Annotated in this window: 54 protein-coding genes, 2 tRNA genes and 1 pseudogene (2 of these 57 cut by a window edge); 24 read left to right on the top strand and 33 right to left on the bottom strand. The window is 64.1% G+C overall.

Annotation, left to right across the window (positions count from 1 at the left end):
- The 6 genes from tsaE to trxA form a co-directional block, all read left to right on the top strand.
- A protein-coding gene (gene tsaE, locus V1280_RS30825; protein WP_334533221.1) for a tRNA (adenosine(37)-N6)-threonylcarbamoyltransferase complex ATPase subunit type 1 TsaE crosses the window boundary here: on the top strand, positions 1-98 show its end. 1,423 nt of this gene lie to the left of the window's left edge; the window shows 98 of its 1,521 coding nt (coding positions 1,424-1,521); the start codon falls outside the window, past its left edge; it ends in the stop codon at positions 96-98.
- 88 nt (positions 99-186) lie between these two features.
- Positions 187-504: a PilZ domain-containing protein gene (locus tag V1280_RS30820; RefSeq protein WP_334533218.1), complete on the top strand. Its 318-nt coding sequence runs from the start codon at positions 187-189 to the stop codon at positions 502-504.
- A gap of 124 nt (positions 505-628) precedes the next feature.
- Positions 629-1,351, top strand: coding sequence for a nucleotidyltransferase family protein (locus V1280_RS30815; protein ID WP_334533215.1), 723 nt, complete (start codon positions 629-631; stop codon positions 1,349-1,351).
- Positions 1,352-1,566: 215 nt separating this feature from the next.
- Complete coding sequence (addB, locus tag V1280_RS30810) at positions 1,567-4,716, top strand: double-strand break repair protein AddB (protein WP_334533212.1); 3,150 nt, start codon at positions 1,567-1,569, stop codon at positions 4,714-4,716.
- Complete coding sequence (addA, locus tag V1280_RS30805) at positions 4,710-8,219, top strand: double-strand break repair helicase AddA (RefSeq protein ID WP_334533209.1); 3,510 nt, start codon at positions 4,710-4,712, stop codon at positions 8,217-8,219. Before addB ends, addA begins: the two co-directional genes overlap by 7 nt.
- A gap of 69 nt (positions 8,220-8,288) precedes the next feature.
- On the top strand, positions 8,289-8,609 hold the full coding sequence (gene trxA, locus V1280_RS30800) for a thioredoxin (RefSeq protein WP_007598398.1): 321 nt from the start codon (positions 8,289-8,291) through the stop codon (positions 8,607-8,609).
- Positions 8,610-8,683: 74 nt separating this feature from the next.
- Here the strand turns inward: trxA and V1280_RS30795 are convergent, their stop codons facing one another.
- The 5 genes from V1280_RS30795 to trpA form a co-directional block, all read right to left on the bottom strand.
- A complete protein-coding gene (locus V1280_RS30795) occupies positions 8,684-9,118 on the bottom strand; it encodes an SRPBCC family protein (protein WP_334533206.1) in 435 nt (144 codons plus the stop codon).
- A gap of 36 nt (positions 9,119-9,154) precedes the next feature.
- On the bottom strand, positions 9,155-9,895 hold the full coding sequence (locus V1280_RS30790; RefSeq protein WP_334533203.1) for a metallophosphoesterase family protein: 741 nt from the start codon (positions 9,893-9,895) through the stop codon (positions 9,155-9,157).
- Positions 9,896-10,040: 145 nt separating this feature from the next.
- Positions 10,041-11,384: a bifunctional folylpolyglutamate synthase/dihydrofolate synthase gene (locus V1280_RS30785; RefSeq protein WP_334533200.1), complete on the bottom strand. Its 1,344-nt coding sequence runs from the start codon at positions 11,382-11,384 to the stop codon at positions 10,041-10,043.
- Positions 11,381-12,322: an acetyl-CoA carboxylase, carboxyltransferase subunit beta gene (gene accD, locus V1280_RS30780; RefSeq protein WP_334533197.1), complete on the bottom strand. Its 942-nt coding sequence runs from the start codon at positions 12,320-12,322 to the stop codon at positions 11,381-11,383. Before accD ends, V1280_RS30785 begins: the two co-directional genes overlap by 4 nt.
- 110 nt (positions 12,323-12,432) lie before the next feature.
- Positions 12,433-13,269: a tryptophan synthase subunit alpha gene (gene trpA, locus V1280_RS30775; protein WP_334533194.1), complete on the bottom strand. Its 837-nt coding sequence runs from the start codon at positions 13,267-13,269 to the stop codon at positions 12,433-12,435.
- Between the two features lie 72 nt (positions 13,270-13,341).
- On the opposite strand from trpA, the gene V1280_RS30770 reads away from it, so the two are divergent.
- Positions 13,342-13,686, top strand: coding sequence for an endonuclease domain-containing protein (locus V1280_RS30770; RefSeq protein ID WP_334533191.1), 345 nt, complete (start codon positions 13,342-13,344; stop codon positions 13,684-13,686).
- 79 nt (positions 13,687-13,765) lie between these two features.
- Here the strand turns inward: V1280_RS30770 and trpB are convergent, their stop codons facing one another.
- The 10 genes from trpB to aroA form a co-directional block, all read right to left on the bottom strand.
- Positions 13,766-14,983 (bottom strand): tryptophan synthase subunit beta, encoded by a 1,218-nt coding sequence (gene trpB / locus V1280_RS30765; RefSeq protein WP_334533188.1) that lies wholly within the window; start codon positions 14,981-14,983, stop codon positions 13,766-13,768.
- Positions 14,980-15,639, bottom strand: a complete 660-nt coding sequence (locus tag V1280_RS30760; protein ID WP_334533185.1) for a phosphoribosylanthranilate isomerase — start codon at positions 15,637-15,639, stop codon at positions 14,980-14,982. Before V1280_RS30760 ends, trpB begins: the two co-directional genes overlap by 4 nt.
- A gap of 65 nt (positions 15,640-15,704) precedes the next feature.
- Entirely contained in the window at positions 15,705-16,097 is a 393-nt protein-coding gene (locus V1280_RS30755) for a lipopolysaccharide assembly protein LapA domain-containing protein (RefSeq protein WP_334533182.1), read from the bottom strand.
- A gap of 72 nt (positions 16,098-16,169) precedes the next feature.
- Complete coding sequence (locus V1280_RS30750) at positions 16,170-16,475, bottom strand: integration host factor subunit beta (protein ID WP_007598410.1); 306 nt, start codon at positions 16,473-16,475, stop codon at positions 16,170-16,172.
- 183 nt (positions 16,476-16,658) lie between these two features.
- Complete coding sequence (sppA, locus tag V1280_RS30745; protein ID WP_334533178.1) at positions 16,659-17,639, bottom strand: signal peptide peptidase SppA; 981 nt, start codon at positions 17,637-17,639, stop codon at positions 16,659-16,661.
- A gap of 262 nt (positions 17,640-17,901) precedes the next feature.
- A complete protein-coding gene (gene rpsA / locus V1280_RS30740) occupies positions 17,902-19,608 on the bottom strand; it encodes a 30S ribosomal protein S1 (protein ID WP_148773440.1) in 1,707 nt (568 codons plus the stop codon).
- 266 nt (positions 19,609-19,874) lie between these two features.
- Positions 19,875-20,513, bottom strand: coding sequence for a (d)CMP kinase (cmk, locus tag V1280_RS30735; protein WP_334533170.1), 639 nt, complete (start codon positions 20,511-20,513; stop codon positions 19,875-19,877).
- Positions 20,514-20,518: 5 nt separating this feature from the next.
- Positions 20,519-20,926, bottom strand: a complete 408-nt coding sequence (locus V1280_RS30730) for a hypothetical protein (RefSeq protein WP_334533168.1) — start codon at positions 20,924-20,926, stop codon at positions 20,519-20,521.
- Complete coding sequence (locus tag V1280_RS30725; protein WP_334533166.1) at positions 20,904-21,509, bottom strand: hypothetical protein; 606 nt, start codon at positions 21,507-21,509, stop codon at positions 20,904-20,906. The genes V1280_RS30730 and V1280_RS30725 overlap by 23 nt, the downstream gene beginning before the upstream one ends.
- A gap of 10 nt (positions 21,510-21,519) precedes the next feature.
- Positions 21,520-22,857: a 3-phosphoshikimate 1-carboxyvinyltransferase gene (aroA, locus tag V1280_RS30720; RefSeq protein ID WP_334533163.1), complete on the bottom strand. Its 1,338-nt coding sequence runs from the start codon at positions 22,855-22,857 to the stop codon at positions 21,520-21,522.
- A 159-nt stretch (positions 22,858-23,016) separates the two neighbouring features.
- Here aroA and V1280_RS30715 point away from each other — a divergent pair, with 159 nt between their 5' ends.
- The 3 genes from V1280_RS30715 (at position 23,017) to V1280_RS30705 (ending at position 23,976) form a co-directional block, all read left to right on the top strand.
- Positions 23,017-23,424, top strand: coding sequence for a TIGR02300 family protein (locus V1280_RS30715; RefSeq protein WP_334533160.1), 408 nt, complete (start codon positions 23,017-23,019; stop codon positions 23,422-23,424).
- A 91-nt stretch (positions 23,425-23,515) separates the two neighbouring features.
- A tRNA-Ala gene (locus V1280_RS30710) sits at positions 23,516-23,591 on the top strand.
- Positions 23,592-23,739: 148 nt separating this feature from the next.
- Entirely contained in the window at positions 23,740-23,976 is a 237-nt protein-coding gene (locus V1280_RS30705; RefSeq protein ID WP_334533158.1) for a GIY-YIG nuclease family protein, read from the top strand.
- Positions 23,977-24,001: 25 nt separating this feature from the next.
- Here V1280_RS30705 and V1280_RS30700 read toward each other — a convergent pair whose 3' ends face one another.
- A complete protein-coding gene (locus tag V1280_RS30700) occupies positions 24,002-24,460 on the bottom strand; it encodes a MarR family winged helix-turn-helix transcriptional regulator (RefSeq protein ID WP_334533155.1) in 459 nt (152 codons plus the stop codon).
- Between the two features lie 157 nt (positions 24,461-24,617).
- On the opposite strand from V1280_RS30700, the gene V1280_RS30695 reads away from it, so the two are divergent.
- The 9 genes from V1280_RS30695 to V1280_RS30655 all read left to right on the top strand — a co-directional run bounded on the left by V1280_RS30695 (position 24,618) and on the right by V1280_RS30655 (position 32,259).
- Positions 24,618-25,043 (top strand): organic hydroperoxide resistance protein, encoded by a 426-nt coding sequence (locus V1280_RS30695; protein ID WP_254127257.1) that lies wholly within the window; start codon positions 24,618-24,620, stop codon positions 25,041-25,043.
- Positions 25,044-25,215: 172 nt separating this feature from the next.
- The gene (locus V1280_RS30690; protein ID WP_334533148.1) at positions 25,216-26,418 is read left to right on the top strand and encodes a CaiB/BaiF CoA transferase family protein; all 1,203 of its coding nucleotides are present in this window, start codon (positions 25,216-25,218) and stop codon (positions 26,416-26,418) included.
- A gap of 231 nt (positions 26,419-26,649) precedes the next feature.
- A complete protein-coding gene (ugpB, locus tag V1280_RS30685; protein WP_334533145.1) occupies positions 26,650-27,966 on the top strand; it encodes a sn-glycerol-3-phosphate ABC transporter substrate-binding protein UgpB in 1,317 nt (438 codons plus the stop codon).
- Between the two features lie 53 nt (positions 27,967-28,019).
- Positions 28,020-28,901 carry a sn-glycerol-3-phosphate ABC transporter permease UgpA gene (ugpA, locus tag V1280_RS30680; RefSeq protein WP_334533142.1) on the top strand — a complete coding sequence of 294 codons (882 nt, stop codon included), beginning with the start codon at positions 28,020-28,022 and terminating at the stop codon, positions 28,899-28,901.
- Positions 28,901-29,749, top strand: a complete 849-nt coding sequence (gene ugpE / locus V1280_RS30675; protein ID WP_334533139.1) for a sn-glycerol-3-phosphate ABC transporter permease UgpE — start codon at positions 28,901-28,903, stop codon at positions 29,747-29,749. Before ugpA ends, ugpE begins: the two co-directional genes overlap by 1 nt.
- Positions 29,750-29,755: 6 nt before the next feature.
- Entirely contained in the window at positions 29,756-30,841 is a 1,086-nt protein-coding gene (locus tag V1280_RS30670; RefSeq protein ID WP_334533136.1) for a sn-glycerol-3-phosphate import ATP-binding protein UgpC, read from the top strand.
- 245 nt (positions 30,842-31,086) lie between these two features.
- On the top strand, positions 31,087-31,512 hold the full coding sequence (locus V1280_RS30665; RefSeq protein WP_014438749.1) for an Hsp20 family protein: 426 nt from the start codon (positions 31,087-31,089) through the stop codon (positions 31,510-31,512).
- 51 nt (positions 31,513-31,563) lie between these two features.
- The gene (locus tag V1280_RS30660; RefSeq protein WP_200470844.1) at positions 31,564-31,836 is read left to right on the top strand and encodes a DUF1150 family protein; all 273 of its coding nucleotides are present in this window, start codon (positions 31,564-31,566) and stop codon (positions 31,834-31,836) included.
- Between the two features lie 162 nt (positions 31,837-31,998).
- Positions 31,999-32,259, top strand: a complete 261-nt coding sequence (locus tag V1280_RS30655) for a heme-binding protein (RefSeq protein ID WP_334533124.1) — start codon at positions 31,999-32,001, stop codon at positions 32,257-32,259.
- An 894-nt stretch (positions 32,260-33,153) separates the two neighbouring features.
- On the opposite strand, the gene V1280_RS30650 is transcribed toward V1280_RS30655, so the two are convergent.
- The 4 genes from V1280_RS30650 to V1280_RS30635 form a co-directional block, all read right to left on the bottom strand.
- On the bottom strand, positions 33,154-34,944 hold the full coding sequence (locus tag V1280_RS30650) for an adenylate/guanylate cyclase domain-containing protein (protein ID WP_334533122.1): 1,791 nt from the start codon (positions 34,942-34,944) through the stop codon (positions 33,154-33,156).
- A gap of 329 nt (positions 34,945-35,273) precedes the next feature.
- The gene (locus V1280_RS30645; protein ID WP_334533119.1) at positions 35,274-36,812 is read right to left on the bottom strand and encodes an AMP-binding protein; all 1,539 of its coding nucleotides are present in this window, start codon (positions 36,810-36,812) and stop codon (positions 35,274-35,276) included.
- 102 nt (positions 36,813-36,914) lie between these two features.
- Positions 36,915-38,045: a DUF5938 domain-containing protein gene (locus tag V1280_RS30640; protein WP_334533116.1), complete on the bottom strand. Its 1,131-nt coding sequence runs from the start codon at positions 38,043-38,045 to the stop codon at positions 36,915-36,917.
- Positions 38,046-38,081: 36 nt separating this feature from the next.
- A complete protein-coding gene (locus tag V1280_RS30635) occupies positions 38,082-38,885 on the bottom strand; it encodes an SDR family NAD(P)-dependent oxidoreductase (RefSeq protein WP_334533113.1) in 804 nt (267 codons plus the stop codon).
- Positions 38,886-39,258: 373 nt separating this feature from the next.
- On the opposite strand from V1280_RS30635, the gene V1280_RS30630 reads away from it, so the two are divergent.
- The gene (locus V1280_RS30630) at positions 39,259-39,855 is read left to right on the top strand and encodes a TetR/AcrR family transcriptional regulator (protein ID WP_334533110.1); all 597 of its coding nucleotides are present in this window, start codon (positions 39,259-39,261) and stop codon (positions 39,853-39,855) included.
- 256 nt (positions 39,856-40,111) lie between these two features.
- On the opposite strand, the gene ptsN is transcribed toward V1280_RS30630, so the two are convergent.
- From ptsN to V1280_RS30585, 9 genes are all read right to left on the bottom strand, one after another.
- Positions 40,112-40,573, bottom strand: coding sequence for a PTS IIA-like nitrogen regulatory protein PtsN (gene ptsN / locus V1280_RS30625; RefSeq protein ID WP_063681444.1), 462 nt, complete (start codon positions 40,571-40,573; stop codon positions 40,112-40,114).
- Between the two features lie 220 nt (positions 40,574-40,793).
- On the bottom strand, positions 40,794-41,393 hold the full coding sequence (hpf, locus tag V1280_RS30620; protein ID WP_334533103.1) for a ribosome hibernation-promoting factor, HPF/YfiA family: 600 nt from the start codon (positions 41,391-41,393) through the stop codon (positions 40,794-40,796).
- Between the two features lie 84 nt (positions 41,394-41,477).
- The gene (gene rpoN / locus V1280_RS30615) at positions 41,478-43,106 is read right to left on the bottom strand and encodes an RNA polymerase factor sigma-54 (RefSeq protein ID WP_334533100.1); all 1,629 of its coding nucleotides are present in this window, start codon (positions 43,104-43,106) and stop codon (positions 41,478-41,480) included.
- Positions 43,107-43,196: 90 nt separating this feature from the next.
- The gene (gene lptB / locus V1280_RS30610; protein ID WP_334533097.1) at positions 43,197-44,207 is read right to left on the bottom strand and encodes an LPS export ABC transporter ATP-binding protein; all 1,011 of its coding nucleotides are present in this window, start codon (positions 44,205-44,207) and stop codon (positions 43,197-43,199) included.
- 219 nt (positions 44,208-44,426) lie between these two features.
- Positions 44,427-45,158 (bottom strand): LptA/OstA family protein, encoded by a 732-nt coding sequence (locus V1280_RS30605; RefSeq protein ID WP_334533094.1) that lies wholly within the window; start codon positions 45,156-45,158, stop codon positions 44,427-44,429.
- A 5-nt stretch (positions 45,159-45,163) separates the two neighbouring features.
- The gene (gene lptC, locus V1280_RS30600) at positions 45,164-45,895 is read right to left on the bottom strand and encodes an LPS export ABC transporter periplasmic protein LptC (RefSeq protein WP_334533091.1); all 732 of its coding nucleotides are present in this window, start codon (positions 45,893-45,895) and stop codon (positions 45,164-45,166) included.
- A 276-nt stretch (positions 45,896-46,171) separates the two neighbouring features.
- On the bottom strand, positions 46,172-46,786 hold the full coding sequence (locus tag V1280_RS30595; RefSeq protein ID WP_334533088.1) for a ribonuclease D: 615 nt from the start codon (positions 46,784-46,786) through the stop codon (positions 46,172-46,174).
- Between the two features lie 153 nt (positions 46,787-46,939).
- Positions 46,940-48,682, bottom strand: coding sequence for a hypothetical protein (locus V1280_RS30590; RefSeq protein WP_334533085.1), 1,743 nt, complete (start codon positions 48,680-48,682; stop codon positions 46,940-46,942).
- Positions 48,682-50,007 (bottom strand): UbiA family prenyltransferase, encoded by a 1,326-nt coding sequence (locus V1280_RS30585; protein WP_334533082.1) that lies wholly within the window; start codon positions 50,005-50,007, stop codon positions 48,682-48,684. Before V1280_RS30585 ends, V1280_RS30590 begins: the two co-directional genes overlap by 1 nt.
- Positions 50,008-50,281: 274 nt before the next feature.
- On the opposite strand from V1280_RS30585, the gene V1280_RS30580 reads away from it, so the two are divergent.
- Positions 50,282-51,553 carry an MFS transporter gene (locus V1280_RS30580; protein ID WP_334533079.1) on the top strand — a complete coding sequence of 424 codons (1,272 nt, stop codon included), beginning with the start codon at positions 50,282-50,284 and terminating at the stop codon, positions 51,551-51,553.
- A 144-nt stretch (positions 51,554-51,697) separates the two neighbouring features.
- On the opposite strand, the gene V1280_RS30575 is transcribed toward V1280_RS30580, so the two are convergent.
- Positions 51,698-52,024, bottom strand: coding sequence for an NIPSNAP family protein (locus tag V1280_RS30575; RefSeq protein ID WP_334533077.1), 327 nt, complete (start codon positions 52,022-52,024; stop codon positions 51,698-51,700).
- Between the two features lie 67 nt (positions 52,025-52,091).
- Between V1280_RS30575 and V1280_RS30570 the strand changes: the two genes are divergently transcribed.
- Both V1280_RS30570 and V1280_RS30565 read left to right on the top strand, forming a co-directional pair.
- Positions 52,092-53,099, top strand: a complete 1,008-nt coding sequence (locus V1280_RS30570; protein ID WP_334533074.1) for a GlxA family transcriptional regulator — start codon at positions 52,092-52,094, stop codon at positions 53,097-53,099.
- Between the two features lie 98 nt (positions 53,100-53,197).
- A pseudogene (locus V1280_RS30565) lies at positions 53,198-53,515 on the top strand (MFS transporter); the annotation flags it as partial.
- A gap of 271 nt (positions 53,516-53,786) precedes the next feature.
- Here V1280_RS30565 and V1280_RS30560 read toward each other — a convergent pair.
- A tRNA-Leu gene (locus V1280_RS30560) sits at positions 53,787-53,873 on the bottom strand.
- A gap of 150 nt (positions 53,874-54,023) precedes the next feature.
- Between V1280_RS30560 and V1280_RS30555 the strand changes: the two genes are divergently transcribed.
- Positions 54,024-54,989, top strand: a complete 966-nt coding sequence (locus tag V1280_RS30555; RefSeq protein ID WP_334533071.1) for a complex I NDUFA9 subunit family protein — start codon at positions 54,024-54,026, stop codon at positions 54,987-54,989.
- Between the two features lie 159 nt (positions 54,990-55,148).
- Here V1280_RS30555 and V1280_RS30550 read toward each other — a convergent pair whose 3' ends face one another.
- Together V1280_RS30550 and V1280_RS30545 are read right to left on the bottom strand one after the other, a co-directional pair.
- Positions 55,149-55,889 (bottom strand): SDR family oxidoreductase, encoded by a 741-nt coding sequence (locus V1280_RS30550; protein ID WP_334533068.1) that lies wholly within the window; start codon positions 55,887-55,889, stop codon positions 55,149-55,151.
- A gap of 3 nt (positions 55,890-55,892) precedes the next feature.
- Positions 55,893-56,559: the 3' portion of an FAD-binding oxidoreductase gene (locus tag V1280_RS30545; protein ID WP_334533066.1), read on the bottom strand. Its footprint extends 665 nt past the window's final position; the window shows 667 of its 1,332 coding nt (coding positions 666-1,332); the start codon falls outside the window, past its right edge — the gene reads right to left on this strand; it ends in the stop codon at positions 55,893-55,895.

Below are 56,559 nucleotides of genomic sequence, written 5' to 3'. Positions count from 1 at the left end.
CGCGGATCTGGACCTATCTCCAGCGCTCGCTGGCGCATCCAGCGCTTGAGCATTTGCGCAACTGGTATCTCGCTAACGTCCCGCCGCCCCGATCCTGAGCCCGGAACCGGTTTACCGGCTGTTAGCCATCGCACCGGTATCATCGCCCGCAGGCAGCCGGACAAAGACGGGCTGGAGCAAGGGCAGATGGCGGTCAAGGCGGACCATCGCGGGAACAGTCGGGTTGTTTTCGAACGTGGGGTGCCGGCCCAGATGATGGGCATCGACGGCACCTGGCGGCGCGAATGCACGATGGAGGACGTCTCCGAAAGCGGCGCCAAGCTGACCATCGACGGCTCTGTCGAAGGTCTGCATCTGAAGGAATTTTTTCTCGTACTGTCGTCCACCGGGTTAGCGTACCGGCGCTGCGAATTGGCCTGGGTCAATGGTGACCAGATCGGGGTCAATTTCCTCAAACAAGGCGACAAGAAGAAAAAGGCGCGCTCCACAGCCGTCGGGGCGTGACGGCAACACTCGTCGCACAACCGTCACGGCGGGTGGTTAAGGCGGTTGAGATGCGGTGCGGTCGAGTCCGGTCCGTGCTAGGATTGCTGCAAACGCGAATTTCAGAGGTTCGAGAAAGCCAAGCATGTCCGTCAAACCGACCAAAGCCATGGTGCTCGCCGCAGGGTTCGGCCTGCGCATGCGTCCGCTGACGGATACGATGCCGAAGCCGATGGTGCCTGTGGCTGGCCAGCCGCTGCTCGACCACGTGCTCGACAAGCTTGCCCGGGCCGGCGTGACCGAGGCGGTGGTCAACGTGCACTATCTGCCCGACCAGATCATCAATCACACAGCATCCCGCCAGCATCCGCGCGTGACCATCTCGGACGAGCGCGACCAGGTGCTCGGCACCGGCGGCGGCGTGGTCAAGGCGCTGCCGCTGCTCGGCGATGCGCCGTTTTACCACGTCAATTCCGATACGCTGTGGATCGACGGCGTGCGCTCCAATTTGACGCGGCTTGCGGAAAACTTCGACCCCGAGCGCATGGACATCCTGCTGCTGATGGCGCCCACCGCAACCAGCATCGGCTATAGCGGCCGCGGCGATTACGGCATGCTACCCGACGGTGCGCTGCGCAAGCGCAAGGAAAAAGAGATCGTGCCGTTCGTCTATGCGGGCGCGGCCATCCTGTCGCCGACGATCTTCGCCGACGCGCCGCAGGGCGAGTTTTCGCTGACAAAGATGTTCGACCGCGCCAACGAGCAGGAGCGCCTGTTCGGCCTCCGCCTCGACGGCGTCTGGATGCATGTCGGCACGCCGGATGCGATCCACGCCGCGGAAGAGGCGTTTCTGGAGAGCGTGGCGTAAGCCGCCCCAAACACGGTGCCGTAGGGTGGGCAAAGGCGCACTTGCGCCGTGCCCACCATCTCTCTCGATCGCAAAAATGCGTGGGCACGCTTCGCTTTGCCCACCCTACGAAATCTGTCCTGGTCGCACAAACAGCGGGGACGATTTCGCCCCAGCCCATATCCATTTGAGTCCGCCTCCCTATATTGGCGCCTGATCTCCGAATCAGGCGGCCCATGCGCGTTTTCAGCGTTCCCCTCTCAGTTCCGTTCCTGCGCACCATCGTCACCGCCCTGCTTGACGGCCGGCTGGTCGACGGATTCGAGGCGCGCAAGGAACCGGCGCGGCTGGCGGACGCCACGCTCTATCTGCCGACGCGGCGCGCCATGCGCGTCGTCCGCGAAATCTTCCTCGACGAGATGAAGGCCGATGCCGTGGTGCTGCCGCGCATCGTCGCGCTCGGCGACATCGACGAGGACGAGCTCGCTTTCGCCGACGAAGGCGAACAGTTTTCGGGCGCAACGCCGCTCGAGATCCCACCGCGGCTCGGCGAGCTCGAACGGCGGCTGACGCTGGCGCAACTCGTCGCCGCCTGGGCCAAGGGTCCGGTGCTGGCGCCGCTCGTGGTCGGCGGCCCGGCCTCGACGCTGGCGCTGGCCGGCGACCTCGCCCGCCTGATCGACGACATGGTGACGCGCGGCGTCGACTGGAGCGCGCTCGACGGCTTGGTGCCGGACATGCTCGACCGTTACTGGCAGCACTCGCTGGAATTCTTGCGCATCGCCCGCATCGCCTGGCCGAGCCATCTCGCCGAGATCAACCGCATCGAGCCCGCGGCGCGGCGTGATCTCCTGATCGCGGCGGAAGCGAAGCGCCTGACCGCGCATCCGCATGGGCCCGTGATCGCGGCGGGCTCGACCGGCTCGATGCCGGCCACCGCAAAATTCCTCCATGCAGTCGCCTCGCTGCCGCATGGCGCGGTGGTGTTGCCGGGCCTCGATACTGATCTCGACGATGACGCCTGGCGCAGCATCGGCGGCGTGCGCGATTCGCTCGGCAAATTCGCGGAGCATCCGGCCTCGAACCATCCGCAATATGCCATGCACGCGCTGCTGGATCGCTTTGGCATCAAGCGCAGCGACGTCGAAATCCTTCAGCCACCGGCGGACGGCGGCCGCGATCTGCTCGCCTCCGAATCGATGCGACCGTCGGCCAAGACGGAAGTCTGGCACGACCGGCTGAAGCAGCCGGATGTCGCCACAAAGATTGCCGGTGGCATGAAAAATCTCGCGGTGGTCGAAGCCCCCAATCCGGAAATGGAGGCGCTCGCCATCGCCATTGCGATGCGCGAGGCACGGCACCTCGACAACTCGGCAGCGCTGGTGACGCCCGACCGCGCGCTGGCGCGGCGGGTGATGGCCGCGCTGACCCGATGGGATCTCGCCTTCGACGATTCCGGCGGCGACGCTCTGATGGAAACCTCCGCCGGCGTCTTTGCGCGCCTCGCAGCGGAAGCCGCGACCAGGGGATTGGAGCCGCCGACGCTGCTGGCGATGCTGAAACATCCGCTGTGCCGGCTCGGCCGCGCACCGGGCGCATGGAAGGCGGCGATCGAGGGGCTGGAGCTCGCAGTGTTGCGCGGCACGCGCCCGCCGGCAGGCACGGGCGGCCTGTTGCGCGAGTTCAACCGTTTCCGCGAGGAACTTGCGAAGCTGGAGCGCAAGGAGGTTTCCGCGCTCCACCATGCCGAGCCGCGCGCGCGGCTCAAGGCAGAAGACCTCGACCGCATCCAGGCGCTGATCGATGCCCTGCAAAAGGCGTTGGCGCCGATCGAGAGCCTGGCGTCATCAAAGCCGCCGTTTGACTTCGCCGAGCTCGCGCATCGCCATCGCGAGATCATGATCGAGCTGTCGCGCGACGAGCAGGGTATTCCGCTCGCCTTCGAGGAGCGTGAAGGCCTCGCGCTCGCCGGCGCCTTCGACGATCTCCTGCGTGGCGGCACCACCAGCGGATTGATGGTGACGCTGCCGGACTACGCCGAATTGTTCCAGACCGCGTTCAGCGATCGTGCGGTGCGGCGGCGCGACAAGCCCGGTGCTCGCTTGCAGATCTACGGTCCTCTGGAATCGCGCCTGATGCAGGCCGACCGCGTCATCATCGGCGGGCTGATCGAAGGCGTCTGGCCGCCGGCGCCGCGCATCGATCCCTGGCTCAGCCGCCCGATGCGGCACGAGCTTGGTCTCGATCTGCCGGAGCGCCGCATCGGCCTCTCGGCGCACGACTTTGCGCAACTGCTCGGCGGCGACGAGGTGATCCTCACCCATTCCGCCAAGGCCGGCGGCGCACCGGCGGTGGCGTCGCGCTTCCTGCACCGGCTAGAGGCGGTCGCGGGCGACGAGCTCTGGAAGGCGGCGGTTCGCGCCGGCGAAAAATACGTGCAATTCGCAGGCGCGCTGGACCAGCCTGCCGAGGTCACGCCGGTCAAGCAGCCGGAGCCACGACCGCCGCGCGCGACGCGGCCGCTGAAAATGTCGGTGACTGCGATCGAAGACTGGCTGCGTGATCCCTACACGATCTACGCAAAACACATCTTGCGGCTGGATGCGCTCGATCCCGTCGACATGCCGCTGTCGGCTGCCGACCGCGGCTCGGCGATCCATGATGCGCTCGGCGAATTCACCGAGAAATTTGCCGCGCGTCTGCCCGACGATCCCGCAAATGTGCTGCGCGCGATCGGCGAAAAGTATTTTGCCCCGCTGATGGAGCGGCCCGAGGCACGGGCGCTGTGGTGGCCGCGCTTCCAGCGCATCGCACGCTGGTTCGGCGAATGGGAGACGGCGCGCCGCGATTCGATCGAAGCCATCACCGCGGAGACCCGCGGCGAGATCTCGATCAAGCTCGACCATGATCGCAGCTTCGTTCTCTCTGCCCGCGCCGACCGCATCGAGCGGCGCCAGGGCGGCGGCTACGCCATCCTCGACTACAAGACCGGCCAGCCACCGACCGGCAAGCAGGTTCGCATGGGCCTGTCGCCGCAGCTGACGCTGGAAGCCGCGATCCTGCGCGAGGGCGGCTTCCGCGACATCGACGCCGGTGCGTCCGTAAGCCAGCTCGTCTATGTCCGCCTGAGTGGCAACAATCCGCCCGGCGAGGAGCGCATCCTCGAGCTCAAATACAAGCAGGGCGACGAGCCGCAGCCGCCGGACACTGCGGCGGCGGAAGCGCGGGCCAAGCTGGAGGCGCTGATCCGCGCCTTCGACGACGAGAACCAGCCCTACACCTCGCTGAACCTGCCGATGTGGACCAACCGCTACGGCGCTTATGACGATCTCGCCCGGATCAAGGAATGGTCCGCGGCGGGCGGCCTGGGGATCGAAGAATGGTGAAGGCGCCCCGCCCCATCCCGGATGAAGTGCGCGCGCGGCAGGCGCGTGCCTCCGATCCGACCGCGTCCGCCTTCGTGTCGGCCAATGCCGGCTCGGGCAAGACGCACGTGCTGGTGCAGCGCGTGATCCGCCTGCTGCTGTCGGGCGTGCCGCCGGAAAAGATTCTCTGCATCACCTTCACCAAGGCCGCCGCCGCCAACATGGCCGAGCGCGTGTTCACGACGCTTGGGCATTGGGTGACGCTTGATGATACCGGGCTCGACGCCGCGATCCGCGCGGTCGGCATTCCTCACCCGGACCGAGAGCTTCGGCGCAAGGCGCGAAAACTGTTCGCCTGCGCGCTGGAGACGCCGGGCGGATTGAAGGTGCAGACCATCCACGCGCTCTGCACCCGCCTCCTTCAGCAATTTCCGTTCGAGGCAAATGTGCCAGCGCGATTCGCCGTGATGGACGACCGCGACCAGACCGACATGATGGAGCGCGCCAATCTGAAAGTACTGCTGGAGGCCGCGCGTGATCCGGAGACCATCACCGGCCGCGCGCTGCTGACCGCGATGACGAGCGCCGCCGACGTCACCTTCAAGGAGGTCGTGCGAGAGGCGTGCTTGAGCCGCGACCATTTCATGGCCTGGACCGATGAGGCCGGCAACGCCGGGGCGGCGGCTGAACAGATGGCGGCCGTGCTGGGCGTTGATGCGAGTAACCGCATCGAAGATGTCGAGACCGAGATTCTCGATGGCCCGTTCCTGCCGCGCTCGCGCTGGGACGACATCGCTTTCGCGCTGGAGCATGGCAACAAGTCGGACAACGACCAAGCGGGTCGCCTTCGCGAGGCAAAGGCGTTTTCCGGCGCGGCGCAGGTGGATGCCTATCTCAGCGTTTTTCTCACCGATGAAAAACTGCCGCGCAAGGCCGTACTGACCAAGAAGTTTGGCGAGCAAAGTCCGTCCGTCGCGCGCCTGTTCGAGAACGAAGCGTCTCGCCTCGGTGGATTGATCGAGCGGCGCCGCGCAGTGACCATGCGCGATCGCACGGCGGCCCTCCTGCACATCGCGACGGCCGCCGCTGCAAACTACCGGCGCGAGAAGCAGGAACGCGGGCTGCTCGACTACGACGACCTCATCGACAAGACGCTGGCGATGCTGAACCGCGTCTCCGCAGGCTGGGTGCATTACAAGCTCGACCGCGGTGTCGATCATGTGCTGATCGACGAGGCCCAGGACACCAGCCCGCGGCAATGGGACATTGTCGCGCATATCATCTCCGAATTCACGGCCGGCGAAGGCGCGCGCGAGGGCCTGAACCGCACGGTCTTTGCCGTCGGCGACGAAAAGCAATCGATCTTTTCGTTCCAGGGCGCCGAGCCCCGGGAATTCGACACGCGCCGGCGCGAGCTGCACCGCAAGTTCACCGCCGCCGGGCTGAAATTCGATCCCGTCGCCTTCACCTATTCGTTCCGCTCGGGCGCGGCGATCCTGCATTCGGTCGACCACGTCTTCCGCGAGCCCGCGATCTACAAGAGCATCCACTCGGTCGAAACCGGCCATCCCCTGCACAATGCGCTCGCCGATGCCGGCCCCAGCGTGATCGAGCTGTGGGATCTTGCCGAGGCCGATAACCGGCAGGAGATCGAAGGCTGGCGCGCGCCGTTCGACGGCGTCGCCGTCACCAGTCCCGAGGTCAAGCTCGCTCGCCGCATCCAGACCGAGATCAAGCGGCTGGTCGAGGGCGGCACGCTGACGGGGCACGAGGGCGAGCGGCGGCCGCTGCGCTACGGCGACATGCTGATCCTGGTGCGCCGGCGCGGCAATGCCTTCGACGCGGTGATCCAGGCGCTGAAGCACGCCAACGTTCCCGTCGCCGGCGCCGACCGGCTGAAGCTGACCGAGCACATCGCGATCATCGACCTGATGAACCTTGCGGACGCGCTGCTGCTGCCACAGGACGATCTCGCGCTCGCAGTGGCGCTGAAGAGCCCGCTGTTCGGTCTCGACGACGACGACCTGTTCCAACTGGCCCATGACCGCAAGGGATCGCTGCGCCGCGCACTCGGCCAGCATGCGGCTGGAAGCGAGAAGTTCGCCACCGTGCTGCGACGCCTTGAGGCGTGCGAGATCCGTGCGCGCGAGGAGACGCCGTTCGCCTTCTATGCCTGGCTGCTCGGCGGTGACGGCGGCCGCGCGCGTATGCTGCGCCGGCTCGGCCATGAGGCCAATGACGCGCTCGACGAATTTTTGGAGCTGGCGCTGAACTGCGAGCGCAAGGCACCGGCCTCGCTGCAGGGCTTCATGGCCTGGCTGCGCTCGGCCGACACCGAGGTGAAGCGCGACATGGAAATCACCCGCGACGAGGTGCGGGTGATGACGGTGCACGGCGCCAAGGGTCTCGAGGCATCGGTCGTGTTCATGGTCGACACAACGTCATCGCCCGCGGATTCGCAGCGGGTGCGGCTGATCCACGTGCCGCGCGGCAACGGCGGCGAGGTCGTGGTCTGGGCCGGGCGCAAGGCCGACGATCCGAAGCCCGTCGCCGACGCACGCAAGGCCATGATCGATGAGACCGAGGACGAATATCGCCGCCTGCTCTATGTCGCGATGACGCGCGCGGCCGATCGGCTGATCGTCGGCGGCTGCCTGCCCGGCAACATGAGGACCGTCCGCAAGCTGAGCTGGTACGACCTCGTCGACACCGGGCTCACCGGCTCCGGCCTCGACAAGCAGACGATCGAAACGCCGCTCGGCAAGGTGACCCGGTTCGCCCGGCCCGAGGACGTCGTCGCGCTGGGCACGCCGGCGGCAAGCATGGACCAGACGATCACTCTGCCGGACTGGCTGCGGACGCTGGCGCCGCGTGAGAGCGTCGACGACGATCTGGTGCGTCCCTCCGGCCAATCGGCCGAAGAGGGCCGCAGCGTACGGACAGGCGAATCAGTCCAGTCGCGCGCACTGGCGCTGCAGCGCGGCACGCTGGTGCACCGGTTGCTGCAGTCTCTGCCCGACATCGCCACCGAGCGCCGGCGCGAGGCCGCGCTCGGCTTCATGATCCGCAATGCCGCGGATTGGGCCGAGGCCGATCGCGTCACAGTGGCCGACAAGGTGCTCGCCCTCATCGCCGAGCCGCGCTTTGCACCGGTGTTTGCCGAGGGCAGCCGGGCGGAGGTCGCCATCGTCGGGAAACTCGACCGGCCGGGCCGCCCGCCGGCGCTGGTGTCGGGGCAGATCGACCGGCTGGTGGTTCGTCCGGACGAGGTTTTGATCGTCGATTTCAAGACCAACCAGATCGCCCCCAAAAGCGCCGCGGAGGCCCCCGCCGCCTATGTCCGGCAGCTTGCGCTGTACCGGGCGGTGCTGGCGCGGCTTTATCCCCAAAAGCCGATCCGCGCCGTTTTGCTCTGGACCGAGGCCCTTGAATATATGGAGATTTCAGCCCCCGCGCTGGACGCGGCGCTGGCATCCCTTCATGTCGGCGTGAGCGTCCTTGACCCGGCAAGGGGGCGTTCATAGGTTGACGCCATGATCCCGGGCGCGATTCCACGTCGCGCCGATTCTCTTTCAACCGAGTGAGGTACTCCAATGGCCGTTGGCAAGGTTTCCGATACCGATTTCGAAGCCGAAGTGCTCAAGGCGAACGGTCCGGTCGTCGTCGATTTCTGGGCCGAATGGTGCGGCCCCTGCCGCATGATCGCGCCCGCCCTCGATGAGATCGCCGGCGCGATGGGCGACAAGGTCAAGATCGTCAAGCTCAACGTCGACGAGAGCCCCAAGACCGCGTCGAAGTACGGCGTGATGTCGATCCCCACCCTGATGATCTTCAAGGGCGGCGAGATGGCCTCCCGTCAGGTCGGCGCTGCGCCGAAGGCGAAGCTCCAGCAGTGGATCACCTCGGCGGTATGATCCACGACGCAAGACAGTCGTTCGAACGGCCGGCCAATAATCGCCGGCCGTTTTATTTTACCCGCAGCCCGGGTCTATTTCCCGTCGGGCCTACCCTCCGCGAGCCTGGCCAGGCTCGCGAGAACCTCGGGAAAATCTGACGCGACGGCCGGACCGATTTCGGCCGCTTGCGGGCCCTTGGCGTCGACGGCGTAAACGATGCGCGTGCGCGTCGATCCGAGCGGTTCGATGCGATGGGCGACCTTGATGGTGAGATCGCCGACCCGCGTTTCGTCGATGAAGCACGAATTTTCGCGCACATCGATCAGTTGCGAGCGTAGCGCCTCCTCGCCGGGCGGCTTCATCGTGAACCAGGTGCCGGTCGCGAACGGCCCGTCAATCTCGATCTGCTCGATGCCTGCGTTCCAGGTTTTCCAGCCGGGCACATCGCGAAAGATGCTCCATATCGTCTCTGCAGTTGCGGACGTCTCGACCGCATATTCGCCCCGCCAGGTATTTTCGTCGCTCACGACACGCCTCCCCGTTCAATGTGCGCTTGGACGCCGCTATTTGATCCAGCCCGTCGCCAATGCATTTGCCAGCTCCGCTTGGCCGTTGCGGCGGGCGAGCGCAGCCATTGCGCCGTGATCATAAGCGATTTGACGGAATGTGACCTGCCAGTTGCCCGCGACAAATTCGAGAACCGCATAGCGCGCGTGCGGCGTGCCGGCTTCGACCAGATGCGGGAACGGATGCACGTCGCGATAGCCGGGGCTGCCGACGCTGCCGGGATTGACGATCAGGCGGCCGTCGCGAAGCCGCACGGCACGGGCAAGATGGGTGTGAGCGCAGAGGATCAGCGACTGCGTGATGCCCTGCGCGAACTGCTCGATCCGATCGAGCGGCGATAGGGCCACCGTGCCGTCGGGATGCACCGTGTCGAGCCAGTAGATTTCGTCATCCTCGGGCGTCGCGTGACAGAGGAAGACCTGCTCCCGAAACACACGAATCATCGGCTGCGCCCGCAGCCAGTGGAGCTGCGCGGCATCGAGCTGCGCGTGGGCGGGGCGGTCCCACGAACCCATCTTCTCCGGAGGGCGATCGAGCAGATAGCGGTCATGATTGCCGAGCACGTGCACGGCATCGAGCGTCATCAGGATCTCGATGGTGCGCCGCGCATCGAGCGGGCCGCTCAGCATGTCGCCGAGATTGACGATGTCGGTGATGCCTTGGGCGCGGATGTCGGCAAGCACCGCCTCCAGCGCGAGATAGTTTCCGTGGACGTCGGCAATCGCGGCAAAACGCATTGGGATTTTCCCACTCTCGTGCCCCGGACGCAGCGCAGCGCTACTTCAGCGGTGCGCTGCAGAGCCGGGGCCCATGTTGCGGCATTCTGGGTCCCGGCTCTGCGGAGCAGCGTTGCACGCTGCACCGCGTCCGGGACATGAGAGCTTATGCAGGAGGCGTGCCGTTGAGACCCAGAACGTGGCCAGCGAGATAGAGCGAGCCGGTGATCAGGATGCGCGGCGGCACTTCGTAGGCGAGTTTCGACAGAGCGCGCAATGCGGCCTCGATGCCGGGAGCGATCTCGACGCGCATGCCGAGGCTGCGGACGGCGTCCGCAAGGCGATCGACCGGCATCGCGTTCTCGGTGTCCGGAATCGGCACCACGATGACGTGTCGGGTGAGGCCGGCGAAATTGGCCAGAAACGCCTTCGCATCCTTGTTGGCCATCATGCCCGCGATCACCACCAGCGATCGTGACACACGCTCCTCGAGGTCGCCGAGCGCGGCGGCCGCGACGCGGCCGCCTTCGGCATTGTGCCCGCCGTCGAGCCAGATCTCGCTGCCTTGCGGACCCCAGGAGAGCAACTCGCCCGAGGTGAGACGCTGCATCCGCGCCGGCCATTCGGCGCCGACGATCCCGGCCTCGAATGCCGCATGGTTGATCTTGAAGTTCGGAATCGCACGCAGCGTCGCGATCGCTAGGCCGGCATTGTCAAACTGATGGCGGCCGAACAGGCGCGGCGCCGCGAGATCCATCAGGCCGCGCTCGTCGGAATAGACCAGACGCCCATGCTCGACATTGACGTGCCAGCTTTCGTTGGCGGCAAACAGCGGCGCGCGCATGCGCTTGGCCTGCGCCTCGATCACCGCCATCGCCTCAGGCGCCTGCTCGGCGCACACCACGGGCACATCACGCTTGATGATCGCGGCCTTCTCGCCAGCGATCGACGCAAGGGTGTCGCCGAGAAATTCCATGTGGTCCATGCTGACAGGCGTGATCACGCAGGCCGCGGGCGTATCGACCACATTGGTCGAATCGAGCCGGCCGCCGAGGCCCACCTCGAGTAGCACCGCATCGGCGGGATTTTGCGCGAACAGATGGAAGGCGGCGGCAGTCTTGAGCTCAAAGACGGTCGCAGGCTCGCCGGCATTGACGCTCTCAACTTCTTCCAGCGCCGCGCGCAATTCGTCGTCGGAGACGAGCACGCCACCGCCGACGCGGCCGAGGCGGAAACATTCGTTGATGCGGACCAGATAGGGCGAGGTGTAGGCGTGAACGCGCAGGCCGGCCGCCTCCAGCGTCGCGCGCAGATAGGCAACCGTCGAGCCCTTGCCGTTGGTGCCGGCGACATGGATCACCGGCGGCAGCTTGCGTTCGGGATGACCGAGCCGCTCGAGCAGGCGGTGCATCCGCTCGAGCCCGAGATCGATACGCTTCTGATGCAGGGCCGACAGCCGCCCGATCAATGCATCGAGCCGCGGCTTTGTGCTGTCCGAGGGCGCGTTCACGCGTGGGGCGCAGCCGGCGCCGTCTCAGGGACCGATACGATCTGCGCCGGGCTGACGACAGGCTGCACCGATTTCGACGCGCGTTCCTGCGCCGGCGCCCTGGTGAGCAGGCGGCAGAGCCGCGCCAAAGTCGGACGCAACTCGTGGCGATGCACGACCATGTCGACCATGCCGTGCTCTTTCAGATATTCGGCGCGCTGGAAACCTTCCGGCAATTTCTCGCGGATGGTCTGCTCGATCACGCGTGCGCCGGCAAAGCCGATCAGCGCGCCGGGCTCGGCGATCTGCACGTCGCCGAGCATCGCATAGGACGCAGTGACGCCGCCGGTGGTCGGGTTGGTCAGCACGACGATATAGGGCTGTTTTGCTTCACGCAGCATCTGCACGCCGACCGTGGTGCGCGGCATCTGCATCAGCGACAGGATGCCTTCCTGCATGCGCGCGCCGCCGGATGCGGCGAACACGATGAAGGGCGACTTCTTTTCGACCGCGAGCTCGAGCCCGCGCACGAGGGCTTCACCCGCGGCCATGCCGAGCGAACCGCCCATAAAATCGAAATCCTGCACGGCGATGACGACACCGGCGCCTTCGAGCTTGCCGTAGCCGACCTTGACCGCGTCGTTCAGATTGGTGCGCGCGCGCGCGTCCTTGATGCGATCGACGTACTTCTTCTCGTCGCGAAACTTCAGCGGATCGGGCGTCACGTCGGGCAAGGCGACGTCGAACCAGGTCTCGTTGTCGAAGATCGACTTCAGCCGCGCCACCGCGCCCATGCGCATGTGGTAGTTCGAGCCGGGGATGACGAACTGGTTGGCCTCGACGTCCTTGTAGAACACGAGCTGTCCGGAATCCGGGCACTTGATCCACAGATTCTCCGGCGTCTCCCGCCGCAGCATGTTGCGGATCTTCGGCCGGACCACATTGGTAAGCCAGTTCATGGTTTGCTCCGATGTGCGAACCCGCAGGGGATCGCCTGAAGGACTATATGGCGGCCGGGCCCTTGCCCGGCAAGCCGCCGTGTCGCCCGCCCCTAAAGCGGAATTATGGCCTATTCGGCCGCTTGTTTCGCAGCCCTAACGCCCTGGGCCAGCGCCGCCGTCAGTTCGGCCACGGCGTCAACGGTTTTGGCGGTTGCGCGCCCTTCGGCATCGAGACTGTTCTTGAGCGCATCGACCAGCGCGGTGCCGACCACCGAACCATCGGCCTTCTCGGCAATTGCGCGCGCCGCCTCCGGCGTGCGGATGCCAAAACCAACGCAGATCGGCAGCTTGGTATGCCGCTTGATGCGCGCGACAGCTTGACCTACGGCATTCGCGTCCGCCGCCGCTGCACCGGTGATGCCGGCGATAGAGACGTAATAGACAAAGCCTGATGTGTTCGCGAGCACCGCGGGCAGGCGCTTGTCGTCGGTGGTCGGGGTCGCGAGGCGAATGAAGTTCAGGCCCGCCTTCAGCGCGGGAATGCAGAGCTCGTCGTCTTCCTCCGGCGGCAAATCGACGATGATGAGGCCGTCAACGCCGGCCGTCTTGGCATCAGCCAAAAACTTGTCGACGCCGTAAATGTAGATCGGATTGTAATAGCCCATCAGCACCAGCGGCGTGAAATTGTCGTCCTTTCGGAAGCCGCGCACCAGCTCCAGCGTCTTCGTCAAGGTCATGCCGTTCTTGAGCGCGCGCAGACCTGCCGCCTGAATCGAGGGGCCATCCGCCATCGGATCGGTGAAGGGAATGCCGAGTTCGATGACGTCGGCGCCTGCCTTGGGCAGCGCCTTGACGATATTGAGCGAAGTCGTGAGATCAGGATCGCCGGCCATCACATAGGTGACGAAGGCCGAGCGGCCGGCTTTTTTCAGCTCGGCAAAACGGGTGTCGATACGCGTGGTCATGATTCGGCGGCCGCTGTGCTATACCTCTCCCCTCCGGGGAGAGGTCGGCTGCGAAGCAGCCGGGTGAGGGGGATGGAAAGATTCAAATCGAGAGCGCGAAGGCTTCGCGAGTCGCAGACGAGCGCGGAAGCAAAGCTTTGGCAGGCGCTGCGCAACAGGCAGCTCGCCCGCTGGAAATTTCGTCGCCAGCATCCGGTCGATCGATACATCGTAGACTTCGTGACCTTGGACGGAAAACTCATCGTTGAAGTCGACGGCGTCACGCATTCCAGCCCGTCCGAGGTCGAGCGCGATGAAGCCAGGACCAAAGTGCTCGAGGCCTGCGGCTTCCTTGTCCTGCGCGTCTCGAACACTGACGTGTACGAAAATCTTGAGGGTGTCCTCGAGCTTATCCAGACATCACTGAGGTTCGAGTGAGCGGATAGACCCCTCACCCGGCTGCTTCGCAGCCGACCTCTCCCCGACGGGGAGAGGTGAAGAGAGTGCGACACGCGCCTCACTTGCTCTTGCCCTTCAGGATGTCGCCGACCTGCGGGACGTCCTTGTCGCCGCGGCCGGAGAGATTGACGACCATCAGGTGGTCTTTCGGCCGCTTCGGCGCGAGCTCCATCACCTTGGCGATGGCGTGCGCGGGCTCGAGGGCGGGAATGATGCCTTCGAGCTTCGAGAGCAGCTGGAACGCGGCGAGCGCCTCGTCATCGGTCGCGGAGAGATAATTGACGCGGCCGATCTCGTGCAGCCAGGAATGCTCGGGGCCAATGCCGGGATAGTCGAGGCCGGCCGAGATCGAATGCGCATCCTGGATCTGGCCGTCGGCATCCATCAGGAGATAGGTTCGGTTGCCGTGCAGCACGCCGGGGCGGCCGCCTGCGATCGAGGCTGCATGCAGCTGCGTCAGCCCGTGGCCCGCGGCTTCGACGCCCAAGATTTCAACCGTTGAGTCATCGAGGAACGGATGGAACAGGCCCATCGCGTTCGAGCCGCCGCCGATGCAGGCGACTAGAGAATCCGGCAGGCGGCCCTCGACCTCCAGCATCTGCGTCCTGGTCTCGTTGCCAATGATCGACTGGAAGTCGCGCACCAGCGTCGGATAGGGATGCGGACCCGCCACCGTGCCGATGCAGTAGAAGGTGTTATGCACATTGGTGACCCAATCGCGCAGAGCCTCGTTCATGGCGTCCTTCAGCGTGCGCGTGCCCGACTGCACCGGGACCACCGTTGCGCCCAGCATCTCCATGCGGATCACATTGGGCTGCTGCCGCTCGACGTCGACGGCGCCCATATAGACCACGCATTCCAGGCCGAAGCGCGCGCACAGCGTCGCGGTGGCGACGCCGTGCTGGCCGGCGCCGGTCTCGGCGATGATGCGCTTCTTGCCCATGCGCCGCGCCAGCATGATCTGGCCGAGCACGTTGTTCACCTTGTGCGAACCGGTGTGGTTGAGCTCTTCGCGCTTCAGATAGATCTTCGCGCCGCCGAGATGCTCGGTGAGACGCTCGGCGAAATAGAGCGGCGAGGGCCGGCCGACATAGTTCTTGAGATAGCCGCTCATCTCGGCCTGGAAAGCCGGATCGGCCTTGGCCGCGGTGTAGGCCTTCTCCAGATCGAGGATCAGCGGCATCAGGGTTTCGGCGACGAAGCGTCCGCCAAAGATGCCGAAATGGCCGCGCTCGTCGGGGCCGCTGCGATAGGAATTTGGTTTGGCGATGTTCATCGAACGCTCAACTCTTGGGTGGCGCGCGCGGCGCGAATGAAGGCCTTGATCAGCTCCGGGTCCTTGACGCCTGGGGCGCTCTCGACACCCGAGGACACGTCGGCGCCACCGGCGCCGGTGACGCTGAGGGCCTCCGCAACATTGTCGGCGTGAAGCCCGCCCGAGACCATGTAGGGCAGTTTCAGATCGAGATTTTCCAGCAGGTGCCAGTCGAACGGCGCGCCCAGGCCGCCGGGACGCGTCGCATCCTTCGGCGCACGCGCGTCGAACAGGATGCGGTCGGCGACCGCGACATAGCCGGGCAGCACGGCGAGATCGGCTGCGGTTGCGACCGGCACCGCTTTCATCACGGGGCGGCCGAACTTCTGCTTGATGTCGCGCAGCCGCGCCACGCTCTCTTGGCCGTGGAGCTGAAAAATGTCCGGCGACAGCGCGTCCATGATGTTGTCGAGCGTGGCATCGTCGGCATCGACCGTGAGCGCGACCTTGAGCGCACGCCGCTTCGCCTGCCGGCCGAGATCGCGTCCCGTCTCCAGCGACACATGCCGCGGCGACGGCCGGAAGAACACGAACCCCACCATGTCGGCGCCCGCGTCGAGCGCCGTTTCGAGCGTCTCGGGCGTGGACAGGCCGCAGATTTTGACGAGCAGGGACATGGTCTCAAAGCGGGTGAAGGCCGCAAGCGGCGGCCTGGAAACGGGTTTTTTCGGTCGGGCCGCTTCTACAACGTCGCGCGCTGCTTGTCTCGCCCGATAGCCCCGTAAAGGCCCACCCCGGAGGGAACGGGGAGGCGCTGGCTCTCGGGCCTGGCAGGGGACGCCTGAGCCCGCAGTCCGGCCAATTCGACTTGGGCAGCCCGCGCATCCGCCTCATGCCGGCGCGCGGCGCGCCGCCAGTGCCGCTGGCCGAACCAGACGGCGCAGCCGCCGGCGATGACGCCCACGGCAGCCACCAGGATCAGCAGCAGGAAGAGCGGCAGCGTGATCGAGAGAGCCGGATCGGCCGCCATGAAGGGATCGAAGGAGACGGTGACGAAATGCCGGTTGGCCACCGCAAAGGTCACCAGGATCAGGGCCAGCGGAATCACGATCAGCGCGGTCAGGAACTTTCGCATCGCGAGCGCTCGTCTTGAATCAAGCTTGCTGCCGCATCATGCGGCTGTTCGGTTAAGCCCGGACGACAGACTTTAATCCGGGGCGCCCGGATCCGGATGATCGCGGTTCAGCCGCTCGCGCATTTCCTTGCCGGTCTTGAAGAACGGAACACTCTTCTGATCGACGGGGACATGGGCGCCGGTGCGCGGATTGCGGCCGGCGCGCGCGGGGCGGTGCTTCACCGAGAAAGCGCCGAAGCCGCGCAGCTCGACGCGGTCACCGCGCGCGAGTGCCGCTACGATCTCCTCGAGAATCGCATTCACAATGTTCTCGACATCCCGCTGGTACAGATGCGGGTTGTGCTCGGCGATACGCTGAACAAGTTCGGATTTGATCATCGAGAGATAGGACCCGGGAGCGTGCGGATGACCATTTCCGTGAAAATACCGTGATCTGTCAAGACGCTAAATGAAGGTTGAGCGTCGTGAAAATGCGTGACAAATGCCGAAAAAGCGGGCTGCACGGCTACCCGCCGGACGGGAAAAAGCTCTGAAGCTCGCGTTATTCCCGCTTATTCCCGGTCAATTCGAGGCAGCCGGCTGCCACAAGGCCAGCATTCCATCCAACCCGACGCGATCAACCGCCTGCACGACGCCGGTTTGCGCGATTTGGTGCGCAATCGAGCCGAATCCAAGCGCTTCCAGCGTCACGGCGGCGGCCGTCTTGAGGAACGGCAGGTCGCCAAAGCGCGGCTCGAGCTTGTAATCGCGCACGTTGAGACCCTTCTTGACGCCCTTCTGCTCCTCGAGCCAGGTCACCGCAGTTTTCTCGTCGCCGAGCTGATCGATCAGCTTGAGATCGATCGCCTGGCGTCCGGTGAAGACGCGGCCATCGACGACTTTTTCGAGCTGCGTGTCATCCATGCCACGGCGCTGCTTCACCAGATCCTTGAACCAGGCGTAGGAATCCTTCACCAGCGCATCCAGCGCGGCCCGTGCCTCGGGGCTGGTCGGCTCAAACCCGTTGGGCGCAGCCTTCAGCGGCGTGGACTTCACTTCCTCGACCCTGACGCCGACGGTCTTCAGCAGCTCGGTGAAGTTCGGAAACTGGAACAGCACGCCGATCGAGCCGACCAGGGAGCTCTGCTGGGCGATGATGTGGTCGCTCGCAATGGCGGTGATATAGCCGCCGGACGCCGCAAGACCCTCGACCACGACGACCAGCGGCTTCTTCGCCTTCAGGCGCGTGAGTGAATCATAAAGCTGCTCGGAGCCGGCGGTGGTGCCACCCGGTGAGTTGACGTGAACGATGACGGCGGCAGCCTGCGAATTCTCCAGCCGCTCCAGCGCCCGCGTTCGCTCGGAATCGCTGCGGATCAGGCCGTCGATCTGCACACGCGCGATCGAGCCTGCGGAGGCGAAGCTGCCCTGCGCGCCGGGTGTCGCGATCAGAGCGAAGCCCGCGATCGCAGCGATCGCGATCAGCGCAGCCATCACGCGCCAGAACGTCAGCTTGCGGCGGATCCTGCGGCGATCGACGATGATGTCCGAATCGAGTGACATCGGAATATCTCCAAATGAAGGGCCGCCGGCGTTGTGCCGTCACAACGTGACCAATGGCTTGTCTGGATACATCAATTGCGGCGCAATTTGAAGAAAACAAGGCCTGCGGCCGTAGCCCGGATGGAGCGCAGCGTAATCCGGGACCACTTTCGATCGTGGCACGGCCCCGGATCTCGCTTCGCTCCATCCGGGCTACAAGCGCCCCAACAAAAAAGCCCCGGCTCGCGCCGGGGCTTTGATGTCAGCAAAACCTGCGTTTCGCTTACTTGCTGTCGCGGTTCTTGAGCGCGGTGCCCAGGATGTCGCCGAGCGTCGCTCCCGAATCCGAGGAGCCGTACTGCGCGATGGCTTCCTTCTCTTCGGCGACTTCGAGCGCCTTGATCGACACCTGGACCTTGCGGGCCTTCTTGTCGAACTGGATCACGCGGGCATCGACCTTCTCCCCGACGGCAAAGCGTTCGGCGCGCTGGTCGTTGCGGTCACGCGCGAGCTCCGAGCGCTTGACGAAGGTGGTGAAGTCGGTCCCGGCGATCTTCACCTCGATGCCGCTTTCCTTCACTTCGAGCACTTCGCAGGTCACGACAGCGCCCTTCTTGACATCGCCCGGCTCGGCGAATGGGTCGCCTTCGAGCTGCTTGATGCCGAGCGAGATACGCTCCTTCTCGACGTCCACATCGAGCACCACGGCTTTCACCACGTCGCCCTTCTTGTAGTTGTCGATCACCTGCTCGCCCGGAAGCTTCCAGTCGAGGTCGGAGAGATGGACCATGCCGTCGACGTCGCCTTCGAGACCCAGGAACAGACCGAACTCGGTCTTGTTCTTGACTTCGCCCTCGACGGTCGAACCGGTCGGGTGACCTTCAACGAAGACCTCCCACGGGTTGCGCATGGTCTGCTTGAGACCGAGCGAGATGCGGCGCTTGACGGAATCGACTTCCAGCACCTGCACGTCGACTTCCTGCGAGGTCGACACGATCTTGCCGGGGTGCATGTTCTTCTTGGTCCACGACATCTCGGAGACGTGGATCAGGCCTTCGATGCCCGGCTCGAGCTCGACGAACGCACCGTAGTCGGTGATGTTGGTGACACGGCCGGTGAAGCGGGCACCCAGCGGGTACTTGGCTTCGATGCCCTGCCACGGATCGTCCAGCAGCTGCTTCATGCCCAGCGAGATGCGGTGCGTCTCGTGGTTGATCTTGATGATCTTGACCTTCACGGTCTGGCCGATCGAGAGCACCTCGGTCGGGTGGTTGACGCGGCGCCACGCGATGTCGGTGACGTGCAGCAGGCCGTCGATGCCGCCGAGATCAACGAACGCACCGTAATCGGTGATGTTCTTGACCACGCCGTCGATGACCTGACCCTCTTCGAGGTTCTGCACCAGCTCCTGACGCTGCTCGGCGCGAGTCTCTTCGAGAACCGTGCGGCGGGAGACGACGATGTTGCCGCGACGGCGGTCCATCTTGAGGATCTGGAACGGCTGCGCGTTGTTCATCAGCGGCGCAACGTCGCGGATCGGACGGATGTCGACCTGCGAACGCGGCAGGAAGGCGACGGCGCCGTCGAGATCGACGGTGAAGCCACCCTTGACCTGGTTGAAGATGACGCCCGTGACCTTCTCGTTGTTCTGGAACGCCTTCTCCAGCTTGCCCCAGCTCTCTTCGCGGCGCGCCTTGTCGCGCGACAGCACGGCTTCGCCGAGTGCGTTCTCGATGCGATCGAGGAACACTTCCACCTCGTCGCCGACCTTGATCTCGCTCTCACGGCCGGGGCCGGAAAATTCGCGCAGGGCGACGCGGCCCTCGGTCTTCAGGCCGACGTCAATGACGGCCATGTCCTTTTCAATTGCAACCACCTTGCCCTTGACGACCGAGCTCTCCTGCAGGTTGCCACCTGCGAAGGACTCGTCGAGCATCGCGGCGAAATCGTCGCGCGACGGGCTATAGGTATCAGCGGAAGTCGAAGCCATTTGTTCTCCAGTTGCGGATGTCTTGCCGGCCGTTGGGTTCTTGGGCGTACCGCGCGTGCAGTGTCGGAAGGTCCACAAAACCTTCGAGCGACCGCTCGTTGCTCCGGCTTGCGACCGGAACAGCGGAAGCGGGCCGGCTGGGCCCGCACGTTCGATACGTGAAAATCTTTTGTCCGGAGCCTGGATCGCGTCGGCCCCAAAGCAGGGACCGAGAGTATCGACCTCAAAGAGCGGGAGCGGGCGCTTCCTCCAATGACGGCTGCGGCTTAACCCCGCGACCGGCCCGCTCGGACGGCCTCGATAATGTCGATGGCGGCCCGGACGCCGCCTTCTATATCCAGTTGGGAGTTATCAAGCAAGTAAGCATCTGCGGCCGGTTTTAGGGGCGCGATCGGCCTGTTCTTGTCCCGTTCGTCGCGCTGGATGATGTCGGCGAGCACCGCCGCCTCATCCGCCTCCTCGCCCCGCGCCCTCGCCTCCATGGTGCGGCGGCGGGCCCGGACCTTTGGGTCAGCCACGACGAAGATCTTCACGTCGGCGTCGGGGCAGATCACGGTTCCAATGTCCCGGCCGTCCAGCACCGCGCCGGGCGGACCGGCGGCGAAATGCCGCTGGAAATCGAGCAGGACCTCGCGAACCCTGGGAATCGCCGAGACGATGGAGGCGCCCTCGCCGGCCGTCTGGGTCTTGAGGGCGGGATTGCCGAACTTTTCGGGATCGAGTTCCAGCGCAGCCTGCACCGCAGCCGTCTCGTCCCGGAGGTCATGGCCGGACTGCATCAGCGCGTAGGCGACCGCACGATAGATCACGCCGGTATCGAGGTGACGATAACCGTAATGATGGGCGAGGCGCTTGCCGAGCGTGCCCTTGCCCGAGGCCGCGGGTCCATCGATGGCGATGATCATGACACTCAAACCTTGACTGGGTGGGGTCCGCGGGCGCGCCGCAACGGCTGCTCTTCAGTAAAAATGTTGCGAGACGCGAATTCGGCGGGACTCGAAAATGTCAAGTACTCGCGCATCGCGTCGGACGGAGAAGACGTGGTGAACCATGGTTCAGCAAGGCGACGCGCCGGATCGCAGACCCACGCCGGCACCCGGCCGAGGCGACGTTGTTTTGCCAGATATTCGGCGATTGCGCCGACCAGAGCGTCGAGCCGGCCATTCTGCGTCAGCGCGGGCTCGTCCTCGATCGTCTCGTATTGAGCCCGGCCCGTCGCCGCGAGATCGAACGTGTCGAGGAATTCAGCCAGCGTCGTATCCTGTGGCGCGCCAGCGCAGATGCGATCGACGGCTTCAGCGAGGGTATTTGGGCGCATCGGCTCCTCCCCCCAGATCCATGTTCTTCAGCAGGAAACGCTGCTTCTCCGAGGAAGCAGCGCTTACCGGAAAATACCGACCGAGCAGCCCGATGGCTTCCCCCACCGTCGAGATTCCAACTACCTTCATCAAGTTCAGGATATCCAGACGTTCGGTCTCTCCACGAATGGGATCCGTGATCCGGAATGCCTTCAGCTTCAGCGCAAGAAGATATGCAGCGGAGGGCACCGAGACCTCAAGCCCTGGCGGCGTGCCATCCCGTGGGAAAGTGCCAAATTCGAGATGATCCGCAGCACGGTCGGCCAGCGGACTGAGATGGAATACGACCTGATCGTTGAACCAGTCGGCGCTCCAGCCGTTCTTTGCGGCTATTTCGGCTGTTGTCTTCTCCAACCAGTCCGGCAGCGGACGCTCGAGCTTCGAGACGTCGACGTCCTCGGTCGCGAAGCGGAAATTGCTGGCGAGCATGAGGGCAGAGCCGCCATAGACCGCGATCTGAAGCTTGGTTCCGGCGTCGGCTGCAGCACGGCCGATCGAATCGAACGCATCCAGCAGGGCGTCGCGATCGAAGGCTGCGCTCATGGCCACGGCCTCATGAAAACTCGGCCCCCAGCGACCGCATCATCGGAATGAAGTCCGGAAAGCTGGTAGCGATGAAGGCGGTGTCGTCGACCGTCACGGGCTGATCGGACGCGCAGCCCATCACCAGCGCGGACATCGCGATGCGGTGGTCCATATGCGTGGCGACAGTGCCGCCGCCGGGAACGTGACCGCGGCCATCGACGATCAGATCGTCGCCGGAAACAGTGACCTTCACGCCGTTGACGCGGAGCATGTCCGCGGTGGCCTCGAGCCGATCGGATTCCTTGACGCGCAACTCCTTCAGGCCGCGCATGATCGTCGTGCCTTCGGCGAACGAAGCCGCGACCGCCAGCACGAGATATTCGTCGATCATCGAGGGCGCGCGCTCCGGCGGCACTTCGACGCCGCGCAGTTTTGACGCGCGCACGCGCAACTGCGCCATCGGCTCGCCGGCATCGCCGCGCACTTCGCTTTCCTCGATGGACGCGCCCATTTCACGCAACGTCGTGAAAAGGCCGGTGCGCAGCGGATTGGTCATCACGTCGGACAGAACGACATCGGAGCCTTCGACGATCAGCGCCGCGACGACCGGAAATGCCGCTGAGGACGGATCGGCGGGCACGATGACGGTGGCGCCATGCAGCTCGGGCTGGCCGACCAGCGTAATGCGGCGGCCGTGAGCACCTTCGCTCACCGAGGTGATATCCGCGCCGAAATGCTTCAGCATCAGCTCGGTGTGGTCGCGGCTGGCCTCGTTCTCGATCACGGTCGTGGTGCCCGGCGCAGACAGGCCCGCCAGCAGCACCGCCGACTTGATCTGGGCCGACGCGACCGGGGTCTTGTACGTAATCGGCAGCGGATCGCGCGCGCCCTGGACGGTCAGCGGCAGGCGGCCACCCTCAGCGGCAGAAGCGACCTTGGCACCCATTTTTTCGAGCGGATCGAGGATCCGGCGCATCGGGCGGCTGCGCAGCGAGGCGTCACCATCAAAAATCGCCGAGATCGGGCAGCCGGCGACAGCGCCCATGACCAGCCGGCAACCGGTGCCGGAGTTGCCGAAATCCAGCGCTGCCTTGGGCTGGGCAAAGCCTCCGACGCCCACACCCTGCACCTTCCAGGCGAAATCACCGGTGCGTTCGACCTTGGCGCCGAGCGCCTGCATGGCTTTGGCGGTGTTGAGGACGTCCTCGCCCTCGAGGAGACCTGTGATCCGGGTCTCGCCCACAGCAAGCGCGCCCAGAATGAGGGCGCGGTGGGAAATCGACTTGTCCCCGGGCACCCGTACTTTCCCGGTCAGGGGACCGCTTGAGCGCGACTTCAGCGGCGTCGGCTTGTCGGAATGGGTCAAGATTGTGTCCTTGAATGCGCCTCAGAGGCTCGCGCGCACCTACCACATGGCCTCCCCGCCGTCACGAGCATGTCTTTCTCTCGTAATGCGCTATTGACAGCGGGCCGCCAACTAGCCAAGTGAAACACCGCTTTTCAGACATCCCAGGATTCCTCTGCCGTGGCCAAGTCCGAACTCGGAACCAAACGTATTTGCCCGACCACGGGCAAGAAGTTCTACGACCTCAACAAGAATCCGGTGATCTCGCCCTATACCGGCGAAGTGGTACCGATTGCGCCTGTGGCGCCGGCCCGCGCCACCCGCGGCGCCGAAGCCCGTCACGCGGCTGCCGCGGAGATCACGCCGGAGCCGGCAGAGGTCGAAGAGGTCTCGCTCGAGGAGGCCGATGCCGAGGAGAACACCGGCAAGGTCAAGGCCGTCGTCCCCGAATCCGAGGACGATATCGAGGTCGACGAGACCCTCGACGACGACGATGACGATGATTCGACCTTCATTGCCGACGAAGAAGAGGGCGATGAGGACGTGACCGACATCATTGGTGATGTCGGAGGTGATGAAGAGACTTGAGATCAGCCCTGATCTGTGAAAAAGGGTGCACCGCGCGAGTCACCAGGCTCGCCGGTCGGGAGTGATCCACAAGGATCGTCCCAGGACTTAAGGGGCCATAGCTCAGCTGGGAGAGCGCTTGCATGGCATGCAAGAGGTCGGCGGTTCGATCCCGCCTGGCTCCACCAGCCTTCGCAGGCTACGCCTGCTTCGGCTGGGCAAGCCCTCTCGTAGCGAAGGCTGTCCCGCCAGAGCCCGAAGGGCGTCGGCGGACCGTGACGCCCCCCTCCAGGACTCTGAATGGCCTGCTAAGCTCCTCCCGGGGGAGGAAGCGCTATGAAGTATGTCTACATTCTCCAAAGCCTCGACGGCGAGCACTTCTATGTGGGCATCACGGACGACCTGCGGGCGCGCTTAGTGAAGCACAATGCCGGCGAAGTGCCACACACATCGAAATACGGACCTTGGCGAATACGAACCTATTTCGCGTTTGATGATATGGCGCGCGCGATCGCGTTCGAGCGATATCTGAAATCTGGCTCAGGCCGCGCATTCGCAAAAAAGCACTTCTGACTATCCACGGGGCAAATGCACCGCCCTACTCCCCGATCACCGCATTCAACCGATCGCGCAGCGCGACGATCTCGTCTTTCATCGCGACCAGCTCCGGCACCGTGCAGTCCGACGCTGCCAGGATCGACTGCGGGACGCTGCGCGCTTTGTCCTTCAGCGCGTGGCCCTGCGGCGTCAGCGCGATCAGGACCTGACGCTCGTCCTCGCTGGAGCGCGTGCGCTTGACGAGGTGCGCGGCCTCTAACCGCTTGAGCAGCGGCGTCAGCGTGCCCGAATCCAGAAACAGCTTTTCGCCGATGTCCTTGAGCGGCACGTCGTCGCGCTCCCACAGCACCAGCATCACCAGATATTGCGGATAGGTCAGGCCGAGCCGGTCGAGCAGCGGCTTGTAGACGCGGTTGAAGGCGTGCGCGGCGGAATAGACGGCGAAGCAGATCTGGTTGTCGAGCCGTTGGGGATCCAGGGTCGATAATTTCCGGGCCATAGAGAATCTCACGAGATTGACCCGCATTGTGGGACCGGGCGGGCCGACATTCAATTGCGAACAATTAAATGTGAGGCATGCAGATTTGAATTGCGCACAATCTAATTGTTTGCGATATAGGCGTCACCGCAACCCGAATACCCCAAGGGAGACGAAAATGTCCGTGAACGTCCTCTACAAGACCAGCGCAAAAGCCACCGGCGGCCGTGACGGCCATGCTGCGACCCTCGACGGCGCGCTCGACGTCAAGCTTACCACGCCGAAGGAGCTCGGCGGCGGCGGTGGCGCCGGCAACAATCCCGAGCAGCTGTTTGCGGCCGGCTATGCCGCCTGCTTCATCGGCGCGATGAAGTTCGTGTCCTCGCAGGGCGGCCCAAAGGTCCCCGCCGACGCCTCCGTGACCTCGACCGTCGGCATCGGCCCGCGCTCGGCCGGCGGCTTCGGCCTCGACATCGATCTGGCCGTCTCGCTGCCGGGCCTGTCCCGCACTGAGGCCGAGGCGCTGGTCGAGAAAGCGCACCAGGTGTGCCCGTATTCCAACGCGACGCGCGGCAATGTCGACGTCCGCCTGACGGTCGTCTGATCAGACGGTGGATTGGCTGGCCCGGGATCCCCCTCGGGCCGGCCGCCTCTGCTTGATTTGCCACGCCGCGGGATTGTGCCGCGACGCATACGCCCCCACGCGACAAGCCATTGCTGGCTTGGACGAACCTCGCTAGGCCTGTGGTCAAATATCGACACAGGGAAGCGAAGGCATGACTGAAGCCGCAACCGGCGCAATGAGCGGACTGCGCGTGATCGATCTTACGCGCGTGCTCGGCGGCCCCTACTGCACCCAGATCCTCGCCGACCATGGCGCCGATGTGATCAAGGTCGAGCCGCCCGCGGGCGACGAGGTGCGCGATTGGGGTCCTCCCTTCCACGACGACGACGCGGCTTATTTCGTCGGCATCAACCGCAACAAGCGCTCGATCGGCCTCGATCTCGCTTCCGAGGGCGGCCGTGTCGTGCTGCTCAAGATGCTGGAGACCGCCGACGTCCTGATCGAGAATTTCAAGCCGGGCACGCTGGAGAAATGGGGCATCGGCAACGATGTGCTCAGCAAGAAATATCCGCGCCTCGTGCATTGCCGGATCTGCGGCTTCGGCGCCGACGGCCCGCGCGGCGGCAATCCCGGCTATGACGCCATCATCCAGGCCATGACCGGCATGATCGCGGCGACCGGCTCGCCGGAGAGCGGCCCGATGCGGATCGGCGTGCCCTTGGTCGACATCACCACCGGTCTTTACGCAGCGATCGGCATCCTGATGGCACTGTCGGAGCGGCAGCGCTCGGGCAAGGGCCAGTTCCTGGAGACGACGCTGTACGAGACCGGCCTTGCCATCATGCATCCGCACACCGCGAATTATTTCATGCATGGCAAGCCGCCCGGCCTCACCGGCAACGAGCATCCCAACCTCGTTCCTTACGCGATCTTCCCGACCAAGACCGACAACATCTTCATCGGCGTCGGCAATGACGGCACCTTCCGCAAGCTCGCCAAGGAAATCGGCAAGCCCGAGCTCGGCACCGATCCGCGCTTTGCCCGCAACAAGGACCGCATCGCCAATCGCGAGGCGTTGCGTGCCGAACTTGCCGCCGTGTTCAGCCAGCACGAGGCCGAGCCGTTGTGCAATCGCCTACTGGCCGCGGGCCTGCCCGCAGGTCCCGTACAGAAGATCGACCAGGCCTTGACCAACCCGCACACGATCGCGCGCGGCGATGTCATCGAGAAGGACTGGTACAAGGGCGTGGCCTCGCCGATCCGGCTCGATCGCAGCAAGCCGAGCCTGCGCCGCCCGCCGCCGAAGTTCAGCCAGCACGCCCAGGAGGTGCTGGGTGAGTTCGGCTACTCAAAGGCGGAGATCGACGCGATGGTCGCGAAGGGCACGGTCTGCGGTCCCGAGCGCAAGCGCTAAGGGCCTGCCCACCACATCCAGCGAGCGATGCCGCACTGCGGCGCGGGCACTAGTGTGCACCGCGAACGGATGCGGCTGCCCGTTTGGCATTCGCCTATTTGACGGCTTCCCTTTTCCCGCGCTTGCCGCTTTCGTTTCGGCCGCCTACACAGTCATGTGAACGTCATATGGCGCTGCTAGCGCAAGCGCTTCTTTTTGACGGCCAAGAGAACGGCCAAGGGAGGTTACTTGATGGCTCTTCGACATTTTGGGGCGGCTGCCGCTGTTGCAATCGCGGTTGGCATGACGGCTTCGCCGGCGCTGGCTGTGACCGAGATCCAGTGGTGGCATGCGATGACGGGCGCCAACAATGACGTCATCGTCAAGCTCGCCACCGACTTCAATGCGTCGCAGACCGACTACAAGGTCATCCCGACCTACAAGGGCAACTATCCCGACACGATGAACGCCGGCATCGCGGCCTTCCGCGCCGGCAACGCTCCGCACGTCATGCAGGTGTTCGAAGTCGGCACCGCGACCATGATGGCCGCGACCGGCGCCGTGAAGCCCGTCTACAAGCTGATGGCTGATGCCGGCGAGAAATTCGATCCGAAGAACTATCTGTCCGCGATCACGGGCTACTACTCGACCTCGAAGGGCGAGATGCTGTCCTTCCCCTTCAACTCGTCGTCGACCGTCATGTGGGTCAACCTCGACGAGCTCAAGAAGGCGAATGTCGAGATCCCGAAGACCTGGCCCGAGACCTTCGAAGCCGCCAAGAAGCTCCATGACAACGGTCATCCGACCTGCGGCTTCTCCGGCTCCTGGGTCACCTGGGTCAATCTCGAGCAGCTCTCCGCCTGGCACAACGTGCCGCTCGCCAGCAAGGCCAACGGCCTCGACGGCTTCGACACCGTGCTCGAGTTCAACGGGCCGCTCCAGCTGAAGCACCTCGAGAAGCTGGTCGAGCTACAGAAGGACAAGATCTACGACTACGCTGGCCGCACCAACACCGGCGAAGGCCGATTCACTTCGGGCGAGTGCCCGATCTACATCACCTCGTCCGCCTTCTTCGGCAACGTCAAGGCGCAGGCCAAGTTCAACTTCACCGCTGCACCGATGCCGTACTATCCGGACGTCAAGGGCGCACCGCAGAACTCGATCATCGGCGGCGCGTCGCTCTGGATCATGGGCGGCAAATCGGCCGACGAATACAAGGGCGTCGCAAAATTCCTGACCTTCCTCTCGGATACCGATCGCCAGGTCTACATCCACAAGGCGTCCGGCTATCTGCCGATCACCAAGGCCGCCTATGAGAAGGCCAAGACCGAGGGTTTCTACAAGGACCAGCCCTACCTCGAGACCCCGCTGCTCGAGCTGACCAACAAGGAGCCGACCGAGAACTCGCGCGGTCTGCGCCTCGGCAACATGGTTCAGCTGCGTGACGTCTGGTCGGAAGAGATCGAGCAGGCGCTGGCCGGCAAGAAGACCGCCAAGCAGGCGCTGGATGCGGCCGTCGAGCGCGGCAACACGATGCTGCGTCAGTTCGAAAAGACCGCTGTAAAATAAGGCGAAGGCGCCGGCAGGCCGTACGATGAGCGGCCTGCCGGCACCACCCCATCATGCAAAAGCAAGCCATTTTCCAATCAAGGCTGTTGCCCTACGCGCTGGTTGCCCCGCAACTCGCGATCGTCCTGATATTTTTCTATTGGCCGGCCTTGCAGGCGGTGATCCAGTCGTTCCTGCTCCAGGACGCCTTTGGTCTCTCGTCGAGCTTCGTCTGGTTCGACAATTACATCGACCTGCTGAAGGACCCCGCTTATTTCGAGGCGGTCGTCCGGACCTTCGTCTTCTCGTTCGCCATCGCCCTCTCGTCGCTGTCCTTTGCGCTGCTGCTCGCCGTGATGGCGGACAAGCCGCTGCGCGGCTCGATGCTCTACCGTACGCTTTTGATCTGGCCCTATGCGGTCGCACCGCCCGTGGTCGGCGTGCTCTGGATCTTCATGCTGCATCCCTCGCTCGGTGTGCTCGCGCGATACTTGCGCGCCGCCGGCGTCGACTGGAATCCGCTGCTCGACGGCAACCAGGCCGCTGGGCTGATCATCCTCGCCGCCGCCTGGAAGCAGATCTCCTATAATTTCCTGTTCTTCCTCGCCGGGCTGCAAGCCATCCCGAAGAGCGTGTTCGAGGCCGCCGCGATCGACGGCGCACGCCCGATGCGGCGGTTCTGGACCGTGACCTTCCCGCTGCTGTCGCCGACCATCTTCTTCCTGCTGGTCGTCAACATCGTCTACGCCTTCTTCGACACCTTCGGCATCATCGACACCATGACCCGCGGCGGTCCCGGCACGTCGACGGTCACGCTGGTCTACAAGGTCTATTCCGACGGCCTGCTCGGCGGCAATCTCGGCAGTTCGGCGGCGCAGTCGGTGATCCTGATGGTCATGGTCATCGTGCTGACGGGAATCCAGTTCCGCTTCGTCGAACGCAAGGTGACCTACTGATGGTCGAGCAAGAGGGCTTTCGACGCTACGTCGCCCATATCATCCTCTGGATCGGAATCGCGATCGTCGCGTTTCCCGTCTACATCGCCATCGTCGCCTCGACCCAGGACAACGCGCTGATCGCCAACGGGCAGATGTCGCTGCTGCCGGGCGGGCATTTCTTCGAGGTCTACTACCAGACCATCTTCGTCGGCACGAGCGGCTCGACCCGCGAGCCCGTCTACAACATGATGCTGAACTCGCTGGTGATGGCGCTCTTGATCGCTGTCGGCAAGATCGCGATCTCGATCATCTCGGCCTATGGGATCGTGTATTTCCGCTTTCCGTTCCGGATGGCGATCTTCTGGATCATCTTCATCACCTTGATGCTGCCGGTCGAGGTCCGCATCTATCCGACCTACAAGATCGTCGCCGATTTGCACATGCTGGACAGCTACGCGGGCCTGGCGCTGCCGCTGATCGCATCCGCCACCGCGACATTGCTGTTTCGCCAGTTCTTCATGACTGTGCCGGACGAATTGCTCGAGGCGTCGCGCATCGACGGCGCCGGTCCCTTGCGCTTCTTCTGGGATACGCTGCTGCCGCTGTCGCGCACCAACATGGCGGCGCTGTTCGTGATCCTCTTCATCCTCGGCTGGAATCAATATCTCTGGCCGCTGCTGATCACCACGCGCGACGACATGCAGACCATCCAGGTCGGCATCCGCAAGATGATCACCACCACCGACGCGCTGACCGAATGGCCGGTGGTGATGGCGACCGCCGTGCTGGCCATGCTGCCGCCGGTGTTCGTCGTCGTCGCCATGCAGAAATTGTTCGTCCGCGGTCTGGTCGAGACGGAGAAGTAGATAGTTATGGCCAACGTCACCCTGCGCAACGTCCGCAAGACCTACACTGGCGGCTTCGAGGCCATCAAGGGCGTCAACGTCGATGTCGGCGACGGACAGTTCTGCGTGCTGGTCGGCCCAAGCGGCTGCGGCAAGTCGACGCTGCTCCGCATGGTCGCGGGGCTCGAGACCGTGTCCGGCGGCGAGATCGACATCGGCGGCCGCGTCGTCAACCAGGTCGAGCCGGCCGATCGCGACATCGCGATGGTGTTCCAGAACTACGCGCTCTATCCGCATATGAGCGTCTTCAACAACATGGCTTACGGCCTGCGCAACCGCGGCATGGCCGAGACCGAGGTCAAGACGCGCGTCGACGAAGCCGCACGCGTGCTCGAGCTCTCAGCCATGCTGGAGCGCAAGCCGCGCCAACTCTCCGGCGGCCAGCGCCAGCGCGTCGCGATGGGCCGCGCCATCGTGCGCCAGCCAAAAGTCTTCCTGTTCGACGAGCCGCTGTCGAACCTCGACGCCAAGCTGCGCATCGCGATGCGGGTCGAGATCCGCAAATTGCAGCGCCGTCTGAACACGACGTCGATCTACGTCACCCACGACCAGCTCGAGGCGATGACGCTCGCCGATATTCTCGTCGTGATGAATGGCGGCCAGGTCGAGCAGATCGGCAATCCGCTGGCGATCTACGAGAAGCCGGCCACGACCTTCGTCGCGTCGTTCATCGGCGCGCCGCCGATGAATCTGATGTCGACGCGCGCAGACGAGATCAAGTCGCAGCTTGGCGGCATTGCGGGCGACGCCGGCATCCTCGGCATCCGTCCGGAAGATTTTGTCATCACCGACCAGACCCCGGCCGGCGGCGTGGCATTGCCGCTGACGGTGGAAGCGATCGAACGCGTCGGCGCAGAGACCTTCATCTACGGCTCGCGCGCCGAGGACGAGCAGCGCGTCGCCGCCACGCCGGGCGAGCTGCCGCCGGGCGAGGTCATCGTCCGCGTTCCCGGAACCGAGGCGCCTGCCATCGGCCAGAAGATCCGGGTCGCGGCAGTGCGCCAAAAGCTGCATTTGTTCAGCGGCGACGGACGGACGCGAATCGAGGCCTGACGGGTTTCGAAGGCGCGGCCAGCCAAGACTGCGAAAACAACCCCATGCACAGTAGACGGGGCTCTGTTTTCATTGGGATAAATCGCCCGGCAGATTCGTCATGCCGGGCGACGGCGGAAACAGTGAATCCGGAGCTCCATGCTAGGTGCTTGAACCCGCACGGGGATATGCCCATATTGCTGACCAAGGGGCGCCGCGTCCGGGCCCTGAAATGCCAAAGTCGCTTCGAGAGGACTTTGTAAACTATGTCTCGTGTTCCCACGTTATCCAGTCCGTTCCTTCTGGGCTTCGACGAGATTGAGCGCGTGCTCGATCGCGTCGTCAAAGGCGCCGACGGTTATCCTCCCTACAATATCGAGAGGTGCGACCGGTCGGACGGCCAGCCCGAGCGGCTGCGGATCACGCTGGCGGTCGCCGGATTCACCCGCGACCAACTCGATGTAACCATTGAGGAAAACCAGCTCGTCATCCGCGGGCGGCAGCAGGACGACAAGACCCGGCAATACATCCATCGCGGCATCGCCGCGCGCCACTTCCAGCGCACCTTCGTGCTGGCGGAGGGGATGTTGGTGCTGGGTGCGGATCTGAAGAACGGGCTTCTGTCAGTCGATCTTGCCCGGCCAGAACCGGAGAGGATCGTTAAGACAATCGCTATCAATGAGCACGAATAATGGAACGAGTAGCGGACTCGACCGCTTAGTTTCTGTGAAGGAGTCGAGACCATGAGTGAAGGTCACGTTGCGTTCGAATACGAAGCCAAGGCCGTCTCGCCGGAGACGCTGGCAACCCTCGGCGAAGGCCATATCGCCTATGTGAAGCAGATCCGCTCCGAGGATGTGCCCGGCCTGTTTCCCGAAGCCCCGAAGATCGCGCCCGGCCTCAAGCTGTTCGCGCTGCACTCCGCCGACGGCACGCCGATCATGCTGACCGACAGCCGCGAAGCCGCGGTGGCAAATGCCTGGAGCAACGAGTTGCAGGCGGTGAGCGTGCACTGAGCGCGCGCGTCGCACGAATAGAGTTTTGGCGGGCATGCCTTCGCAGGAAGGCATGCCCGTTTTCATTTTGAGGGATGATGTTTCGCGTCGTCATTGCGAGCGCAGCGAAGCAATCCAGAATCTTTCCGCGGAAACACTCTGGATTGCTTCGCTGCGCTCGCAATGACGGAGTGTGAGGCTACGGCGTGCCCACCTCTCATGTCCCGGACAAGCTGCAACGCGCATAAGCGCGTTCACGCGCGTCTTCGACGCGCTATGCGTTGTGGCGCAGAGCCGAAGAAGCGCTGCGCTATCGGCGGTCTTCGCATCAAGGTCGGCAATGAGGTTGTTAGTGGCATCGGCGTCTCGGGCGGGCCCGGCATTGATGACGACGAAGCTTGCGCCAAAGCCGGCATCGACAAGATCAGCGCACACCTCAAGTAAGTCGGTAGCATCGGAGCGAGTTGCAGGCGGTGAGCGTGCACCGACGCACGCGCGCGCAGTCGTGCGCGGTTCGCGAACCAAATACGCGGGCATGCCTCAACGCGGCCTGCGCATTTTTTGGCGCCTGGCAAGCGTTTACTAGGGTGTGTACTCATAAGCGTCGGCTTACGAAGGCAAAGCGGAAGTCCGCCACCTTGCGCGGATCGGCGGCTTGTGATCCGTTGCTGACGTCGGTGAGACCTTCGTTTGCCCCCTCAGCGATCGCAGTTGTGAAGATCATCCGATATGTTTGGGCGATCTAACCACCTTGTCTCACACCATCGAGAAATTGCTCCTTTTCGCCAGGCGCATATCCCTGACAAGCGCCGAAATACGGTTCAGGTTTGTCGCAGTCCGGGGTGCCGGACCGGTCTTGGAGCGGCAGGCGAGGTGGCGCGTAGGCAAAGCTCGAAGCGGAGCCCGGTGCGAACGTGCCCTGATTGGAGCGAACCACAGCGTGCCGGTGGGTGTGGTGCGCCGGCGCCGCGTTCGCAACGCCGCACAGGGCGATCAAAAGGCCCAAGGCCAAAATGGAACGCATTGCATTTTCTCCAATCGAGAACCACGCCTGCTTAGCTAGGGATTGGGTCACGCCGTTCCAACGAGTCCTGCTTCACGATTAGTCAAATCGGTGGCACCACTCGCGCGGGGCCTCTACTTCATCCTGGTTAGGCAAATCCTATGACCGGTCCGGCGCCCGCGAGAACGCGATGGTCTCAAACGATTTGAGAACGGCCTGCGGCGGGCTGGTTTCCGCAATGAGACGATCTGAGGTTGGCGGAATTTCCGCTGTTGGACTCAAAGCCGACGTAGGGCAGGAACGCGCTGAAGTCGGCTTCTGACCGGAAGCGCCCATCACCCTTCCGGCACGCCAGCGAGGCGAAAGCCTTCACACGTGCGCTTGAGCCCGGCAAGAAAAGCCGGGTTGTCACTTTGTTGAGCAGCGACAAAACGACGGATGGTGAAACCTGAGTTGAGCGCAAGTCCCGTTCTCGCAGCAGTTCGCGCCTCATCGAGCGCGCCGGTCAGGCCCAACGCTGCGGCGAGCGACAAATGAGCGATAGGAAAGTTGCGGTTCGCCTCAGTGCTTTGTCGTAGCCAATTGACGGCTTCGACGTCCAAACCAAGCTGTAGCTTCGCCACGCCCACAAAACACGTCCACTGGTAGGCTTCAACGTCGCGAGGGGAGAGACGTAAAGCCTCGCGTATATGGCCTTCGGTCTCGGCAGCGCGACCCAAATAGAATTTGGCAAAACCAAGGGCGGCATGAGAGTTGGCCCTATTCGAATCCAGCGCCAACGCATGCTCGAATTCACGGATGCCTTGGGCGGCCCGGTTCGTAAAGATCTGGACCCAACCCCGAGCCGAGTGGGCTGAAGTATAGTTCGGCCTGATCGACAATGCCTTATTCACCATCGCCTCAGCCGCTGCAAACCGCGCAGGCCCATCATCCGTGGTAAAGCTGGACCCAATTGCCGTATCAACAGTTGCCAGGCCAATCATTGCTTCGACGTTGCCGGGGTCGAACTCCAGAGCGCGTTCGAAGAAGCTCCGCGCCTGCGTTACGTCTTCAGGGCTAAACCCCTTCATCAACCAGGCCCGGCCCTGGAAGTACAAGTCCATCGCATCGGGATGCAGCGTACGCTCGGCTCGTCGCGCCTCAGCCACGATGAGCTGCGCACCTAATGTATTGGCGAGCCTCGATACGATTTCGTCCTGCATGTCGAACAGGTCGACGACAGGCTTCTCGAAGCGCTCGGCCCAAAGATGCTGGCCGCTCCTGGCATCGATCAACTGCACGTTCATCCGAAGCCGCTTGCCGCTGCGTTGCACTGAGCCTTCGAGCACGTAGCGAACGTTTAATTCGCGGCCGACTTGCCGTACATCGACTGCTCTGCCCTTGTATGAGACGGCGCTGTTCCCTACGATGACAAATGAACCAGCGATGCGCGACAAGTCCGTGGTCAAACTCTCGGTTACACCATCCACGAAATAGTCCTGCTCGCGATCCCCGCTCAGGTTCGCGAAGGGTAGCACGACGATGGATAGGCGCGGCGTTGAAAGCCGGGCCCGACTTGCGCGTTCAACCTGTGTCTCGGAGCTAAGCCCATCCCGGACCGCTGCATAGGTCCGGACCGGAAGGGCGATGTTCTTGAGGTTCTGCTCGCCCAGATCAGCGAACTCGATGCCCACTTTACCTCTGACGTGGTCATACGCGGAAGACGAGATGCAGATACCGCCTGGTTCTGCGATGCTTTCGAGCCGCGCCGCAATGTTTACGCCGTCCCCAAAAATGTCATGCGGTTCGACAATCACGTCGCCTATATTGATGCCCACCCGAAAGGCAATGTGATTGTCTTCCGGCTCATCGATCGTAAGTTCGTGAGTCCGGGTCTGGAACTGCATCGCGGCCCGAACCGCCTCTACCGCGCTGGCAAACTCCGCCAAAAACCCATCGCCTGTGTTTTTCACGACGCGGCCACCGTGCTCGGCGATCGCGGGGTAGACGGCCTCCATGAGGAGCGTCGTCAGTTTGGCATGCGTAGCCTCCTCGTCATGGTGCATCAGCCGCGAATAGCCCGCCACGTCGGCGGCCAATATCGCCGACAATCTGCGTTCGATCCGGGACGGCCGCTCTTGCGCCATGACCTGCAGACCTTTTTGACCTGCAGATTCTACGATAAATCCGGCTGCCGTGCCACGACCACTCAAGCGGGACGGCAAAGTGGGCGTAATCGCCCGAAGATGACCATGGTGACGGCTGCATCAATCGGAATGGCCTCCAATCGGTTCCCCGTTCAACCCCAAAAATCAGGCGCTCGCCTGGGAAAGCTTCGTCCATTGCTCGGCCGTCGCAGATGAGATGATGTCGCCTTCTGGCCCAATTCGGACCTAGGGTGAACGCGCCAATGCGCCGCTATCAGAGGCACAGCGGACCTCATACGAAGTGCAGCGCGGGTTTATGAGTACACGTCCTACTCGCCTGAGCGATCCGACAGCCGCGCGCGGATGTCCGGCTTCAGCACCTTGCCGACCTTGGAGCGCGGCAGGTCGTCCCAGACTTCGATCTGCTTCGGTGTCTTGACGCTGCCGATCCGCTGCTTGACGAAGGCCGCAAGCGCCGTCGCATCGACGCTTTGGCCAGCGCGGGGCTGCACCACGGCGACGATCCGCTCACCCCATTTCTCGTCCGGAAGGCCGATCACGGCGCAATCCTGCACCGCCTCATGCGCCCGCAGCGCGTTCTCGACCTCGATCGAGTAGACGTTGAACCCGCCGGTGATGATCATGTCCTTGGCGCGATCGACGATATAGAGGTAGCCGTCGTCGTCGATGTAGCCGACATCGCCGGTGTGGTGCCAGCCATGCGCAGAGGCCTCCGCCGTCGCCTCGGGATTTTTGTAATAGCCCTCCATCACCAGCGAACCGCGGACCACGATCTCGCCGCGTGCGCCTGATGGCAGCAGATTGCCGTCACCATCCATGATGCCGGCCTGCACCAGTGGGCTGATCCGCCCGGCCGAGGCGAGCCGCTCCATCGCGATGGTGCCGTCGGCATTGTAATGCTCGTCAGGTGCCATCATCGAGATCATCATCGGCGCTTCGGTCTGACCGAACAACTGCGCCATCGGCCCGATACGCTGGAGTGCCTCCGCAAGCCGCGTGGCCGAGATCGGCGCCGCGCCGTACCAGAAGCATTGCAGAGACCCGAGCTTCGCGGAGTCGAGTCTGGGATGATCGAGCAGCATGTAGATCACGGTCGGCGGCAGGAAGGTGTGCGTGACGCGGTAGCGCTCGATCAGATCGAGGAATTCGGCGATGTCGGGGTGATGCATGATCACGATGCGGCCGCCGAGCGCCATGATCGGGAAACACAGCACTCCGGCCGCGTGGGTCAGCGGCGCGAGCGCGAGATAGATCGGGCGGCCCTTGAAGGGATAGCCCATCAGCGTCAGTGCCGTCATCGCCTCGATGTTGCGGCCCGACAGCATGACCCCCTTCGGCTTGCCGGTGGTGCCGCCGGTCCCGGGAATCATCGCGAGATCGTCGACCGTCTCGCGTTGATAGGGGTCGTCGGCGAGGCCGGCGAGCCAGCCGTCGAACGAGGGCGCGAAAGGTAACTCGGCATCGAGGCAGACGACGGCGCGCAGCTTTGGCAGCTCTGCACGTACCGCCTCGACCATCGGCGCGAAGCTCGAATGAAACAACAGCAGGCTGCAGTCGAATTGCTCGAGGATGAGCCGGTTTTCGGCCGTCTCGTTACGCGGATTGATCGGACACCAGACCGCACCGCCGCGGGAAATGCCGAACACGCAGGCAAACGCCACCGGATCGTTGCCGGACAGGATTGCGACCTTCTCGCCGGCAGCAATATCCGATCGTGCGAGCCCGCGCGCGACGCGGTAGCTCAACCGCTGCACCTCGCCATAGCTGAGGTCGCGTCCATCCATTGTGAGGCACGGCGCGTCGGCGCCGAGCGAGGCACCTTTGTCGAGGTAATCGATGAAGCGCATGATCAACACCCGAAGCATCGTGAGGTTGGCTGGACGCGTGCCACGGCGAAGGTCCACCTCTCCCCGATGGGGAGAGGTGAAGAACGATCGCTGTCACGTCTCCTAGTCGTGCACGGTCAGAACAGGCTTGCTGACGAGCCCGAAGCTGCGCAATTGCCCGAGCAGCTCGTGATGGCCGAACGCCTGGCAGCCGGAGGCGAACCCCACGCGCTTCGGAGGCTGCTGCAGCAGGTGCGCCGCGGCATAGGCCTGCAACATGCCGGTCTGCTTGTAGTTGCTGTTGCCATTGATGACGCAGTGCGCGCGCCCCAACGGGCCGGAGGCATGCACCGAATCCATCGACTTGTTGACGCGCGGGTTCTCGCGCGGCGGCATGGTGTTCATCACGCCGGCCGCGGTCTGCGCCAGCGCGGCGTAGCGCTCGTCGGGCTTCATGTCCTTGGTCGCATCCAGCGCGGCGGCAACGATCTGCGGCACGGCCAGCATCAGGGCGCGATTGAACACGCCGCCCAGCACTTTCACGTTGGCCACGCGCGGATCGCGCTTGAACCACACCGGGTGCGAGGTGCCGCCCCAGGGCAGCGCCAGCGCCAGCTCGTGCTGGCCGGGGATGGCAAGATTGTAGAGACCGGCATCGGGCTGATGCTCGACGTATTTGTTCTGCTCCAGATAGTAGGCCTTGGCCATCGCGGCGTTGACCAGGATGGTCTGCGTCGATGCGATGGTCGGGCTGCCACCCCAGAACACGGCGATATCAAGCGTGTCGAGGCCGGGTGTCTCCAGGCACAGCTGCGCGGCGATCTCCCCGGTGGTGTACATCTGCGCGATGCCCGGCGCCAACAGCAGCCCGGCATTGGCGAACTTCGTGCCCCACTCCTGCTCGAGTGTGATCAGCCAGTCCTGCTCACCGGTGGTGTCGGTGTAATGACACCTGGAAGCGAGGCAAGCCTGCACGACTTCGCCGCCGAACTTGGCGAAGGGACCCACGGTGTTGAGCACCACCGAGGCGCCGTTGAACAATTCAGTCAGCGCGGCCACGGTGTGCGGCACCTTGACCACCTCGTAGTCGGCGGTCTCGATGCCGGCCACATTCGACTTCATCGCGGCGTTGAGCTTCTCATTGCTGCGGCCGGCGGCGATGAAGGGGATGTTGTATTCGCGTAAATATTCACAGACCAGCCGGCCGGTATAGCCGGAAGCGCCATAGACGATGACGGGCTTCTTCTCGCTCATTGCGTTCCTCCGAAATGCTTGTTGTCGGCCTTGTTGTTACATGCCCATGCCGCCATCGACCGGCAGTCCGATGCCGGTGATGAAGCGCGCCTCGTTCGAGCACAGGAACACTGCGGCATCGCCGATGTCCGTGACCTCGGCGAGGCGGCCGAGCGGGGTTTGCTCCACCACCGAGCCGACCGCGGCATTGACGTCAGCCGCGAGCCCGACTTTGACGATGTCGTTGGCGAGCTGCATTCCCATGTCGGTCGGGATCAGGCCCGGATAGATGCAGTTCACGCGCACGCCGAAACCGAGCTTGCCGGCCTCCATCGCTCCGACCCGCGTCATGCGGTCAACCGCAGATTTCGTGCCCGAATAGACCGCGATGCCCGGGAAGGCGATCGTTGCCGCAACCGAGGCGATGTTGACGACGGCGCCGCCCTTGCCGGCCGGCCCGCCCGGGCGCATGGCACGGAAGGCGTGCTTCATGCCGAGCACGGTGCCGACGATATTGACGTCGCACATCCGCCGCGCGTCCTCGGCCTTGACCTCGGAGATCAGCGACGTGATCTCGATGCCGGCATTGTTGATCAGGATGTCGTAGCCGCCGAGGGTTGAGACCGTCGCGGCAACCGCTCGCTCCCATTGAGCGTCGTCGGTGACGTCGAGCTGGACGAAGCCGGTCTTCACACCGAGCTTTGCGATCTGGCCGGCGCTGTCCCGCCCGACGTCATCGAGGATGTCGCCGATCATGACCGCCGCGCCGGATTGCGCCAGTGCCGCTGCAATCGCGGCTCCGATTCCGCGGGCTCCGCCGGTGACCAGGGCTTTGCGGCCATCAAGACTCTTCTCACTCATCGCACGTCCTCCCTTGGTTGATCTCTTGATTGATCTCTTGGTCAGATTTCTTGGACTGATTTTTTTGCTGATGATCCGTGCGTGCTGCGATCAGCAGCACGGTGCCTGCGCAGTGGCGCAACGGCATGCGAGTCCGTTCCGGCGGCGCGGCGCCGGTGGGTGCGTTTCCTCCATTCGCGGACGTCTTGACGACTGTCCAAATTCTTGGCGGGCACACTCCGCCCGGAGCTTGACAGTTGTCAAGGCAAAATTTGACAGTTGTCAAAGAGGATGGTCTGTAGACGATGACGGACGAAGTGATCGTCGTAACGAAAAGACGGGAGACAGCGCGACAATGGCGCGGCAAGCGACAGGAGCGGCGAAACGTGAGGCCATGGCAGAGGTCGTGCGGGACGACAAGTTCAACGCGCGGCGCGTCGAGCTTGCCGAGGCCGCGCTCGAAACGCTTGGAGAGCTCGGCTTCGCACGCACCAGCCTGCGCGAAATCGCGCAGAACTCGGCGTTCACGCACGGCGTGTTCCACTATTATTTCAGCGACAAGCTCGACCTGATCTGCTGCTGCGTCCGCCACTACAAGGCGAAGTGCGTGACGCGATATGACGAGGTTGTCGCGACAGCAACGAGCCGCGACGAATTGACGGAGGGTTTCCTCGCCAAGCTCGCAGCAACACTGCAGAACGAAGCCCGCATGCACCGCCTTTGGTACGATTTGCGCTCGCAGGCGATGTTCGAGGCGGCGTTTCGCAAGGATGTGCTCGAGATCGACAAGAGCCTGGAAGCGATGATCTGGCGCATCGCCTCCCGCTATGCCGAGCTCGGCGGCAAGCGACCGGCGTCGTCGGCCGCCGCGCTCTATGCGCTGTTCGACGGTCTATTCCAGAGTGCGCTGCTCAAGCACCTCGCGGGTGACAAGACGGCGACCCCCGAATTGCTCGACGAAGTCCGGCGCCTGCTGCCAACAGTCTGCTGAGGCGGCGCGTTGCACGAAGGTGTGCCCGTTTTCATTTGTGCGACGGATCGGCCGCACTGTCCCCGTCTCGCAATGACGGGGTGTGAGGCTACAGCGAGCCCAACTCTCGTGTCCCGGACGCGCTGCAGCGTGCAACGCTGCCGCGCAGAGCCGGGACCCAGAAAGCGACACGCACAATTGTGGAGAGATGGGCCCCGGCTCTGCAGCGCACCGCTGAAGAAGCGCTGCGCTGCGTCCGGGGCAAGAGAAGCAAGCCTTACGCCGCAGTCGCCGGCGGCAGCGCGAGCACCGAATAGATCGCCTGGGCGTCGCGCGAGGCGCGGAGCTTCTTGGCGATGTCCTGGTCGCGCAGCAGGCGGGCGATGCGGGCGAGCGCCTTCAGATGATCGGCGCCGGCGCCTTCGGGGGCGAGCAGCAGGAAGACCAGGTCGACCGGCTGGCCGTCCATCGCCTCGAAATCGATCGGGCGATCGAGCCGGGCGAACAGGCCGAAGATCTTCTCGAGCTTGGGCAGCTTGCCGTGGGGAATGGCGACGCCGTAGCCGACCGCGGTGGTGCCGAGCTTCTCGCGCTGGAGCAGCACCTCGAACACCGCGCGCTCGTTCTGGCCGGTCAGCTCGGCGGCCTTGGCCGCGAGTTCCTGGAGCGCTTGCTTCTTGCTGTTGACCTTCAATGCCGGAAGAATCGCCTCCGGGGCGACCAGATCGGTAATCGGCATGGAAGTGTTCCGAGGTGAATTAAACCGTCAGGTTCCGAATAGGCCGGCTCGATCAGATCGAGCCCGGCCGGCGTCAAGAAGGTGAAGCAGGAGGCGGACTTAGCCCCGATCCTGATGTGGGGCGCTTCTACTCCAACGCAATCCCGGTGCCAACTCCCGCGTGCGGCTTTGCCCCGGTCATTGTTAAGACCTGTGGTTGATACGGGCCGCTATTGCCGGGCTAGCTACCCGATTTGGCCCCCGGGGGGTCGATCCAGCCGACATTGCCGTCGGCGCGGCGGTAGATGATATTCACCCGGCCCGAGGAGCCGTGCTGGAATACCAGGCAAGGTGCCCCACTGAGGTCGAGTTCCATGACGGCTTCGCTGACCGACATCTGCCTCAGCGACGTCGTGGCCTCGGCGATGATCACGGGGCTGTAGCCGGTGACCTCATCCTCGTCGTCGCCCTCGCCCGGCGCCTCCAGCACGTAAGCCGTCGCGTCGAGCGCGGCCAGCGCCGCGGAGGCGACATGGGCCTTGCGGGCCGAACGGTCCTTGAGCCGGCTCTTGTAGCGCTTGAGCCGCTTCTCGATCATCACGAGCGCCTGGTCGGCGCTGGCATAGGCGTCCTGCGCGTTCGAATCGGCTTCCAGCGTAATGCCGGAATCGAGATGCAGCGCACAGTCGGTGCGGAAACCGAGGCCGTCCTTGCTCAGCGTGATGTGGCCGGAGTAGTTGCCGTCGAAATATTTACGGAGGACCTCTTCGGTCCGGTCGTTCACGCGGCCGCGAAGGGCCTCACCGACGCTAACGCTCTTGCCCGAAATCCGAAGAGTCATGTGATACCTCGCTTGGTTTGCTGGCCTAGCTTGGATCGGTCGCGAATTGGGGGATGAGAGTAGCGCGATTTCGCGCCAGCGCAATCAGGCCGGTTCGACGTTGCGCGAGCGATCGGACATTGCGGTGGAAAGGACGTTACCAAGAGCGCTCTGCTTGTCACGACGGCGTTGCACCGAGGACGGAATGCGCATGGCTTCGCGGTACTTCGCGACCGTGCGGCGGGCAATATCAATGCCCGAAGCGCGCAAGCGTTCCACGATGGTATCATCCGACAGGATCGCGGCAGGTGCTTCCGAATCGATCAGCTGCTTGATGTGGTGACGCACGGCTTCAGCCGAGTGCGCCTCGCCGCCGTCGGCCGAGGCAATCGACGCGGTGAAGAAATATTTCAACTCGAATGTGCCGCGATTTGTCGCCATGTATTTGTTGGCGGTGACGCGCGACACCGTGGATTCATGCATCTGGATGGCGTCGGCGACCGCCTTCAGATTCAGCGGCCGCAGATGCGCGACACCATGGGTGAAGAAGCCGTCCTGCTGCCGCACGATCTCGGTCGCGACTTTCAGGATGGTGCGGGCGCGCTGGTCGAGCGCGCGCACCAGCCAGGTCGCGTTCTGCAGCGCGTCGGTGAAATACGACTTGTCGCCGTCCTTGCCCTTTTTCTTCGAGAGCTCGGAATAGTAGGTCTGGTTGACCAGCACGCGCGGCAAGGTGTCGCTGTTGAGCTCGACATGCCAGCCACCGTCCGGACCCGGGCGAACATAAACGTCCGGCACCATGGTCTGCAGCCGCGCCGAGCCGAATTTCATGCCGGGCTTGGGATTGAGGCGGCGAATCTCGCCGATCATGTCAGCGATGTCCTCGTCGTCGACGCCGCAGAGCTTGCGAAGAGCGCCGATGTCGCGCTTGGCGAGGAGATCGAGATGCTCGACCAGCGCCTGCATCGCCGGATCGTAGCGATCGAGCTCGCGGAGCTGGATCGCCAGGCATTCGCTCAAGCTACGCGCGCAGACACCGGGCGGATCGAATTTTTGCAGCACGGCAAGAACGTCATCGACGTCCTTTTGTGTCGCGCCAAGCCGCTCGGCCGCCTGGCCGAGATCGGGCGGCAGATAACCGGCCTCGTCGACGAGATCGATCAGGTACTGCCCGATCATGCGCTGCGCCGCGCCGGTGAAGGCGACCGAGAGCTGCTCGGCAAGATGGTCACCGAGCGTGGTTTCCGCCGCGACGAAGGCTTCGAGATTGTAGTCCTCGTCACCGGAGGCACCGCCGCCCCATTCCGTGTAGGTGGTCGGCGCGACGTCCTGGGCGTTGCGCGCCGCCGCCTCGGCGGGCTCCTCGGAGAAGACGTTGTCCAGGCCCGTGTCGAGGGTCTGCTCGATCTCGGCGCGGGTGCCGAGATCCTTGCTCATCCATTCTTCCTGGCCAGGCTCGAAGGCGTTGCCGCTGCCGCCAAAGCCGTCATCGGCGCCCTGACTGCCTGAATCATCGCCATCGTGGTCGCTGAACTGGGCGGCCTCGGCCGGGGCTTCGCCGCCGGGGGCCTCGTCATTGGCCCGCTCCAGCAGGGGGTTACGCTCGAGTTCCTCCTCCACGAAGGTCGTGAGATCGAGATTGGACAATTGCAGCAGCTTGATCGCCTGCATCAGCTGCGGCGTCATGACCAGCGACTGCGATTGCCGGAACTCTAATCTCTGCGTAAGCGCCATCTAACAAGAACCGTTCCCGAAAATTGGTCCGATTCTTGCTTATCTTAGTCCTGGCCTGATGTACACGCCTTGACGAAAAGGAAAAAAAGGCTAGAGGCGGAATTCCTCGCCAAGGTAAAGGCGGCGAACATCCGGATCGGCGACGATCTCGTCCGGGCTTCCCTCAGTCAAGATCTCACCGGCATAGACGATGTAGGCGCGGTCGGTGAGGCCGAGCGTCTCGCGCACATTGTGGTCGGTGATCAGCACGCCGATGCCGCGATTGGTGAGATGGCGAACCAGGTCCTGAATGTCGCCGACCGCAATCGGATCGATGCCGGCGAAGGGCTCGTCGAGCAGCATGTAGTTCGGACGCGTTGCGAGCGCACGCGCGATCTCGACGCGGCGACGCTCGCCGCCGGACAGCGCAATCGACGGCGATTTCCGCAGGCGCGTGATGTTGAATTCGTCGAGCAGGGAGTCGAGCTGCTGCTCGCGCTTCTTGCGCGAGGGCTCGACCACTTCGAGCACGGCGCGAATGTTCTGCTCGACGGTGAGGCCGCGGAAGATCGAGGCTTCCTGCGGCAGATAGCCGATGCCGAGCCGCGCGCGCTGATACATCGGCAGCTTGGTGACGTCGTGACCGTCGAGCTCGATCGCGCCGCGATCGGCCTTGATCAGGCCGGTGATCATGTAGAACACGGTGGTCTTGCCGGCACCGTTCGGGCCGAGCAGACCGACGGCTTCGCCACGCCGTACATAGATGCTGACGCCGCGCACGACCTGGCGGCTACCAAAACTCTTTTCCACGCTATGCACAGCCAGGAAGCCCGGCCGCTTGAGGAGTTGCGGCCCGCCCGAGCCGTTGGACTTGGCAGCGGGCTTGTTGGCAGGCCTGGCTTTGGGCGGTTGAGCCGCCGGCTGACGCGCCCGCAGCGGGGCCTCGACGCCATAGGGGTCCGAGGCCTGCACGGGCTGGTCACGGGCAATCGGCGGCGCGTCCCGCACCGGGCTCGCCACCAGGCCGCCGACACTGTCACCGAGCGCGGTGATGTCACGGGCAAATCCTGGCCGGCCGCGCTTGGCGGGGCGCCGACGGAACATGCTGAATAGATCGACCATCCCCGCCTTCTAGCCTGCTACGGATCCTGCGCGGTAGTCGCGCGGTCTGCCGCGCCGGCCTCTTGCTTCGCCGACGCAGCATGAATGTAGGGATGTCTCATGCCCAGTGAAACACGCCCGAAAAGCGGCGGACCCCGCTTCGAAAGCCCTGCGCTAGATACAGTCTCGCCGGGCAAGCTTCAACCTCGGATCGGCCGCATCTGAGCCAAGCTATTGAATTTACTTTTGTTTACCTGAACCGGGCAGCTGCAAAGGCGAGCCCGCGCCGGGGGCCACCGGCGTTCCGCATTTGCCGTTCGCGCCGCCCTGGGTCTGGATGAACAGGCCCTGCACCTTGCCGCTGTCGGATTCCACCCGGGAGACGCCGGTGGTCATGTCGACCATGAGGCGGTCGCCGCGCAGCACGTTCTGGCACTGCGTCAGCACCACGCCGCCGAGCATGGTGATGAGGTTGGTCTTGGTGTCGAACACCGCGGTCTCGCCGGTCACCACCTGGTCCTTCTGGGTGACGACGACATTGCCGCGCGCTTCCAGCCGCTTGATCGAGGAGGCGCCGCCCGGCCCCGGCGTCGCCGACTGTATTGGCGCCCCCTTCTGGCCCTTTGCGGGTGCGGTTTGCCCAGTTGCCGGCTGCGGCGCGGCCGCCTTGTCGCTGCTGGATTCGTAGAACACCACCAGCGTCTTCGAGGTCATGGTGGTGTCGCCCTGCACGACCTTCACATTGCCCGAGAAGGTCGCTTCCTTTTTCTTGTCGCGCATCTCGAGCGAGGCGGCTTCGATCTGGATCGGCTGATCGCGATTCTGCGAAAAGCCCTGCATCGCATTGGGCACGCCTTGCATCGTGCTTTGCGCAACGGCGGCACCGGTCGCAATCAGCGCCGCGCCGCCAAGCGCGATCGCCGCGACGATGGCGCGACGCTTGCTGTCGTTGCGCGGAAAAAAAAGAGCCATGAAAATCACTTTGAGTTCGAAGATTTGTTCTTGGACTTCACAGGCGGCGGCGCGGGCGCGGGCTGCTCGACCGGCACGGGCGCAGCGTCATCCGTGCTGATCTTGTCCAGATGCATCACGACATTGCCTTCGAAGCGGATGACGTCGCCGCCTTCGGTGATGCGCAAGCGATCGGCGGTGAGCGTGCCGTTGGTCAGCTTGACGTCGACATGGTCATCGGAGGAGACCGTGCCCTTGGCCATGTCGACGAAGGCTGAGTTCAGCCGCGCCTCATAGCCGGTCGAAGTGCGCAGGAAGATGTCCTTGTGCAGATCGAGCTGCTGCTGCTTGTTGTCGAAGCGGCCGGTGCGGGCATCGAGGAACATGGTCGACTGGTCTTCCATCAGCAGCTTCGCGCGCAGATCGGCGAGATCGACGTGATCGGGATCGGTGATGTCCTGCGTTGCGGTCTTGGCCCAGAGCTCATAGGGCCGCTGGTCCGGGTTGAAGCCGGACATATGCGGCGATTCCATCGTGATCTTGGTGCCGGAGACCACGAGGTTTCCGGAATCGACCTTCACGGGGATCATGGAGAAGGGGTTGAGGAAGGTCGAGACCGCGACGATCGAGGCCATGGAGAGAACCACCGTCACCGGCACCGCGATGCGCAGAATCCGCACCAGGCGGCTGTGGCGCGCCGCGGTGGCAAACTTCGCCGCAAGCGCGGCGTCGTAGGTGGAAAACTGGGCCGAGTTCACCGCTGCTCCGGGGGCATCGCTTGCCTGGTCAGAAGGCTCCAATCGAGGGCGCCCCATTGTACCCGCGACCTCGGGAATATGCAGCCTTGAGCATATCAGCTTTGGACAGGCCGTTACGAAAGTGTCCGAAACGGGGCGATCGTCTCTCCCTCTCCCGCTTGCGGGAGAGGGCTGGGGAGAGGGTGTCACCGCAATGGGACAGTCCCCTAGAGGAGAAAACCCTCACCCGCGCCTTCGGCGCGACCTCTCCCGCAAGCGGGAGAGGTTAAGCACCCATCAGGAATGCGCGAAAATGTCCTCTTCCTCCCAGCCCTGGAGGTCGAGCAGGGCACGGGTCGGCAGGAAGTCGAAACAGGCCTTGGCCAGCTGGGTGCGGCCCTCCCGCACCAGTATCGCGTCGAGCCGCTCACGCAGGGCGTGCAGGTGCAGTACGTCGGAGGCGGCGTAGGCGAGCTGCGGCTCGGTCAGGCTGTCGGAACCCCAGTCGCTGGATTGCTGCTGCTTGGAGAGGTCGACATTGAGCACCTCGCGCACGAGGTCCTTGAGACCATGGCGGTCGGTATAGGTGCGGGTCAGGCGGGAGGCGATCTTGGTGCAGTAGATCGGCCCGGTCATCACGCCGAAGCTCTGGTACAGCACCGCGACGTCGAACCGCGCAAAATGGAAGATTTTCGTGATGGCGGGATTGGCGAGCAGGGCCTTCAGGTTCGGCGCGTCGGTGTGGCCCTTGGGGATCTGCACGACGTCGGCGCTGCCGTCACCGGGCGAGAGCTGGACCACGCAGAGCCGGTCGCGGTGCGGGTTCAGCCCCATGGTCTCGGTGTCGATCGCCACCGCACCGGTGTAGCGGGTGAGGTCAGGCAGGTCGCCGCGATGCAGGCGTACGGTCATGGCGTTTCAAACCCTCAATCGAATCGGCGCTGGATCAAATTAATGCCTGAAGCGGCAACTGGCGAGGGCCGGCCGGGTCGAAGATCCGCCAGCAGCCTTGCGCGCCGCGATGTAGCTGCTGGCCACGGCCGGCGCAAGCATCGGGGCCGTATTTCAACCGGCCGGCGCGCGTTCGGCGGCCGAGACGCAGAGCCGTCTGGTCCGGAACACCACGTCCCGCTGCGAGGACAATGTCTCGCAGCGATCGACGACGTAACCGATGCCGTGCCCCGCGGCATAGGCCAATCGTGCGGCGTGGGACTCCAGCGCCTCCGTCTCGGTCATCCGCTCGTGCCAGATCCGGTAGTAGGACGGCGTCCACATCGCGGCGGCCCCGCGCTTGTAGTCGACCCAGATGCGGCGATGCGCCACGAATTCGAAGATGATCGCCCGTGCGAGCGCGAGGTCCGCGGGATCCGCCGTCGTGGTTTCCGGGCGATGGGGCGGCGGCAGGAAGATCGCATCGGTCCGTGTCGTGGCGCTCGCCCAATTGCCGACGTCCTTCCACTCACCGACCGCATCGTTGAAGAGGCGGTTGAGGGCGACGTCCTGCCAGACCGCAAGCCGCCATAGCACCAGACCCGCCAGCGCCAACGCCGCATAGCCGAACCGGCGATGCGAGGCGGGCGCGTCGTCCGTCACGGATCGCTTCGAGCCCGTGGCCAGGACCACGCCCACAACCAGCGGAACGACGAGCGCGATTGCGATGCCGTTGATGCCAAGGCAAAGCAGCATCAGGCATCCCGGGAGGAAGGCGATCGCACGGTCGCGGCTCAGCCAGTTGGTCGCGAGCGCCGCCACGGCAAGTCCGGCCAACAGATAGATCTGCGTGCCCGAACGCAGCAGCTGAAGATTGAGAACGAGATTCGCGCCGGAGACGAATGGAATGACGATACCGGCCGCATAGACCAGGACCGCGCCGAGATAGGCCGCCTGCAACGCGCGCGCCCGGGCGCCGAACCACGCAAACGCGGCGGCGCCGGCAGCGATCACCGCGACCATCACGAGGATGTTGTCGAGATCGACCGCCGTGATCAGCGAATGGCCGGCATAATATTCACGGAGATAGGCCGGATAGTCGAAGCCTGGCGGCTTGCCGAACTCGGGATTGCCGAGCACGGCATGCAGGACCGGATAGGCAAAGGGGAGCGAGATCACGAGCCCGGCGAGGGTCCGCCAACAGACCGTCCGCAGCGTCGTCTCGCCTCGAAGCATCGAGGTGGCCGCGACGAGAACCAGCAGCGGCGCCAGCCAGACGGCAACGAAGGCATTGACGAAGAAGGTGACACCGCAGGCAATGGCCGCCGACATGAACCATCGTCGTGCCGCGAAATAGATTGCGAGCAGGACGGTGCCGTTGGCGATCTCGGAATGCGTGAAATAGTTCACGAACAGTCCGCCCATGCCGCCGGCCCGGCTGTAACCGTCGAGGAACGCGATCGCGCACAGGATCAGGCTGAAGACGATCTTGTCGCGCCGCGTGACGACGCCGAGCAGCGAGGCGCAGCACAGGAAGCCGACAAAGGACAACAGGCGCGACAGATAATTCAGGACGAAGAACAGCACTTCGGTCCGCCCCACATCCTTCTGCGTGTCGTTCAGCAGGATCCAGACGCCGGAGGCGAAATAGCGCAGCGACTGGATGAAGGCGTCATCGTGAAACTGCGGCTCGTTGCCGAGACCGGCGACAATCGGGAAATGGAACAAATTGTTCTCGATGCCGAAGACGAAGCCGGTGCGCAGCAGGGACACCACGGCCGCGAACGCAGCAATCACCAGCGTATCGACGATCGCAGGCGAGAGCGCCAGCAAGCTCTTCCGGCTCGCCGCACCCAGGCTCGACGTCGCCAGGCTCATCAGATCGCCGCCAGCATGATGCAGACCATCGCCGCCACGGTGATGCGGCTCGCGCCGTCCCGGAAGGCGTAGATGATGGGATCGTCGGGCATCTCGCGGCGATGCGCGATCATCAGGGCCCGGCCGAACCAGTAGAGCAGCAAGGGAGCGAGCAGCCAGAGCATCCAGGGATGGCTGTAGAGCGGCGTCACCGCGGAGGACGAGACATAGAGCGCGAACACCGTCACCGCGTTCATGGCACTCGCGGCCGCCATCGCGGCGATGATTTGCAGATCGCTGATGCGGTAGTCGCGGTTTGACGGATCGGAGAGCCCTGCACCCTCGCGCATACTGAGCTCGCTGAAGCGCTTGATCAGCGCGAGCGAGGTGAACACGAACAGCGAGAACACCATCAGCCATTCCGACAGCATGACGCCGGCCGCGACTGCGCCCGCGCCGATGCGCAAGGAATAAAGCCCGGCGAGCGTGACGACATCGACCAGCATCTTGCGCTTGAGCACGAGCGAATAGGCGATGGTGGTGGCGAGATAGGCGGCGAGCACGCCGAGGAAGGTCAAGGAGATGCAGAGGCTGGCGGCAACGGCGAACGCCCACAGCACGGGGATTGCCGATAGCGCCGACGAGATCGGCAAGTCGCCCGCCGCAAGCGCGCGATGGCGCTTGGTCGGATGCTGGCGGTCGGCGGCGAGGTCGAGCAGATCGTTCATCAGATAGGCGCCCGACGCACAGGCCGAGAACGCCAGGAACGCCAGCAGCGTGGTGCCCAGCGTCGCAAGATTCACCTGATGCGCGGTGATGACGGGCACGAACACCAGCGTGTTCTTGGCGTATTGATAGACCCGCAGCGCCTTCGCCCAGGTCTTCAGGCTCGCGCGGGCGCGGCTTCGGGGCTCGATGCGCTCGATCGCAGCGCGATCGAACGGCAGATTGTCGCCCGCAGCAAGATCGGCGGGCGCCACGACGCCGTCAAAACCGAGGTGGGCGGCGATGCCCGCGGCATGATCGGCGAAGCGGCCGGCGGCGAGATAAATCTTCGCGCCGCGCGCCCGCGCCATCAGCGCCTGGTTCAGCACATCGGCATCATAGGGAAGGTGGGCGTAGTCGAGCTCGGCGCGCGCCAGAATATCCGTGAGTGCCGCCATGCCGGCACGTCCGCCTGCGCCGAAGCGGGCCAGCATGCGCGCAGGGGCAGAGAACAGCGCCTCCATCAGCAGCTCCGAGCGCAGCAGCGCGCCTTCGAGATCGATGACGAGGGTGCGCCCCGGCGCAGACATGGTCTGCGGCGCGGCCTCACTCCGATCGTACTGCCTGACGGGCTGCTCCATCCGAAAACGCTCTGACTGACTGCGACACGGCCGGCCCAAGGGCTGGGGAGGCCGGGGAGCAGGAAAATGGACGGCCGCGAGCCTAGGGAGCATTCGCTAAGGGCGGCTTAATTCGGCCAGCCGAACGCGGCTGGAAGGTCCGCCGCCAGGCTGTTGCAGGGATCCCACAATCCGGCGCGCGCGCGATATACCAGCGGAACTTGGGCCTCGCGCCCGTGGAAATCGCCCACGCCCACCCTATCTGAGCCCAGCTTCTCACCACACATCAGGTGCCATGACAGACCAGACGCTCGCCGCGCCGATCGACGATCAGCAGGAACGCCAGCGCGGCTTTTCGCGCTACCAGTCACTCCTCGTGGCGCTGCTCGCCTTCGCTCAGTTCACGATCATCCTCGACTTCATCATCATGTCGCCGCTCGGCGCCATCCTGATGCCCGCGCTCAACATCACCGCCGGGCAATTCGGCGTCGCGGTGTCGGCCTATGCGTTCAGCGCCGGACTATCGGGTATCCTTGCCGCCGGCTTTGCCGACCGCTTCGACCGCAAGCGGCTGCTGCTGTTCTTCTATGTCGGCTTCACGCTCGGAACGTTGCTCTGCGCGCTGGCGCAGAACTACCACGTGCTGCTGCTCGGCCGGATCGTGACCGGATTGTTCGGCGGCGTGATCGGCTCGATCGTGCTGGCCATTGTCACCGATCTGTTTCCGCTGCACTTGCGCGGACGCGTGATGGGATTCGTCCAGACGGCGTTCGCCGCGAGCCAGGTGCTGGGCGTTCCGGCCGGACTGTTTCTCGCCAATCACTGGAGCTGGCATGTCTGCTTCTTTGCGATCATCGGCCTCTCGATCCTGGCCATCGCCGTCATCGCCTTCGCCATGGAGCCGGTCGATGCGCATCTGAAGCTGAAGCAGGACAAGAACCCGTTCCACCATCTGGTCGCGACCATCGGCGAACCGCGCTACACGCTGGCCTTCGCGGTCACGACATTGCTGGCGACGGGCGGCTACATGCTGATGCCGTATTCCAGCGCCTTCACCGTCAACAATATCGGCATCGACATCGTGCATCTGCCGACGATCTATCTGGTCTCCGGCCTGTTCAGCATCGTCACGGGCCCGCTGGTCGGCCGCGCCAGCGACGCCTTCGGCAAATATCCGACCTTCGTGTTCGGCTGCGCCATGACCGTGATCATGGTGCTGATCTACACCCATCTCGGCCACGTCTCGCTGGTGACCGCGATCATCGTCAACGTCCTGATGTTCGTCGGTATCTTCTCGCGCATGATCCCGTCGCAGGCGCTGATCTCGGCAATCCCCGATCAGAGCCAGCGCGGCTCGTTCAGCGCGGTCAGCGCCTCGCTCCAGCAGTTCTCCGGCGGGCTCGGCTCGGTGCTTGCGGCTGCGATCATCTCGCAACAACCGGACGGTTCGCTGCTCCATTTCGAGCGGATCGGCTATGTCGTCGTCACGACGACGATCATCACGCTGGTCGCGATGTATTTTGTGCAGAAGTCGGTGGCGGAGCGGGCCGGGAGGAGCGTGGTCTGAGGGCTGACAAGGCCGATTTGGCCAGCTCAGATATCCTGGCGGCGGCGATCCAGGGATCGCCGTCCCGTAGCCCACAGCGTTGCGCTCCATCTGGCGTGCAAATTCCTCGTCGCGACGACGTTGCTGGTCCGCCAAGGTCCTCTCTTATTGCAGGGCCGAAAAGCTTGTTGGGCTCATGAAAGAGTTCGAGATATTCGCGAGGATTGGCCCGTCGACCTCCGAGGCCGCGGCTGCCTCCAGCCATTCGGGATCCGTTACGAAGGCACCCCAAAGACGCTCCCGCTCCGCGAGTGAGTCCCAGGCAAGGATGTAGACGAGCTCTAGGTGTGACGGTCCGACCGTGGTGCGCCAAAAGCCAAGCTGGCGAATGCCCAGTCGCTCCCAGATCTTCAGTGTCCGCGTCTCAAAGCGCTTCAGCAGTGCCGGCATCCGGCCCGGCAGGGTGTGGTAGGTGCGCAACTCGTAGATCATCTGTCATCCTCGCTTGGTTTAAAACTCATCCGAGTTACGCCGATTGCGACTGGCATATTTGCCATACTTGTCGTATTTCCTGCCAATGCTCACGCCGGCCTCGGCAACCCCTCGGCATATTGTCTTCCTGGCCTTTGAGGGCTTCCAAGTGCTCGATCTCGCCGGCCCGATGCAGGTGTTCCTTTCGGCGAGCGAACATGCGCGGGATGCCGCAACAGGGCTGCCGATCGATTACCGGGTCTCGGTCGTGTCGTCCGGTCCCAAGGGAGTAAAGGGCTCCTTGTCACTGGCGATCGATGCCGAGCCTTTGCCGTCCGCGTTGATGCCCGGAACAACGGTTATGGTGGTTGGAGGAAAGGGCGTCGAAGCGGCGTCGCGCGATCCCCTTCTGATCGGCTGGTTGCGGAGCCACATGGACGAGGCGGAGCGGATTTGCTCCGTTTGCAACGGTGCACTCGTGCTTGCGCGGGCCGGCTTGCTTGCCGGCAAGCGAGCGACAACGCACTGGGTCGATTGCGACAATCTCCAGCGGAACTTCCGCGATGTCACGGTCGACCGCGATGCCCTCTATGTGCGTGACGGCAAAATCTGGAGTTCCGCAGGCGTAAGCGCCGGCATCGACCTCGCCCTCGCGCTCGTTGCGAATGACCACGGCGAAGCGGCCGCCGCAGTCACGGCCAAGTGGATGGTCCTATACGTCAAGCGACCAGGCAGCCAGTCGCAATTCAGCGAATTTATCGAAACTATTGACCATGACAAGGCTGGAGCCTTTAGGGAGCTTCACCAGTGGATGTTGGGCAATATCAGCCGCGACCTACGCGTTCCTGAGCTTGCGGCTCAGGCGGGCATGAGCGAGCGAACATTCGCACGCAAATATCGAACGTTGATCGGTGTGCCGCCTGCCGAGACGGTCAAACGGCTTCGTGCCGATACGGCACGTCACCATCTTCGGACCTCGACTTTGCCACTCAAGGCGGTTGCGGCCAGATGCGGCTTCGGGTCAGTCGAGCAGATGAATCGGGTTCATCTGAAATTCTACGGTCTGACCTCGCGTACATTACGTGACATCGGATAGCCGTGTGTTGTGCTGCTGACCGGACCACGTGAATGAATGTCGACTCCGGGATATTCGCCAACAGTCCTGGACGGCGCGAGTGTTGTCGTGACTGCGCGGTGACCGCGATCACCGTCAACGTGCCGCTGTTCATCGGCATCTTCTCGCGCATGATCCCGTCGCAGGCGGTGATGTCGGCGATCCCCGATCAAAGCCAGCGCGGCTCGTTCAGCGCAGTCAGCGCCTCGCTGCAGCAGCTCTCCGGCGGCCTCGGCTCGGTGCTGGCGGCCGCGATCATCTCGCAGCAACCGGACGGCTCGCTGCTGCATTTCGAGCGGATCGGCTACGTCGTCGTCACAACGACGATCGTCACGCTGGTCGCGATGTATTTTGTGCAGAAGTCGGTGGCGGAGCAGGCGGGGAAGCGGGTGGTGTGAGGGGGCTGGAGGAGAAGCAGCATGACGAGACGAGCGGACTCGGGCGAAGCCCTTGAAAACCTTTCCACAAAGCTGGCTGCGCTAGACGCCGCGATCGCACGCGGGTTCGATGACGCCGAGACGGGTCGGGTGAAGCCGAGTTCCGAGGTTTTTGACCGACTGGAGGCGAGATTGGCCAGCAAGGCCGACAGACGTGATCCGTCAAAGAGCCCGAAAGACTAGATTGTCTTCAAGGTGGCGCCCGCCGAATAAGGGTCGCACCAACCTAAAATGGTGCCCAGGAAAGGACTCGAACCTTCACGGCCGTTAAGCCACTGGCACCTGAAGCCAGCGCGTCTACCAATTCCACCACCTGGGCATGCCGTTTGGGGCACGGAGGCGGTTACTACGGTTCAGTGACGCCGTTGTCAATTCATGGTTCGGCTTACCGATTGCGCATTGCAAACCGGGCCGATACAAGCCTGATAACACGCACTCTTCCTGCAGAATCTGACCCAGGACAATTCCCATGACATCGAATCTGGAAACTCTCGTCACGGTTTTCGGCGGATCGGGGTTTTTGGGCCGGAATGTCGTCCGCGCGCTGTGCCGGCGGGACTACCGGGTCCGGGTCGCGGTGCGGCGGCCGGAACTCGCCGGATACCTCCAGCCCTCCGGCAAGGTCGGGCAGGTCCACACCATCCAGGCCAATCTGCGCTATCCGGCCTCGGTCGAGGCGGCGGTGCGCGATTCGGATGTCGTGATCAATCTGGTCGGCATCCTCACCGAGGGCGGCGGGCAGACCTTCGACGCCGTCCAAGCCAAGGGCGCCGATACCGTCGCCAAGGCGGCGGCCGCCGTCGGCGCAAGGCTGATCCACGTCTCGGCGATCGGCGCCGATGCCGAATCACCATCGCGCTATGCCAAGGCCAAGGCGGCCGGCGAGGCGGCAGTGACGGCTGCGGTGCCGTCGGCCACGATCTTCCGCCCCTCCGTGATGTTCGGCCCCGAGGACCAGTTCACCAACCGCTTCGCGTCGCTGGCGCGGATGTCGCCGGTGCTGCCGCTGATCGGCGGCGCGACGAAGATGCAGCCGGTCTATGTCGGCGACGTCGCCACCGCGATTGCCGACGCCGTCGACGGCAAGGCCAAGGCGGGCGCGACCTACGAGCTCGGCGGGCCGGAGGTGCTGACCATGCGCGAGATCATCGAGGCCATTGTCGAGATCGCCGATCGCAAGCCGAGGCTGGTGCCGCTGTCGTTCGGCCTCGCCCGCCTCCAGGCCAACTTCCTGCAATTCGCGCCGGGCGCGCTGAAGCTGACGCCGGACCAGGTGATGCTGCTCGAGCGCGACAATGTCGTGTCGGATGCGGCGAAGACCGCGGGGCTGACGCTGGAAGGCCTCGGCATCACGGCGGATTCGCTGGAAGCGATCGCGCCGCAATATCTCTGGCGTTTTCGCCCGCAGGGCCAGTTCCAGCGCAAGAGCGCGTGAGTTGGTTTCACCTCTCCCGCTTGCGGGAGAGGTCGCCGCGTAGCGGCGGGTGAGGGCTTTCTCCTCTAGGGGGTTCTCGCCCGCGGAGATACCCCCACCCCAGCCCTCCCCCGCAAGCGGGAGAGGGAGGGCACCTTCACCGCGGTTGCCGCAGCAACCTCAGAACTTCAGCTTCTTGAACACCGCCTCGGGCAGCGTCTTGATGATGAGCATCACGAGACGCCATTTGCCGCTGACATAGACGACATCCGTCTTCTTCTCGACGGCGCTGAGGATCGCATCACCTACGACAGGCGAGTCGACGGTGAGCGGGCCGATCAGCTTCATGCCTTCCGTCATCTTGGTGCGGACGAAGCCGGGTTTCACGGTGACGACGTGGACGCCGCCGCGGCTGGCGCGGGCGCGCAGGCCCGACAGGAAGGCGGAGAAGCCGGCTTTCGCCGAGCCGTAGACATAGTTCGAGGCGCGGCCGCGATCGCCTGCCACCGACGACACGCCGACAATCGTGCCATTGCCGCGGCCTAAGAATTTTTCGGCGAACAGGCCGAGGATCAGCGACGGGCCTTCGTAGTTCGAGCGCATGATCGTGGTGGCGTGCGCGAGGTCGCTCTCGGCATTTGGCTGCACGCCCAGCAGGCCGACGATCGAGACGACGACGTCGGGCAACACCGGAAGGCCGGCGACGAAGCCGTCGAACGAGGCGGTGTCAAGCACGTCGAATGTCCATGTGCTCGCTTCGATAGTGTAGCGCGCGCGCAGATCGGCGGCGTCAGGCTCGAGCGCGGCGGCATCGCGGCCGGCGAGGCCGACATCGTAGCCGGCCTTGGCAAAGGCGCGCGCCGCGGCGCGGCCGATATCGGAGGAGCCACCGAGCACCAGAACGGTCTTGCGTGATGTCACGGTTTAAACCTCATCGAACAGGCGTTGTGAAAGCTTTGAGCGGATGTTTTTGGCGGGATCGAGCGATTTGCGGATCGCGTTGAAGCGCGATAGTGCGGGATAGCCGGCCTCGAACGTCGCGCGCGACTGCCGCGCATCCTTGGCAAGATAAAGCCGGCCGCCGGCGGCGACGACCAGACGGTCGATCTCGTCGAGGAAATTCAGGATGTCGCCCTTCACCGGGAAATCCAGCGCCAGCGTGTAGCCGGGCAGCGGAAACGACAGCAGGCCGTCGCCGTGGCCGAGCTTCTTCAGCACCGCGAGAAACGACGCATCACCGCGCTTCGAGACACGATCGAGGATGTCAGCGAGCACGGCGCGTGCATTGGCTTCCGGGATCACGCATTGATGCTGGAGGAAGCCGCGTCGTCCGTAGATTCGATTCCAGTCAGCGATGCTGTCGAGCGGAAAGAAATACGGATAGAGCGAGACCACATGGTCGCCGCCGGCGCGCCTGACGCCCATGCGATAGTAGAGCTCGTTGAAGGCGCGGATGCTGACGCGATTGAGCGTCATCGACGGCAGATCAATCGGCACGGCGAGCCCGGGATTTTTGCCGATGGGAAAGCGATCGGCGCCCTCGGCAAGCTCGCTGGCCGCTGCGTGCTCACCGAGATAGATCAGCGAGCGG

Source organism: Bradyrhizobium sp. AZCC 2230, assembly GCF_036924495.1.
Taxonomy (GTDB): domain Bacteria; phylum Pseudomonadota; class Alphaproteobacteria; order Rhizobiales; family Xanthobacteraceae; genus Bradyrhizobium; species Bradyrhizobium rifense.
Note: the sequence above shows the minus strand (reverse complement) of the source record. Positions and strands in the feature narration are given on the sequence as shown.

Bases quoted from the DNA above. Each gene is read 5' to 3' on its own strand.
- V1280_RS30635 (WP_334533113.1), bottom strand. From the start codon at position 38,885: ATGAGTGAGAAGAGTCTTGATGGCCGCAAAGCCCTGGTCACCGGCGGA.
- ugpA (WP_334533142.1), top strand. From the start codon at position 28,020: ATGCAAAAGCAAGCCATTTTCCAATCAAGGCTGTTGCCCTACGCGCTG.
- V1280_RS30725 (WP_334533166.1), bottom strand. From the start codon at position 21,509: ATGAGCGCAGCCTTCGATCGCGACGCCCTGCTGGATGCGTTCGATTCG.
- V1280_RS30645 (WP_334533119.1), bottom strand. From the start codon at position 36,812: ATGCGCTTCATCGATTACCTCGACAAAGGTGCCTCGCTCGGCGCCGAC.
- sppA (WP_334533178.1), bottom strand. From the start codon at position 17,639: ATGTCACTCGATTCGGACATCATCGTCGATCGCCGCAGGATCCGCCGC.
- trxA (WP_007598398.1), top strand. From the start codon at position 8,289: ATGGCCGTTGGCAAGGTTTCCGATACCGATTTCGAAGCCGAAGTGCTC.
- V1280_RS30705 (WP_334533158.1), top strand. From the start codon at position 23,740: ATGAAGTATGTCTACATTCTCCAAAGCCTCGACGGCGAGCACTTCTAT.
- V1280_RS30575 (WP_334533077.1), bottom strand. From the start codon at position 52,024: ATGATCTACGAGTTGCGCACCTACCACACCCTGCCGGGCCGGATGCCG.
- V1280_RS30590 (WP_334533085.1), bottom strand. From the start codon at position 48,682: ATGAGCCTGGCGACGTCGAGCCTGGGTGCGGCGAGCCGGAAGAGCTTG.
- V1280_RS30820 (WP_334533218.1), top strand. From the start codon at position 187: ATGGCGGTCAAGGCGGACCATCGCGGGAACAGTCGGGTTGTTTTCGAA.
- V1280_RS30770 (WP_334533191.1), top strand. From the start codon at position 13,342: ATGGAAAGATTCAAATCGAGAGCGCGAAGGCTTCGCGAGTCGCAGACG.
- V1280_RS30695 (WP_254127257.1), top strand. From the start codon at position 24,618: ATGTCCGTGAACGTCCTCTACAAGACCAGCGCAAAAGCCACCGGCGGC.
- V1280_RS30700 (WP_334533155.1), bottom strand. From the start codon at position 24,460: ATGGCCCGGAAATTATCGACCCTGGATCCCCAACGGCTCGACAACCAG.
- rpsA (WP_148773440.1), bottom strand. From the start codon at position 19,608: ATGGCTTCGACTTCCGCTGATACCTATAGCCCGTCGCGCGACGATTTC.
- V1280_RS30730 (WP_334533168.1), bottom strand. From the start codon at position 20,926: ATGCGCCCAAATACCCTCGCTGAAGCCGTCGATCGCATCTGCGCTGGC.
- V1280_RS30650 (WP_334533122.1), bottom strand. From the start codon at position 34,944: ATGGCGCAAGAGCGGCCGTCCCGGATCGAACGCAGATTGTCGGCGATA.
- addA (WP_334533209.1), top strand. From the start codon at position 4,710: ATGGTGAAGGCGCCCCGCCCCATCCCGGATGAAGTGCGCGCGCGGCAG.
- V1280_RS30815 (WP_334533215.1), top strand. From the start codon at position 629: ATGTCCGTCAAACCGACCAAAGCCATGGTGCTCGCCGCAGGGTTCGGC.
- V1280_RS30585 (WP_334533082.1), bottom strand. From the start codon at position 50,007: ATGGAGCAGCCCGTCAGGCAGTACGATCGGAGTGAGGCCGCGCCGCAG.
- lptB (WP_334533097.1), bottom strand. From the start codon at position 44,207: ATGGTCGATCTATTCAGCATGTTCCGTCGGCGCCCCGCCAAGCGCGGC.
- V1280_RS30755 (WP_334533182.1), bottom strand. From the start codon at position 16,097: ATGCGAAAGTTCCTGACCGCGCTGATCGTGATTCCGCTGGCCCTGATC.
- V1280_RS30660 (WP_200470844.1), top strand. From the start codon at position 31,564: ATGAGTGAAGGTCACGTTGCGTTCGAATACGAAGCCAAGGCCGTCTCG.
- hpf (WP_334533103.1), bottom strand. From the start codon at position 41,393: ATGACTCTTCGGATTTCGGGCAAGAGCGTTAGCGTCGGTGAGGCCCTT.
- trpB (WP_334533188.1), bottom strand. From the start codon at position 14,983: ATGAACATCGCCAAACCAAATTCCTATCGCAGCGGCCCCGACGAGCGC.
- V1280_RS30580 (WP_334533079.1), top strand. From the start codon at position 50,282: ATGACAGACCAGACGCTCGCCGCGCCGATCGACGATCAGCAGGAACGC.
- V1280_RS30690 (WP_334533148.1), top strand. From the start codon at position 25,216: ATGACTGAAGCCGCAACCGGCGCAATGAGCGGACTGCGCGTGATCGAT.
- accD (WP_334533197.1), bottom strand. From the start codon at position 12,322: ATGAACTGGCTTACCAATGTGGTCCGGCCGAAGATCCGCAACATGCTG.
- V1280_RS30750 (WP_007598410.1), bottom strand. From the start codon at position 16,475: ATGATCAAATCCGAACTTGTTCAGCGTATCGCCGAGCACAACCCGCAT.
- V1280_RS30760 (WP_334533185.1), bottom strand. From the start codon at position 15,639: ATGTCCCTGCTCGTCAAAATCTGCGGCCTGTCCACGCCCGAGACGCTC.
- V1280_RS30670 (WP_334533136.1), top strand. From the start codon at position 29,756: ATGGCCAACGTCACCCTGCGCAACGTCCGCAAGACCTACACTGGCGGC.
- V1280_RS30555 (WP_334533071.1), top strand. From the start codon at position 54,024: ATGACATCGAATCTGGAAACTCTCGTCACGGTTTTCGGCGGATCGGGG.
- V1280_RS30640 (WP_334533116.1), bottom strand. From the start codon at position 38,045: ATGAGCGAGAAGAAGCCCGTCATCGTCTATGGCGCTTCCGGCTATACC.
- addB (WP_334533212.1), top strand. From the start codon at position 1,567: ATGCGCGTTTTCAGCGTTCCCCTCTCAGTTCCGTTCCTGCGCACCATC.
- cmk (WP_334533170.1), bottom strand. From the start codon at position 20,513: ATGATCATCGCCATCGATGGACCCGCGGCCTCGGGCAAGGGCACGCTC.
- V1280_RS30630 (WP_334533110.1), top strand. From the start codon at position 39,259: ATGGCAGAGGTCGTGCGGGACGACAAGTTCAACGCGCGGCGCGTCGAG.
- V1280_RS30665 (WP_014438749.1), top strand. From the start codon at position 31,087: ATGTCTCGTGTTCCCACGTTATCCAGTCCGTTCCTTCTGGGCTTCGAC.
- V1280_RS30790 (WP_334533203.1), bottom strand. From the start codon at position 9,895: ATGCGTTTTGCCGCGATTGCCGACGTCCACGGAAACTATCTCGCGCTG.
- V1280_RS30605 (WP_334533094.1), bottom strand. From the start codon at position 45,158: ATGGCTCTTTTTTTTCCGCGCAACGACAGCAAGCGTCGCGCCATCGTC.
- ugpB (WP_334533145.1), top strand. From the start codon at position 26,650: ATGGCTCTTCGACATTTTGGGGCGGCTGCCGCTGTTGCAATCGCGGTT.
- V1280_RS30655 (WP_334533124.1), top strand. From the start codon at position 31,999: ATGACGGAGTGTGAGGCTACGGCGTGCCCACCTCTCATGTCCCGGACA.
- ugpE (WP_334533139.1), top strand. From the start codon at position 28,901: ATGGTCGAGCAAGAGGGCTTTCGACGCTACGTCGCCCATATCATCCTC.
- ptsN (WP_063681444.1), bottom strand. From the start codon at position 40,573: ATGCCGATTACCGATCTGGTCGCCCCGGAGGCGATTCTTCCGGCATTG.
- rpoN (WP_334533100.1), bottom strand. From the start codon at position 43,106: ATGGCGCTTACGCAGAGATTAGAGTTCCGGCAATCGCAGTCGCTGGTC.
- trpA (WP_334533194.1), bottom strand. From the start codon at position 13,269: ATGACCACGCGTATCGACACCCGTTTTGCCGAGCTGAAAAAAGCCGGC.
- V1280_RS30595 (WP_334533088.1), bottom strand. From the start codon at position 46,786: ATGACCGTACGCCTGCATCGCGGCGACCTGCCTGACCTCACCCGCTAC.